Origin of the sequence: Altericroceibacterium xinjiangense, assembly GCF_003958635.1 — a bacterium.
Classification (GTDB): Bacteria; Pseudomonadota; Alphaproteobacteria; order Sphingomonadales; family Sphingomonadaceae; genus Altericroceibacterium_A; species Altericroceibacterium_A xinjiangense.
The window spans coordinates 1-46,410 of sequence record NZ_RSEK01000013.1 but is presented as its reverse complement, the minus strand read 5'-3'; the positions used below and the strand labels follow the sequence as shown (position 1 = coordinate 46,410).

Sequence of the window (46,410 nt, the reverse complement as noted above, 5' to 3'; positions counted from 1 at the left end):
TATTGGCGTGATCGAAAGGATTTCGTCATCCAGCACACTGAGCCCCGCATCCAGCGTCAACCCGCCATAGGGGCGATAGCTTGCTTCGGCTTCAAAGCCGCGGATGCGCGCCTCGCCTGCATTGAACAGAAGCGGCACCGGCCCTTGCCGGAAGATGAGCTGGATGTTCTGGTAATCCGCCTGGAACGCCGCCAGCGCGACGCGCAAATCGCCGATGTCCGCCTTGGCGCCGATTTCATAGCTGTCGACTGTCTCCTCATCGAAGGGGACGGGGACGAAGCCGGCGGGCGGCGCGTTGTACCGCGTGTTGAAGCCGCCCGACTTGAAGCTGCGCGAATAGGAAATGTAGGTGTTGAGCCAGTAGGCGACTTCATAGGAGGCGTTCGCCGAGCCGGTAATGGCGGAGAACGTCTCGCGGTACAGCCGATCATAGAGATAGAGCGGCCCACCTTCCGGGATCGCCTGCGTCGGCAGGGGATCGGGATCGGGCTGGGTTCCGGGGAAAAGGCTGAATACCGTGCCCTGATAGGACTTGCGATCTTCGGTGTAGCGCAAGCCCCCCGACACCTCGAGCCTGTCCGTGACTTCCAGCGAAAGTTCGCCGAAAGCCGCAAGCGATCGGGTTTCCAGATCCGATACCTGAAGATCGCGTGACCCCGGTCCGCCGGCCAGGAGCGAGGCAATCACCGGGGGCGTCGGCGGGAAAGAAATCGGGACGGAGGCCCGCTCCCACGAATCCTCGTCGAAATAGTACGCGCCGAGGATGCCGTTCACGATCCCGGAATCGTATTGAAGCTGCAGTTCCTGGCTGAATTGTTCGGACGTGCCGCCGACATCGGTCGTGAGGATGAGGAACGGCGTGTTATCGGCGTCGCGAATGCCCCGCGATTCCGTGGTCCGATGGGCGGTGATGCTCTTGAGCGAAACCGCGTCCGACACTTCGTAGCGCATCGTGCCCGAAACGCCCCACACTTCGGACGTGCTCAGCACCGGCGCGGTGCCGCCGTTCACGAACTTTCCGCGATCCTGGAAATCATTGGCGCAGCGCGCATCGTCGATATTCGGAACGAAAGGAGCGCCAAAGCGCGGATCGCCAGGTGTGATCGGCGCGAAGGGAATCGTCGCACCCGGGCAGCCAGCGGCCACGCTGACGATTGCGGGAACGGGCGCCGTTTCGTTGATGCCCGCAAAGGTGAAGGGCGCCCCGTTTTCATCGCGCTTCGTGTAGTCGGCGCGAAGCGAGACGTCGAACGAGGGGCTGGGCTCCCACAGGAACGAGGCGTTGACGGTGCGGCTGCTGTCATTGCCGAGGTCAAGCCCGTCGAAGGCGCGAATTACATACCCGTCGCGTTCGCGGAAGCCTCCCGAAATCCGGGCGGCGGCTTCGTCCCACAGCGGCACGTTCAACGCCACGAACCCTTCGTAAAGATCATCCGCACCGGTGCGGAAACGGGCGCGGCCGGAGAACTCGCCTATTTCGGGTTCGCGCGTGCGGACCAGAATGGCACCGCCGATCGTGTTGCGGCCGAAAAGCGTGCCTTGGGGGCCGCGCAGCACTTCCACGCTGGCAATGTCGCCGAATTCTATGGTTCCGCCCACCGAACGGCCGACATAGACTTCATCCACATAGATGCCGACGCCGGGATCGACGGCCGCGCCCGGATCGATCTGCCCCACCCCGCGGATGAACACGACCGAGGCCGCGCTGTTGCCCGAAAGCTGCCCGGCTGGCTTGAACTGGAGGCTGGGCGTTATCCGTTCCAGATCCTGCGTCTGCTGTATCTGCCGTTCCTGCAGCGTCTCGGCACTGAAGGCGGAAATGGCGATCGGGGTATCCTGCAGCGTTTCCTCGCGCCGGCGAGCGCTGACCACGATCGTGTTGCCGGGGACCGCATCCGGCGTATCGACCTCTTCCGCCCGGGTGTCGTCGTCAAGAACGGCCTGTGCGGCAGCGGGAGCAGCGCCGGCCAAAGCGGCAGCAATCCCAGCTGCGGCTGACATGCAAAGCAGCGAGACACGTGTCCTGGTACGTTGGAGCCCCACTATCTTTCTCCCCTTATACCGAGTTCGCAGCGAACTCGTGTTCTTTCGAACACTGGTTATCGGCGGCGTTTGGAGCGGACAAGCTGGAAACATCAGCACGCCGCAAAGTTCGGCTGCAAGCTGTCCTTCCGCTCCGAACGCCCACTGCAAGCCGGCCATCTTTGCAGCGTGGCCCTGCGCATCGGGCGAGGAATGGAACTACCGGAACCCATCGACCCGCGAAGGGCAAGGCATCCGCCTGCCCTGCCCCGTTCCGCACCCGGGCGTCATCTGGTGCAGTCGGTTCGACAGTGCTCTCCCAGCTGCTGTTATGCCAGACGCAGGCCGACCCGAAACCGCATGCATGCGGCTGAGGCGCTGTTAGGGGCGATCGTTCTTGCGAGTTGCGCGAGCATGGCGATCCGCTAACTGATGTCTGAAGACGTGCCTGACCAAACCGGTACTGCCCCAAATCCGAGAGATATTCTGATGGCGCTTGTGAAGAAGTCGACGCTTGGGTCTCGCGCCAACACCAAGGAAGTACCCGCTGTCGAGCACACCGAACCCGCGCAGTCCGTCAGGGCCAAGCGGTCCCCAGTTCGCAAGTCGACCGGTCGACGGGCAACCACTGCGGTGGAGCGCATCGACCAGGCGACGCAGGAGCTCGCCAGCGGAATTGGTCAGGCTTCGGCGGCGGCGGCCGAGCTACAGCGATCGGTGGAACAGATTTCCAGCAGTGCCGAAGAAGCTGCAGGCGCCTCTCAGGAATCGCTGGGGCTGATCGCTGCTCTCAACGGTCGCTTTCGTGAGGCGCGCGAACTCGCCGAAGCGGCGCGGCGCCAAGGTGAGATGACGCAGGGCGCGTTCGCTGACATCAGCGCCCAGCTCGATGCCTCCGTGGCGGCGATCGAATTCAATGCCGGTCGCCAGCTGGCGGCGGCGGAGATCGTCACCTCGCTCGAGTCAGTGGCCGAGGAGATTGCCCGGATCGGCATCAGCGTGGCCGAGGTTTCCGATCAGACCAGCTTGTTGGCTCTCAATGCGACGATCGAGGCCGCACGTGCCGGCGATGTCGGCGCTGGCTTCGCTGTGGTCGCTGACGAGGTTCGCCTGCTCGCGGAGAATTCCGAAGCCGCCGCGGGCGAAATCCAGTCGCTCGCGGCGGCGGTTACGGGCGACGTGAAGACGATTGCCGATCGCGTGCGCGCCGCCGCCGAAACGGCCACAAGCGATGCCGACCTCGCCCGCAACGTCACCGCGAGGCTCAGGTCTTCGCGCAGTGAGCTGGCGGCGCTCGGAGAGGGGGCCGACGAGATCGTCGCGCTCTCGGTGGAAGCCGAAGTTGCTGCCCGCGAAGCGGAACGCGGCGCCGAGCAAGTCGCCAGCGCCGCGGAAGAGCAATCCGCTGCGGCGGCTGAGGCGCAGCAGGCGATCGAGCAGCAGAGCGCGTCGCTCGAGCAGAGCCAGCAGACAGCAGAGGCATTGGGCGGTCTGACCCAGAATCTGTCAGAGAATGAGAAGGATTCCGCAGCCGTGGAGCAGATGGCGGCTGCAGCCGAGGAACTGTCTGCGACGGTGCAGGAGCTGTCCGGGGCTTCGGGACAGATTCTCGTCGCGCTCGAGCAGATCGGCCGCGGCGCGCAGCTCCAGGCCGCTGCTACGCTGCAAGCCAGTGCGGCGATGGGCCAGATCGAAAAATCGGCCGAGCTGTCGCAGTCGCGTGCCAACGCCGCCGCGGATCTGGTCGCCCGGATCGTCGCCGCCGTCGAGCAGAGCGGCGCGACGATCGACCGGCTGACCGGCAGCGTGGAAGCCGCGCCGGGTGAAACGCGCGCCGTGAACCAGCTGCTGGTTGCATTGGGCGACATCGGTCGGCGGATCGAGAAGATTACCGACGGGCTGAAGTTGATTTCGGTGCAAACCAGCATGCTGGCGGTCAGCGGATCGGTGGAGGCGACACGCGCCGGCGAGGCCGGACGCGGGTTCGCAACCGTATCGGGAGACATTCGCAAACTGTCACGCGAAGCGGCGGCCAGTGCGGAGCGGGCGAACGACGTCATCCGCTCGATGCAGGACACGGTCACCGCGATCCGCGGCAATCTCGATCAGGCAGTAGGCGCGGCGGAGGCCGAGATTGGCCGGAATCGCGCGGCGGTGGAGCGGTTCGCGGCAGTCACCGCCGAGCTTCAGGCCATGCAGCGCGGCAATGCAGACATCCTGTCGGGCGCTGAGGATGTCTTGCGCTCAGTGCGTGAGGTCCGCAGCGGCACCAGCCAGATCGCCGACGCCGCTGATCTGGCGTCTTCCGCCGCTGACGAGGCAAGCGCCGCAGCGCGCCAGCAGGCCCAAGCCGCAGAGGCTCTGGCCGCGGCGATCGAGGAGATCGCGTCGATTGCGACGGCGCTAGCGGCGCAGGCCGGCTGAGTTGATGGCAACGGCTGACCAGCTCCTCAGGCTCAGTGTCCAAGGCGAGTCGTTCGGTATCAAGGCGAATCTGGTCCGTGAGGTGATGCGGATGCCGCGCCTCGCGCGCGTGCCGCACGCACCGCCCGCGCTGCTCGGTCTTGCCAATGTCCGCGGCAGCGTGGTGCCGGTCGTCTCGCTGGCGCAGCTGGTCGAGCGCACCGCCGGCGGCGAACGGCGGATCGTCGTAATCGACGTGGGAGAGCCGGTCGGCCTCGCGGTCGACGGGGTGGCGCGGCTGATGCGCGCCGATGATGCGGCCGAGGCGTCGGTGCAGGCGGTCGACGCGGCGGCGCTGATCGCCAAGGCGGTAACGGCAACACCGGCGCGCCCCGCGCTTGCCGCAATCACAGTCGAGACCGACTATACGGAGAGCGCAGACGCGCGCGGCGTCCCCCTCGTAACCTTTGCCGTCAGCGGGCAGGAATTCGCGCTTCCACTCGGCGCCGTCGAGGAGGTCCTGCGCCTTCCGGCAGAGATCGCCATCCTGCCTCATTCAGGCGATGCCATCGTCGGCAGCGCGGCCGTGCGCGGTGCCTTGCTTCCGCTTCTCTCCCTGAGAGCCCTGCTCGCGCTTCCGGATGGCGGCGGCGGATCGGCAGCCCAGGTGTTGGTGGCGCGCATCGGCAGCCATCGGGTGGGGCTGGTCGTCGACACGGTGCGATCGGTGCTGCGCGTGCCCGAAGAGGACGTGGATCCCATCCCGCAAGTGCTGACACGCGGTGGTGCCGAGACACGGATCCAGGCGATCTGTCGCATCGATGGCGGCAAAAGCCTGGTGTCGATACTCTCCGCCGAGCATCTGCTGCGCGAGGACATCACCGCCCGTCTGCTTCAGGATACGTCAGGAGACGATCAGATCATGGCCGAGAGCGCCGCAACGGCATCCGAGCAGTTCCTTTTGTTCCGGATCGGCGACGACGAATTCGGGCTGCCGATCGCGGCCGTTGAGGAAGTGGCGCCGCTACTATCCAAGCTCGCGCGCCTGCCCAATGCGCCCGCGTTCGTCCGCGGCGTGATGAACGTGCGCGGTGCAGTGGTGCCGGTAATCGATCAAGCGGAGCGGTTTGGCGGCGTTCCTTCGCAAGGACGGAAGCGCCGCGTCGTGATCGTTCGCCTTGGCGCACTCCAGGCGGGGTTCGTCGTCGACGCGGTGTCGGAAGTGCTGCGGATCGATGAGGATGCGTTGCGGCCCTTGCCCGATCTCGGCAGGAACGGTGCGCGCGTGTTTGAGCGCGTTGCCAATCTGCCCGACCAGCAACGCCTCGTGCTGATCGTCAGCCCGCGCGAATTGCTGGACCGCGCCGAACAGGATCTGCTCCACGGCGTTCTCGACAAGGGTTCGGCGGCACCTTCGTGATCAAGCTGCTGATCGTCGACGATTCGCCGTTGATGCGGCGGCTGCTGTCGGAAATCTTCACCGCCGCCGGCGAATTCGAGGTCGAAGTCGCGCGCAACGGAGCCGAGGCGATCGAGCGGCTGCAGGCGGTTGCCCCCGACGTCGTGACGCTCGACATTCACATGCCGGGCATGGACGGGCTCGCTTGCCTCGACGAGATCATGCTGCGCCGGCCCTGCCCAGTGGTGATGGTCTCGTCATTGACCGCGGAGGGCGCCGACGAGACGCTGGAGGCAATGGCACTCGGCGCGGTCGATTTCATCGCCAAGCCGCGCGGCGCGGTGTCGCTCGAAATCGACGCGATTGCGCCGGCTTTGGTCGAGAAGGTGCGAGCGGCGGCGAGCGCGCGTGTATCGCCGACGCTGCGCCTTCGCGATCGCGTGCGAGCGCGGGCCACCGCGGCAGTGCGGCGTCCGACCCACTCGCCACCTGGTAAATCCCACACCGTCCTCTCACGACCGACAGCGCCAATGTTGCCGGCTGACGGGCTCGTGCTGGTCGGCACCTCCACCGGCGGGCCGCCTGCGCTCGATGCGTTGCTCAGCCAGCTTCCAGCCGATTTCCCCTGGCCGATCCTGATCGCCCAGCACATGCCGGCGAGCTTCACGGGGCCGCTCGCGCGGCGGCTCGATCGGCTTTGTGCGCTCCACGTCAGCGAGGTCGTGAAGGCGACTCCTCTTCAACCTGGAAACGCCTATGTCGGCCGCGGCGACGCCGACCTGATCGTGTCACGCCGCGCCGGGACGCTGACCGCGCTGGCGGCGCCGAGCAGCCCCGGCTACTTCTGGCATCCCAGCGTCAACCGCCTCGTTGACAGCGCGATGACTTGCCTCGCACCCGAAAGCCTCATCGGCGTGTTGATGACCGGCATGGGCGACGATGGAGCGAAGGCTATGACCGAATTGAACGCACGCGGCGGCCATACGATGGCCGAAGCGGCCGCGACCGCCGTGGTATGGGGCATGCCGGGGGCACTCGTTGCCGCCGGCGGCGCTTCAATCGTTGCGCCGCTCGAGCGGATCGCGGCAGAGCTGACCGCAATGTTCCCGCGGTGAGCGCGGCAACCGACGGTGTGCCGAAGCCTGCAACTCTTGACGATGACGACGTCGCGCGCGTCGGCCGCCTTCTCTACCGCTGGACCGGCATGATCTTCGGCCCGAACAAGCGCTATTTCATTGAGCGCCGGATCGGTCAACGCATGGCACATAGCGGTATTGGCGATGCCCGATCCTATCTGGCCTTCGCAGCGGCCCAAACCACCGAGCGTGAGGCGCTGATCAACGCCTTCACGATCAATGAAACCTACTTCTATCGCGAGGACCATCAGCTTACTGCGCTGAGCCGCGATATCCTGCCAGAAATCGTCCGCGCCAAGCGTCCGGGCGAGCTGGTGCGGATCTGGTCAATGCCTTGCTCGACTGGCGAGGAGGCGTATTCGATCGCGATCTGGCTGCTCGAGAACTGGCATCTCGTCGATGCCTATAACATCGAGATCGTTGGCTCCGACATCGACACCAACGCACTCGATCAGGCGCGGGCTGGCCGCTTTGGCCCGCGTGCGCTCGCGCGGCTGCCGGCGCCGGTCGTCGAAAGCTATTTCGAAGGCGAGCGCCATCATCGCCGGCGGATTATCGACGATCTTCGTGAATCCGTCCGCTTCGTACCTGCGAACATCGTCGATCGCGCAACGCTCGCCGGGCTCGGGCGGTTCGACGTGATCCTTTGCCGTAACTTGCTGATCTATTTCGACGACGAGTCCCGGCGGGCAGCCGCCGATAACCTGTTCGAGAGCCTCAATCCCGGCGGTTTCCTGTGCCTTGGGCACAGCGAATCCATGTCCCGCATCAGCGACCGTTTCGTCATGGCTCGTCTTGCCGATGCAATCGTCTATCGTAGACCGTAATGGACGAAATGCTCGATCAATTCCTGATTGAAGGCCGTGAACTCGTCGCGCAGGCGTCCGACGATTTCGCACGGCTGCTGCGCTACCCGCAGGACGCCGCCGCGATAGATAGCGCGTTCCGCGCCATCCACACGCTGAAAGGATCGGTCGCCATTTTCGCTCTGGCACCGGCGGAACGGGTACTGCATGCGGCCGAAGACGTGCTCGAACGGGCGCGCAAGGGCAGCACCAGGCTCGATCGTGAGACGGTGACAGCGCTCGTCGCCTGCCTCGATGCGGTAGATCGGTGGATCGACCGCATCGAGGCAGGTGGCAAGCTGGGGGGCGATGCGGATCGAAGTGCGGCGGAGCTCGTCCGACTTCTGCCGGGCAACGATGCGGACGCCCCATCGGAAGCCGAGCAGCCCCCCGAGTGGCTGACTAGTCTCATGACACGCGAGGCGGCGACCCTGAGCGGGGCAAGCGAGACTCTGGTCGCGTTCCGATATGTGCCCGACGCGGACTGCTTCTTCAGGGGCGACGATCCGTTCGCCATCGTCGCCGGGATTCCCGACCTGATCACGCTGGCGATCCTGCCCGGCGGTGGTGGCTGGCCGGAGCTTCAGGCAATCGAGCCATTCACATGCTTTTCGGTCCTCGAAGGCGTCAGTGCGGCGGCGCTGGACCAGGTGAAGGCAGCATTCCGGCTGGTGCCGGATCAGGTCATGCTGCACCCGCTGGCCGCGCCAGCAGAGCAGGACCCGGACAATGGCAGGGAAAAAGCGGCCGCGACGCTCAGGGTCGCTGCCGCTCGCGTGGACGCATTGGGCGAGCGGCTGAGCGAACTGATCGTTGCCGTGAATGCCTTCGCGCCACTTGCCGCGCAGGCGGACCGTGTCGATGCCGCGCTTGCCGCCAGCATCCGCGCTGCGCAAGTCGATCTGGAGCAGGCGACCAGCGATCTGCACCGCGGCGTTGCATCCGTGCGCCTCGTGCCGCTCGCACCCACGCTTCGGCGTCTGCCGCGGCTGGTCCGGGAAATCGCCGCCAGTCTGCAGAAGCAGGTCGAATTTTCGATGGCGGGCGAGGGTTTGGAGGTCGACAAGGAGATCGCCGATGGCTTGTTCGAGCCGCTGCTCCACCTCGTTCGCAACGCGCTCGACCACGGAATAGAGGCCGCCGAGCGTCGACAGGAGCTTGGCAAGCCCGCCGTGGGCCGGTTGGCCCTGAGTGCTGGCCGCGAAGGCGACGCCGTAATCGTTACGCTGTCGGACGACGGCAGCGGCATCGATCCGGCGCGGATATGCGAGGTGGCGGTTGCCCGCGGGCTGCTTTCCGCCGAGGATGCCGAGGCTCTGTCGGAGAGTGCCGCCCTGCGCCTGATCTTTGCGCCAGGCTTCTCTACTGCGGGCGCGGTAACGGATGTTTCGGGACGCGGCGTCGGGATGGATGCCGTCCTCTCGGCGGTAGAGCGAATGCGCGGACATATCGATATCGACAGCCGATTGGGCAGCGGAACGCGATTTCGGATGCGCCTTCCGGTCAATGCCCTCACCACTCGTCTGCTGGTCGTGGCGGTTGGTACGGATCGTTACGGCGTCGCCCTTGACCAGGTGGTCGAGACCGTCCGGATCGACAGCCGGTCGCTGATGCCGGTCGGTGAGGGCCTTGCCTGCGTCCTGCGTGGGCGGACGGTGCCCGTATTGAGCCTCGCAGCGCTTCTCGGCCTGGCCGATGTGCCGGCGCCCGCTACCAGGCTACTCGTGACCCGATCGGGTGGCGAGCGCGTTGCGCTCAAGGTCGACGGTTTCGCAGAGCGGATCGATGCCCTCGTGCGCCCGCCGGACGGTATGCTTGCGGCGGTGCGCGGCGTGTCCGGATCCACCGTGACATCCGACGGCGGCGTGCTGCTGGTGCTCAATCTGCCGGAACTCGCGGCATGAGCGTGACGGTTGAGGGAGAGGTAATTCGCCTGAGCGGGCGATGCGGCGCCGAGGATGCCGAAGCCTTGCTCGCCGCGCTCCATGACGGGCGCAACCGTGCCGTCGATCTGTCCGGTTTGCAGAGGCTGCACCTGGCAGTGCTCCAGATCCTGCTGGCGGCGCGGCCGTCCATCCGCGGCACGCCGGACAGCACCTTTCTGGCGGCACACTTGAACCGCCTGTTGTCAGAGAAATCCGATACCTAGACGTCACGTTCGCACTGCAGAGAAATTCCTGTAGAGGGTGATCACCACGCCCATTGGGAGTCACGAATGCCCGTTACCGTCCTGATCGTCGACGACAGCAAGCTGGCGCGCATCGTCGCCGGCAAGGCCTTGGCTGCGCTGAAGCCGGAATGGCACAAGCTGGAGGCGGGAAGCGCCGCCGAAGCATAGGATATCGTCGCGGCGCAGAATGTCGATGTCGCCCTGATAGACTTCAACATGACCGAGAAGGACGGGCTGGAGCTGGCGAGCGAACTGCGCGCGCTCCGCCCCGAGATGCCGCTCGCGATCATTACCGCGAACATTCAGGACGAGATCGTCGCGCGCGCACGCGCGATCGGTGCCGGCTTCGTCGCCAAGCCCCTGACACCCGACGGCCTCGAGCCATTCCTTTCCGGCGCGGCACTGCGACTAAGGTCCTCCAAGGCATGATCCCGGCGACCGTGACGCTCGGCGACCTAGAACGCGATGCGCTGACCGAGATTCTCAATATCGGCGTCAGCCGCGCGGCAGCGAACCTGCGCAAGATGATCGACGAGCAGGTGACGCTGTCGGTTCCGTCCATCGAGGTTCTCAGTCGGCGCCGTGCGGCACGAATGATAAGCGAGCGGGAGATCGCCGACCTGATTGCGGTCCGGCAAGATTTCGACGGGCCTTTTTCGGGCCGCGCATTGCTCATCTTTCCTGAGACCAACAGCCTCGACCTCGTGCGCGCGGTCACCGGCGGCGAGCTAAGCAACGACCAGGTTGTCGAGATCGAGCGCGAAGCGCTCGGCGAGACGGGTAACGTCATCCTCAATTCGTGCCTCGCGACGATGGCAAACATGCTCAAGCGGTCGCTGACCATGACCATTCCCGAAGTGTTGCGGGGAAACGGCGACATGCTGTTCGAGGTTGGTGAGGAAGGTGCCGCCGAGGGTCTGGTGCTGTTCCTCTATATCGACTTCGCCGTACGCAAGCGCGATATCCGGGGATATATCGCAATGATCATGGGTATCCCATCGCTCGAAGTGCTGAAGGAATTGCTCGACGAGTTTATCGAGCGCGTCGTGGGGCAAGATGCCTGAAATCGATGACAATGCCGAAGCTGAGCGGACGCGCTCAGCGCTTGGCGCGGCGGGCGCCAGCGGCACCTGGGATTGGCACATCGACAGCGGTATACTCCACGCTGACGCTCAGTTCGCTGAACTCTACGATCTCGACCCTCAGCAGGCGCAGGCGGGTGTTCCTGCGGAAACGTTCTTCAGTGCGATCCACCCCGACGACAGGGCACGGATGCGGATCGCGGTGGCCGGCATTCTTGGTGGCGCCGAGCTTTTCTCGAAGGAATTCCGCATCGTCACGCCGGACGGGGCGACCTTGTGGGTGCATGGCCGCGGGCGCAGCTTTCTTGACGCAAACGACGAGCCGATCCGCTTTACCGGGCTGCTGGTTGACGTCACCGAGCGCAAACGCACTGAGGAAAGGCTGCGGATCGCGCAGTCGGCTGGCGGAGTTGGCACCTTCGAGTACACCGACGGGTTTGCGACAGTGGCGGTTTCGGACGAATTCTGCCGTCTGTTGGGGCTCCACCCGGCGACGTCGCTTCCCGTCCGCACGATCAACAACGTCGTGCAGCCCGGCGACGCGCCGCTGATCCCGCAGCCGCGCAGCGGCATCATCCCAGACACGCTCGATGGCGTATTCCGCGTCTCGCGGAGCAACGACGGCGCCGAGCGCTGGATCGCGCGCCGTGGTGAGATCATCCGCGAAAGATCGGGATACCGGCTGATCGGCGTGATCTACGATGTCACCCAGACCAAGGAGCAGGAGGCCAGGCTCCTCGAACTGAATGAAACGCTCGAGATGCGGGTCGAGCAGGAATTGACCGAACGGCGACGCACCGAGGAAGCACTCCGCCAGGCACAAAAGATGGAGGCGGTTGGCCAACTCACCGGCGGCATCGCGCACGATTTCAACAATCTGCTGACGATTATCATCGGCAATGTCGATGCTGTGCTCCGCCGCTTCGACGTCAGCAGCGATCCCCGTGCGCGGCGCTCGCTCGAAAACGCGCTGCAGGGCGCTAACCGGGCAGCATCGCTGACGCAGCGCCTGCTCGCTTTCTCGCGCCGGCAGCCGCTCGATCCCAGACCGACCGACGTTGCCAGGCTGCTCGCCGGCATGTCCGACTTGCTGACGCGTTCGATCGGCGGGGCAATCGCGGTGCAGATCGATGCGGAAGCACCCGGCCTGTGGCGAGTCGAGGCGGATCCGCACCAGTTGGAAAACGTGATCCTCAACCTTGCGGTAAACGGCCGCGATGCCATGCCCGACGGCGGCACTTTGACGATCGCGGCACATAATCACGTGGTGAGGGATGAGGACGCCCCGGCGAGCGTTCCCGCCGGGTACTATGTCTGCATCTCGGTCACCGATGCCGGCGTCGGCATGTCGGCAGAAACCCTCGCCAGGGTATTCGATCCCTTCTTCACCACCAAGGAGGTCGGAAAGGGAACCGGGCTGGGGCTTTCGATGGTGTACGGCTTCGTCAAACAGTCCGGCGGCCACATCACGATCGAATCGGCGGAAGGAAGCGGCACTGTCGTGCGACTGTTTCTGCCGCGTAACCTCGACAACGAACACGCTCCCGCAGCGCCGATGGTGGTGGCCGCGCAGGGAAGCCCATCCGAAACCATTCTGGTCGTCGAGGACGACGACGATGTGCGTGCGTACACAGTGGGCATCCTAAGGGAGCTCGGCTACCGCGTGGCTGAGGCCCATGATGGCGCGACGGCCGTTCGCTTATTCGATCGTGACGAGTTTTCCGTCGATCTGCTGCTCACCGATGTGGTGATGCCGGCGATGTCCGGCCGCGAACTCGCCGATATTCTCTGGGATAGGCAACCGGAGTTGAGCGTCCTTTTCGTCTCCGGCTACCCGCGAGACGCCATCGTAAGCGATGGCCGGCTCGATCCCGCTGTCGATCTCATCCCCAAGCCGTTCACCTATCTTGGGCTGGCAGGCAAGGTTCGGGAATTGCTCGATCGACGTCCCAGTCGCACCTGACAGGCGGCAGCCTGTTACGCTGTCGGCGAGGCGCCGTTTCAAATGGAAACAGTTGTGAAAGGCTGCATGGACGGAGGCAAATATCTGGAACGACTTCATTCGCGGGCCCTTCAGCATTGCCGCTCTCGTCGTCGGAACCGCAGGTGTGAGCTCGCGGCCCGATTGTCGGCCCAGCGGCCGACCTCCTCCTTCGTCCCGCACCCGAGTTCGGTCAGGCCGGCCTTGTACGAGCGCAGCCCGCCGGCAGCGGCCCAAACTCGCGCCGCCAGCGTCGCACCATTTGGTGGCAGACCGCGATCCCACGCTCGAGCGTGAGGCCCTCCACACCTCCGAAAGCTGTGCGAGAAGCCCATGTCCGTCATCACCACGAGGCGGATGACCTCCGGAGGGGAGCGAAAGTACCGGAAGGGACTGGCCGGTTTGCAACGGCGAGGCATCGCCCTGCCCTAACCTGCGCGTGCCTGATCGCCATCTGGTCTTGTTGCTCCGGCAGTGGCTAGTGGAGACTGGCCGGAACGGCGGCCCCATGTCCGAGCGACCCGCTTGTGAGCTACACTTCAGCCTGGAACAGCGCCATGTGCCGGAGCACCCGGCGGCGCTGCAGTCCTCCCGCAAGGGCACCGGTCGTAACTCCCACCGTGCTGATGAACACGGAAATCCGCAAGAGGTCCAGGAACCCGACCTGCTGCTCACCCAAGGTGGGCCAGGTGGAGATGAGGTCTGACGGAAAGACCCAAAGCTCAATCGCAAGCGAGAGCAGCGCAACCATCACGAACAGACCCAGGATCGCGAGCAGCATACTGAAGAAGATAACTACATTGGCGACCGCAAGGTGCTCCGGAATAAGCCGGCTTTCCTTGCGGGGAAGAAACAGCTTTTGCGCAAAGCAGAGGTAGCATGCGGCCACCAGAATGCTGATGGCCGCGTACGCCCATGCGGTTGCGTCTGTCATACCGAGCCCTGCGTCCCAGAACTCGGCACTGAAGACCAGAACGAAGACGGGCGCCACGGCCGCAGTAGCAAGGCCCGGCATTCTCAGCGGCAGGAGCGGTGCACGGTTGCGGCGCAAGGCGTTGCCGATCAGGCGGGTGTGGCGCAGGGCGGCGCCCGCATGTATCCATAGGTCGTGAAGCGGGCCCGACGCTTTATGTTCGTGCTCAAGAAAGCGTGCCGTGAGCCGCTGCAGCCTAGCCGGGTCCTGAAATGCCGGCGCCGAACTGCGGTCCGGATCGTACCTGAATGGCGCCATCGCTCCGGAAGATTCAAGATCAGGATCAGCGCCCAACCCCTGCCCGATGAGGTGGAGGAGCAGCGCGGCAGTGTTCCAGCGGACCGGGGGCGAGTTCAGCGGCATACGCCCTGCGCCCTTCCGATCGCGCAACCTGTGGGTCGAAAGAACCACCGTTCTCGCCAGCGGTGAGACAAGTCCGAACACGATCCGTTCGCGGCGAGAAATGAGCGCCACGTCGGTCAATATGATGACCAGGTCGAACGATCCCTCGACCACCCGCAGACTTGCTTCTCCGACGAAATCGCCCGAATGGCGCCGCTCATCGGAGCTCAGCTGGATGGGTTCGCCGAACTCGAAGCGCCATGGCCGCCGGGTCGTCTCCTCCAGCGTTGGCTGGACGTCCTGAACAAGCTGCCGGGCCAGCTCCACGAGCGCCTCGTCGGATGAGCTTCGCGAGTGCGAAACCAGGACACCTACACGGAGCGGTGCGCCGCTCATTATCTCGCCTCCCACTCCTGATACATGATCCATAGACGATTTCGACCCAATGCCCACCTTGGCCGCAATGGGCGACCGCTTTCAGGCGGCACCGATCCGGCTTCAAGGTTCGAGATGAAGGCCTGTCGCTGCCGGCGCACCATAGCTTAGCGGATCGGCGGCTCGCGACCAGTTCAAGCCATTCCGCGAGTCGGGGGTCGGCGATTGCGATTCCGACCGAGGCGCGCCTGCGATCCGTTGACGGAAGCACGCCCGATCCCCATATTGTTTCCGCGGCCCGGGCCCCTCTGGCGAGCTAATGCTCGCGATGTCGGACCGCATCGGATGATCCGATGCTTTGGAGGCCCGGCGCCAGTGCTCCCCCGATGAAGCGCGGATCCTGCCGATGAAATGTCATCGAAGAGGAGACGTAAATTGCATCCCCGTTTGTATCGCCTGACCGAAGGGCTCCATCGGATCGACCGGTCGCTGCGCCTGGCGCAGCTCCGCAGCCCGATGAACCGCTCCGAGATTGCACGCCTGCAGGATGCGAAGCGCAGGGCCAAGCATTTGATCAACCGCTTCCTGCTGAGGGTAGCCTGCGGCTGATCGGAGCATACCGAATTCACGCGTTCTTGAGGACAAGGTACATGATGAAGAAGATCGTGCTGGTCAGCGCCGCGGCGCTGGTCCTTGCCGCTTGCGGCAATGCCGATGAGAGCAGTGCCGACTTGCCGGGCAAGGCGGGCACAGCCATTGACGAACAGGCGCTTGCGGAAGCAGTCGGCTCTGCGATTGACCAGGAGGCGGTTGCGGCCATAGTCCGCGGCGCGGCCAACGATGCGGTGAGACAGGCGGTGCGCGAGGCGCTGCCGGCCGAGGAGATAGCCCTCGTCGGTGCTGTCGTGGACGAGGAAGCGCTCGCCGCTGGCATAGACCGGGCGGTGGACGGCGAGGCGCTGGCCGGCGTGCTGAAGGGCGCGATCCGAGGGGCAGCCGAGGAGCCCCGCCCGGCGCAATAGCTCTGCTTGAGCGGACGCGTTGCGGCGCGCCCGCTCCTTTTTCCGCCCGCGCGGGTCGCCGCTGTGGACCCTTGCGCCGTCCGCCGCTAGGCTGCCCGTCCCGGAGCGGGGAACCGGGTCAACCGGCCCGGAGACGAGTGGAGCCTGGACCGAGCCGATGATGAACGATCTGCTGTTCCTGTTACTCGGTCTCGTGCTGCTGATCGCCGGGGGCGAACTGCTGGTGCGCGGTGCAGTCCGCATCGCTGAGCGCCTGGGCCTGTCCCCGATGCTGATCGGGTTGACTGTAGTGGGCATGGGCACCTCGATGCCGGAACTTGCCGCCAGCGTTCAGGCGAGCCTCGCCGGTTCGCCGGGAATCGCCGTGGGCAATATCGTCGGCTCCAATCTCGCCAACCTTCTGCTGATCCTGGGCGCGGCCGCGCTGATCAGCCCCATCGCTGTCGCCCGCGGCCCCTTGTGGCGCGATGGCGGCGTGGGCATTGCGGCTGTGCTGGCGCTGATTGCAGCGGGGTGGAGCGTCGGGCTGGGCCGGCTGGCCGGGGCGCTCTTCCTCGTCGCGATGGCGGGGTACATCTTCTACGCCTATCGCCAGGAACGGCTCGCAGGGCCACACGGCGCAGCGCATGATCGGGCCATGGCGGTGGAGTCCGTCGATTCGGCGCTGGTGCCGCACTCGCCGCCGAGCGGGCAGCTGCTGACGGCGATCCTGCTGTTCCTTGCGGGGTTGGCGTTGGTGGTAGGCGGCGGGATGCTGTTGGTGAACGCAGCCATTGCCATTGCGGGATCGCTCGGCGTGTCGGACGAGGTGATCGGACTGACGGTGGTGGCGGTTGGAACCTCCTTTCCCGAACTCGTGACCTCGGCCGTGGCCGCCTTCCGCCGGCAGGGGGACATTGCGCTGGGCAACGTCCTCGGCTCCAGCATCTACAACGTGCTGTTTATCGGCGGAGTCACCGGTCTGGTCGCACCTGGGGAAGTGCCGGCATCGATCCTCGGGTTCGACCTGTGGCTGCTGCTGACCGTGTCAACCCTGGCGATGCTCCTGGCATGGACAGGTGGACGGCTTTCTCGCCGCGAGGGCGCTGTCCTCGTCCTTGGATATTGTCTCTATGCAGTAACCACTGCCGGTCTCCTCTAGAGGCAACCGCTTTCGGCAATCGCCACACGCCCCACGGCACCTCCAGCCAGCCCGCTCCAGGAAATCCCGCTCCGCCCGCCTCGAACTGCCCTGGCAGCCGGGGCCGACAGCGCCTTCGCCCACACCTGGCCCCCGTGAACTCATCCGGCTTCAAGCCACTCAACCGGATCGACGTCAGGCTCGACCGTGTGATCGTAGCGCGGGGCCCGTCCAGCGCATCAGGTGCACGCTTTTATGACGGTGAAGAACACTTCCGGGTCGCCGCAATACTTCACCTCCGGCTTCCTGAAGGCGGTGCTGGCGGATGGCGATGGCATGTGTCGGGAACGCACCCAGCCCTATCGCGCCAGCGGCGAGCCGGCAGAGCTGTTTGCCTCAACGCCGGTGGTGCAGGCGGACGGCGAGTTGAAGGTGCGCTCCGTCTTCCTGTCCGAGAAGGACGCGCAGCTCACCTCGCTAACCCGGAGCGAAGGCGGCAGGTACGCCAGTTTTCCCGTCGGCGGCCCCTAGCCGGGAACTTCGTGGAGCACCCGCATCGAAGCGCTGCCCTGCACGGTGCGCGCCTTCAAGCTCCGCCTCCGGCCGCACAACAAAATGCCGGCGAGGCAGGCGGCGCAGGCGGCCCCTTCGAAACGCAGATCCATACAAACGACAGCTTGCGCGACTTCTCGGACGCGCCGATCGCGGCCTTTCACAGCCCAGTTGATCATACCGTTGGACGCTTTTCGTGCGTGCCGCAGGTGCCCCCTCCCCCGGCACCGATCTGTCGCGGGGGTGGCGCCCGAAAGCAGGCCCTCGCCATTTTGCTGACCCCAAGCGAGGAGTGGAAACACCGAAAAGGATCAGCCGGTTTGCGAGGGGCAGCATGCGCCTGTTCTACACCGTCCAACGGCAGGCCGCTGTCCGGCGCATTCGATCTGGCATGCCCGCGATGACCGCTCCTGAAGCTCGCGGTCGTCACAATTGCTACAAAATTCCGCTCGCCCTGGCGGACATGTCGCGGCCGGTCGGCATAGGACCTGTCCATCGTCTTCGCCTTAACGGATCTGGGTCCTTGGTTCTGACTAGCAAAATGCCCCTTGTTCGCTCCGCGGTTCTCGCCTCCCTCACTTGCTTCCTGACGCCGGTCGGGCTGACTGCGCCCGCCCGCGCGCAGGACTTATCCTGTGCGGAACGCGTGGGGATTCCGCAGGAAAAGCGGGAGAAGAAGCGCGGGCTTGGCGGACTGCTCGCCGCCGCGCGCAAATCGGGCCTTGGAGGTTCTATTGCCGGAGCGCTCCGCGGCGACGGCAATCTCGCTTCCCGCCTTGAGGGGACGGCGCAGCGCGCGCGATCTCCGCCGCGGAAGAGGCCGCCAGTGCGACGAACTGCGATGATCCGGAAAGCAAGCCCCAGCGACGTACAGCCTGCGTCAACCGACAGAGCCGCGCCAGAAACGGCCCCCGAAGGTGCCAGTCGCAAATGGGCGGCCGCAGAGACCAAGTATCCCCGCGGCGCAATGATTCCGGCCGAAAGCAGGCCGAGTTCGCCGCCTATGCCGAGTTGGGTGAGGTCCGCTGCACCGGCTGCGAGGGCGGACAAACGAATGAGAGCTGGTTCAAGCTGATGCTGATGGACGAGATGCGCGCAGCCGGCGCCAACCTTCACGACATGATGGTCGGCTGGGCTCCCGGCGAGGGCGCGACCTGGCAAGGCACCGACGTGAAGGGCTCAATTACCGCGCAAGGCGAGATCATGATGGGGGCTTCCGTTGCAAATCGTTCCGCCTGCGGATCGAGCGCGGCACCCAGTCCGCAGAACGCGACACCTATCTTTGCTGGGGCAGGAAGAACCAGTATTCCGGAAGCGAGAGTTGGGTCGAGGTCCACTGACCGGCCACGTCGCCGCCCCGCAACCCCCATGTGCGATCAATCACCACCAGGCGGATGACCTCCGGTGAAAAGTTGAAGCACCGGAAGGGACTGGCTGCCTTGCGCGGACGAGACATGCCGCCGCCCCACCCCGCCCTGAGGCCAATAGCCATCAGGTGCGTCTGGCCTGACGGCGCCATCATCTGCCGTTCGGCTCGCCCTCCGCACGCCAAGCCGACAACACGAGGACCAGTAGAGCTACCACATTTGCACTAGCCAGCCACCAGATCGGCCCGAACTGCATACCTTCGGCTTGCAGACCTGTCCCGACCGAAACGGCAAGCGCGGCGAACCCGGCGAACCGAAACGCCGTCTGCCCGGAGGACTGCGGAGCGCGGTGCATGAGGTTCCGGTAGTGATATTTTTGCGAAAGTGCGAGCAGCAGGAAGCCCGCTGCCTGAACAAAAATCATGGTGATGAGCAACTTGCTTACTCCGCCGGCACAAGGGAGCGATCGACGATCGGGAAGTCCTGAGCGACGTTGTCGCGCTCTGAGCCCCGGGTGATGAAGCGCGCAGCGCAGAACATGACGGTTGCGGTGAGAAGACACACAGCATCAAATCCCGCCACAATCCAGTTCCCGGACGCAACGGCACTGGGCAGCCACAGGCTTCCGGTGGCGAAACTCAGGATCGGCAGCAAGGCAAACAATCCTCCGCCGACCATCAGTTGTTCGACCCACGCGACTTGCGGTTTCCGCGCAGCCGCGTGAAGATACGTCACGGTCCACGCGATAAAGAAGAGCCGGATCTCCAGCTCGGCTCTGTTCGGTGTGCCAGCTGGAACTAGCCGGTTCGCCCAGAAGTAGGTCGCGATGGCGAGGTTTAGCCCGGCAACCGCTCCGATGTTGAGTATTTCCGCAAGGCGCTGCCCGATTGGAATGAGGGCATCGCGGCGCTTAGCGGCTCGCTTGACCGACCACAGGACGAGTCCGGTAGCGACCATAACAGTACCCCCGATTCCGGCGACGAAGTAGAGCCATCGCAGCTGCCAGTCGGCGAAACGCCCGAGATGAAGCGCACGAATGGCCCGATTGGTCCTGTCGATACCGTCGCTGGCGAGATTATCTTCCCGCTCGAGCAGCGTTCCGTCGGTCCCGTCGAACGTCAGGTTGCGACCTGGCCCTCCACCCGGCCGCAGGAAAAGACTGTCGTTACGCTGGCTAGACAGTTCGACAGTATTCGCCCTGCGGTCGAATGACAGGCGACCGACCGGAACCGACCATTCGCGCTGCGCCGTGTGCAGGATCTTGCTGAGGGGCAAGGAAGAGCCCGCTGCAAGATCAGTCGGAGCTTGTTGTTCCATTTCACCCTGACGTTCGCGATTCCGCTCTTGGCCCGAGAACGGCAGCAATGTGCCGCCGATGAGCAGAAGGCCAGAGAAGGTGATCATCAAATGAAATGGCAGCGCGAATACGGCCGCCGCGTTGTGCGCGTCCAGCCAGCTTCTTTGCCCCTTCCGCCGCCGGAAGGTGAAGAAGTCCTTGAATATCTTCTTGTGTGTAACAATGCCGCTCAGAATAGCGATGAACATTGCCAGTGTGACCAGTCCAACCAGTAGCATCCCCGAACCGCGTGACATGAAATGCAGCTGGTAGTGAAAGTGGTAGAGGAAGTCGCCGCCAGCGGTCTCCCGCGGATGGATGATCGCGCCGGTTGCGGGATCGACTGCCACGCCAGGGTCGCGCGGGCGACCGCCGCGCGCATTAGCCTGGGCGGCCGCTTCTTCCGCACGCGCGCGGTCCGCCGCAAAAGCGGAACTGGCGCTGTCCGCTTCGGCACCGTCAGCCTCCCAGGATACGGAAAGCTGGGGCTCACGCTCGCTCGGCAGCTCAATCTGCCATTCCCGAGCATCCGGCGCGATATGCTCCAGCCGGTCTATCGCCATGCGTGCCATTTCCAGCGGTTCGCCAGGATCGCTGTCATGTAGTTCCGGCTGCATCCAGTAGGTGACTTCCTGCCGGAAAAAAGCGATTGTCCCGGTCACAAAGATGGCGAACATCAGCCACCCCAGCAGCAGCCCCGCCCAACCGTGTAGCCAGGCGTTCTTTTGTCTGACTCCCGCGCTCATGCTCCGCCTCCCGACAACAGGGTATAACAGGCTCCCAGAAGCGCGAGCGGCAGGCCCACCACCATCCATGCCTTCTTGGCGGAGCGCACGGAAAAGGCGAGGATCACCGACAGTCCGAAGAACGAGAAACCAATCATCTGGCCCAGTCCTTCAGCCGATCGGCCGCCCGCGGGCAGAAGCAGTATTGTGAGCAGGACAGCCAGAGCCGCCAGTGCATAGCCGCCAAGTACGCCTATGACGGAGCGCAAGAGCACCTCACGACGATTTGCATAAACCGATTTTGCCATGTCCCGATCTCCGAGTGGACAGTGCCGGAAAAGTGGTTGCTGGAATCAGAAGCTCGCCGTCACACCCATCCAGAGACGGCGGGGATCGATCAGATAGGCGTAGTCTTCGTAGTCGAGCTGCTTGTTGAAGACGTTCTGGATACCGCCGCGCAGGGTGACTGTTCGGTCAAGTTCATAGGATGCACCCACATCGACATAAGCGTAGCTCGCTGCGGTTACGTCCTCTCCGCTGATTTGCGCTTCGGTGATGGCTTCCTCGCCGCGGTAGATCGCGCGGGCGAAAGTGCTGAAGCGACGAGACGGACGCCACTTCAGCGAAAGACTGGCCGCGCTCTTCGGCGTGTCGTTGAGCGCAGCGCCTGCATTTGCCCCAGTCAGCTGTTCTGAATCCGTCAGCGTTCCAGTGGCAGCGACGCTGAATGCGCGCGTCAACCGCAGGTCGAAGCTCGCTTCGACCCCTCGAATGGTTGCCCGGTCGACGTTGACGTACGTGGTGGGCAGGCGCCCGATGCTGCTCAGCGGCTCATCGATACACCACGCACCTGCGGCCTCGCATGTCACCCGGGTGATCTTGTCGTTGAAGTCTGTCGTGTAAGCCGTGAGGCTGGCGTAGACCCCGCCCCTGTCGAAGAGCAGTCCCGCCTCGAACGTTTCCGAAGTTTCCGCTTCAAGATCAGGGTTGCCGTAGATCGTTCCCCCGCGACTAACCTGGCCCCAGTCTCCCAGCGTCTGACGCAGATTAGGGGCACGGAAACCTTCGGAATAGCCGCCCTTGACCGTGACGGCGGGGGTGAGTTTCCACACTGCGTAGAGCCGGGGTGTGAGGTGGGTCCCGTACTGTTCGTCCTCATCGAGGCGAAGCCCGCCCGTGACAGCGAGGCTGGGGACGATGCGAAGCTCCCCTTCGCCGAACACCGCCCAATTGGTGCGATCGGCGCCGGTGCGTGTGCTGCCCGGCAGGAGATTGCCCGTCAGATCGGTAAGATCCTCGTTGCGATAGAATGCGCCAATGCTGACGTAGCTCGTGGCGACCGGGATGCTCCAGATGGACTGCCCAACCGTATTGATGATCCGGCGATCGCGGATGAGCTCACGCGCATCCTCGCGTTGCAGGTAGCTTTCGGATCTGGCGAGGCCCCAGTCACCCGAGTGGTTTATCGAGTAGACATAGCGGCGCTGCGTCTGGAACGACTGGAAGCCTTCGGGCTCATCCTCGCTCGGCTCCACAGTCTTCCCGGCGGTTTGGATCGCCTGCTGGCTGAAGTAGGCGGCGTCGAGAAGAAAAGAGTGATCGGCTCCCAGGCCGAAACCGAGCTTGCCCTCAATCGATTCATCTCGCCGTTCCGGCGTTCCGCCAATGATGTTGTCTTCCTCGCGGCGACTAATGCCGCCCAGCAACTGCAGTCCAACGTCGCGCGTCACCGGACCGGACAAATAGAAGCTGCCATTGCCGATGTTCCCGAAACTGTCATCGGTCTGCAGAGTGCCGTCCAGCCGCACGCTGCCGCCCCAATCGCCCGTGACGCGGCGCGTAATGACATTGATGACGCCCCCGATGGCGTCCGAGCCGTACAGCGAGGACATGGGGCCGCGGACGATCTCGATCCGTTCGATCGCTTCCGCCGGCGGCAGCAGTCCGCCTTCGCTGATATTGCCCCCATTAGTGCGCGATTCCCGCGAGCTCAGGCGGCGGCCGTCAACCAGGATGAGGGTGTACTGCGGATCGATGCCCCGGATGGAAATGTCGCGGCTGTTACCCTCGCCGGTCGTTACCGTGACACCCGGTACCTCCAGAAGGGCATCGGTCACTTCGCGGTAGGGCAGGCGTTCCAGATCCTCGCGCGTGACGACGCTGATCGATGCCGGCGCATCCTTGATCTGTTGTTCGCGCGTAGTCGCCGTAACGACAATCTCGTTTCCATTGATCCCGGAACCGGTTTCTGCCCGTATCTGTACCGAAGCAATGCCAGCGGCAATTGCCGTCAAGGCAGCACCGCGTCTCCACCATGTACTCTTCTTCACAATTCCCCCAGCCTGCTATTGCGACTTGATTGCAATAAGCAGCTGGAAGGGTGTCGTGGCAAGCCGTCCATCCCGTATAGCGGCTATTCTTCTGGCGTATGACCGCGCATCACACTGAGCATCTCGGAGCGCAACCATGTCACGGCCGGATCGCGGTGGCTCCGCTCGTGCCAAAGCAGATAATAATCCATCTGCCCTAGTTGAGCAGGTGCCGGAATTGCGGTGAGACCATACTGAACCGCGTAATGCCGCGCCGCCCGCGTCGGGATCGTCATCAGCATATCCGTGCCTGCGAGAATTTCCGGCGCAACGGAGAAATAGGGCAGATTTATCGCCACGCGCCTGGACGCGGCCCGTTCCTGAAGAGTGAGGGAAACCCGATCGAGTTCGGCGTCGCTTACAGTGAGGCCGATATGATCGAAGGAGAGAAAGGCGTCGAGGCTAACGGGCCCACTCGCTCCATCTACCAAGGGATGCGCACTCCGCACCAGGCAGCTGAACGTGTCGGTAAACAGGAGCTGTGAGTGCAATCGCGCAGGATCATGTTCCAGTCCGGAGACAGCAAGATCACTCTCGCCGATAGCCAGAGCCGCAGACAAATCCTTGCGGAGTGGTGTGACGTCCAAAGCGAGCCCGGGTGCCCTGAACCGAAGGGCCCGCATGGTTGGGCCGATAACACTCAGCACTCCGAAATCCGTCGACCCGATCCTGACGCGCCGCTGCAACTGAGCCGGATTGAACTCGCCTTGCTGCATCATGGCTTCGGTCAACATCATCCATTCGGACAAGCGGCCCGCCAGTTCGTCTCCCCGACTCGTCCTGACCATGGTGTTACCGCGCCGCACCAAAAGCGGGTCACCGACCTGCAACCGCAATTGGCCCAAGATCCTGCTGACGGTCGGCTGGGTCACGCCGAGCTTGCTGGCCGCCGCGCTTACGCTCCGCGTGTGCAGCAAGTGGAACAATGCCACCAGTTGATTGGGCTCGACGTCGCAGACCATTCCCGGCCATTAACGGTATTGCGAATCATTACCAATAGACTTTCTGGCTGGACTCGTCTTTGGCGATCCCCCTTCCGAGCAGGCGGCCTCAGCTTGTTTCAGGCGCAAACTAACCGAGCCTAGCCTTCTCTCCAGTCCGGTCGTTGTGAGAAAGACCGGCTCTGGCACACCCTGCCCCCGCCGACCCACTTGTGGTCGCCACGCGGTGCAGTTGCTCTGCCAGAGCCCGCGAGAGCCATCACGCTCACATTGTTTTCGCTGCGCGGAGGCTTCCTTCGCTAGCTGCCCGCCCCGAAATGGTCAGCAAGATTCGCACCGGAGAAACCGGAGGAGTTTGTCTCTTCCGGATGGACGAGCATCCCGGCGTTCCAGCGCTCCCAGGCTCCGACCATCTCCGCATAAACCTCGGGCTCTCGTTGTTTCAAATTGCCTCGTTCAAGCGGGTCGGCGACCACGTCGAACAGGAAGGTATTGCCGGCAATCTTAAGGTACTTCCACTTACCGAGCCGCGCGGCTTGTTGCCCGTGGTTCTTGTACTTCCAGAAGAGCGGGCGATCGGCCATCTGGCGGCCGGAAATTGCCGCTCGCACGTCGACGCCGTCACTGGGGAACTGCGGATGAGGCGCCCCACCTGCGGCCGCAAGGAACGTCGGCAGCCAGTCCATCGACATGATCGGCGTATCGCTTACCGTTCCGGGCGTTGCCAGACCGGGCCAGCGGACAATAGCGGGGATCCGTATCCCTCCCTCAAGCAATTCTGTCTTTTTCCCGGTGAACGGCCAAGTGTCGGAAAACCGCTCGCCGCCATTGTCACTGGTGAAGACGACAACCGTGTCGTCAGCCATCCCGAGTTCTTCAAGCTTCTCAAGAACGCGGCCGATCTGGGCGTCCATGTAGGTGACCATTTCAGCGTACGTTTCGAGATTGCCGCCATCGTAATGGAGGATCGCCATGCCCGCCGGATCAACCTTCTCGTCGAGCCGCTCCGCTATGTCGCCGTCATTCGGTCCTTCCCAGGGCCAGTGCGGTGCGGTCAGGTGCAGACTGATGAGCCACGGCTCGTCCTGGCGGCTTCTTTCCTCAAGCGTCTCGACAGTCTTGTCGAAAAGGAGTTCGGTTAAGTAACCGCTTTCCTCGATCAGCGTTTCGCCGTCCCAGAGATCCTCTTCGCCGTAGATCTTGTGGGTAAAGTAATCGACGCCGCCCTGCCGAATGCCCCAGAATTCATCATAGCCGCTCTTGAGAGGGCCATAAGTAGGCAGTTCCCCAAGATGCCACTTGCCGATCAGCGCGGTGTAGTAGCCGACATCCTGCAGGAGCGAAGGCAATGTCGGGTGGCTCGGCGGCAGTCCGACCCCTGCGTTTTTCGAGAGCGGCTCCACCAGGCCTACGGGCAAGCGATACTGATAGCGTCCGGTGATCAGTCCCACCCGCGTCGCGCTGCAGACCGCACTGTTTGCGTAGGCATGAGTAAACCGGGTGCCCTGCGCCGCCAGCCGGTCCAGCACCGGCGTTTCGTAATCCCGGCGCCCATAGACGGACAGATCGGCGTATCCGAGATCGTCGGCCATGATGAACAGAAAGTTCGGCTTCCTTCCCGGGGTCTGGGCGAAAGCCGGCAGGGCCGCAGCAAGCGCACCTGTTGCCAGCGCAGTTTTCAGTAGACCTCGGCGCGAAAAGGACGAGGCAGTTTTTGTTTTGTCAGTCATAAACACCTACAGATCGCCAATTGCTGAAGCAATATGGGCTATTCTCAACGCGGCGTTCAATCGCGCTCGCCGACGCTGCTGGACGCGAGCCATCACTGCTCATGAGTTTACTGCTCGCGCCCTAAAGCTATAGAGTTCAGTTCCTGAACGATACTTGAAAGGCGACTGAAAACGGCCGGTCGGATAGGGCGTAAATCGTGCCGGGGCTGGTCGGAACGTTGTTGCGGAAGCTGCCCGTCGACACATCGGTGAGGTTCTTCCCGATCACCGCCACTTCCCACTTCTGGTCTTCGGGGCCGAAGCCTACCCGCAAGTCGACCTTGGTGTAGCTGGGCTGCACGGTTAGCGGATCGGCCGATGCTTGCTGGAAGTAGCTGCTGGAGAAGTAGACGTTGGGGTCGAACCGCAGCTGATAGTCGCCGACAGGCACTTCGACGTTGGCCGCGACAAACCCGCTCCACTCTGGCGCATACGCCCGGCGGGCGCCCGACAAATCCTGACTGCACGGCGTGCTGGCGAGCGTCTGGAGGATGGTGCAGGGAGCACCGGGATAGTCGACGTAACGAGCGTCGAGGTAAGCCAGCTCGGAAGACAGTGTAAGGAAGTCCGTCAGCCGCGCCGAAAGACCCAGTTCGATGCCCTTTGCCCGCGCCTGCGCAACGTTGCCGACGACGGCCTGGGTCGCGCCTGTAGGAAGAACGACGTTGGTCGATTCCTGCAGGTCGTCATAGTTGCTCAAAAAACCGGCCAGGCTGTAGTTCAGCACGCCAGCGAAGAGCTGGCCCTTCAATCCCAGTTCGTAGGCATCAACTGTCTCGGGCCCAAAGATGTCGCCGTTCGTGGAGACGGCGAAACCCCCGGCCTTGAAGCCCTTCGTATAGGACGCATAGGCCATCGTGTCGTCAGTCAGGTCGTACTGGACGCTGACTGACGGCATGAGCTGACGGTCAGTTCGGGTCGGATCGGCAAAGTTGCCCGGCCGCACACCGAGTACGGGGCGAAGAATCGCCTGCGCTTCTTCGGGAAGCGAGGTGAACCCGACGCCGGGTACAATTCCGCCGATGCCGGTTTCGCCGACACGAGCGGCCTCCTTGTGCACGATCGAGTAGCGCAGGCCGGCGTTGATGCGGAAGCTGTCCGTGAGGTTGGCCGTCGCCGCGGCGAAGACGGAGTACGTCGTATCCTCCTGATCGTGAAGGACGCGGTTCGCGATCGGCGTGGTGGCCGTAGTATAACCGGGTGCCCGGGCACCGAAGGGGGCGAAATAGAACCCGGTCGTCTGTTCGCTCTGCAATTCGGCTTGTGCGTAGTAGGCACCCACAAGGTATTCGAAAGTTTGCCCGGTGGGCGACGCCAGCCGGATCTCCTGGCTGAAAGAGTTGTACTGTTCCGGGCTGTAGTTCGGGAACAACGGGGACACGCCGTCCACTCCGCGTAACGGGAGCGGCGCCAGCTGCACGAGGCTATAGACATCGTGGTCGAAGTAGCTGGTAATAGCGGAGAGGATATGTTCTCCGATGTACATTTCGTTCAGCAAGGCGACTTCGACGTAGTCCAGTTCAAAGCGGCTCGGGTCGCTGGCAGTGCGCTGGTTCAACTCATCATCCGCATCCGCGCCATAGGCGTTGAGATAGCGGAGGCACAGGCCGCGAGCGTCCGGGTACGGCGGTTCCGGCGGGCAGTTCAGAATTTCGTTAGGGAAGGAATTGCTGTCGCGGAACCGGCCATAATCGACCCGCAAGTCAGTCTGGATAGTATCAGTCGGCGCCCAGGCCAAGGACACGCGGCCCACGAAGTCCCTCTGGCGAGGGCCGTCTTCATCGAGGAACGAGTTGTAAACATAACCGTCCATGCCGAAGTATTTGGCCGCAACGCGTACGCCAAGGTTCTCGGCGAGCGGCACGCTTGCAGCAGCTTCCACCGCAAACTCGCCGTCAGTCGGAGCATACAGCGCGCTGGCATTGTATTCGAACGAGCCGCCCGGCCGCGCCTTGCGGGTGGTGATGTTGAGAGCACCGGCGATGGCGTTGTTACCAAAGAAGGTCGTCTGCGGCCCCTTGAGTACCTCAACCCGCTCGATGTCGAACAACGCGGCACGGCTGGATCGCGAACGACCGCGGAAAACGCCATCCACGAACGTCGCGACAGATTGTTCGAACCCAGCGTTAAGCCCGGAACCGACGCCGCGGATGTTGAGCAGGTCCGACGCGGGGCCTGGCGTAAGCTTCACGGCCGGCAAACGCGTCGTCAGTTCTTCCAGATTGCGCAGGTTGGCGTCGTCGAGCGCTTCGCCGCCGAGCACGGTGGCGGAAATCGGCACGTCGTTCAGCCGCTGTACGCGACCTTGCGCTGTCACAACGATTTCCCCGGTGGGAACCGGCACTTCTTCCAGCATCTCGCTGTCCGGCAGGTTCGGCCCTTCTTCCGACTGGATTTCCTGCGCTATGACCGCTTGCGCCGCGGCTGTCTGCGGCACGGTGAAGGATGCGAATGCGACGCACAGCGCCATGCGGGAAACGCCGCTTCCGAAAAAGCGTAAATCTCGTTCAACTGCCACCGGATATCTCTCCCTCTGTTTTGATTTTCTGACGGTACGGCGAACACCGCCTGTGTGGGTTTTTACCCTTTGAACCGTGAACATCGGAGGCGGTGGATCGCACGCTGCGCGATCTGTTCGTCCCGAAAGGTCGAGGCACATTACGCAGTGCCGGCTTTCGGGCGCAACACACCGCAAAGTGATGACACTGCATAACTTGTAAGTTATAGACCGGGTGTGCCAAACCTGCCTTTCACCCTGCGACAGCTTGAGGTTTTTACTCGGCTCAGTGAACTGCGCAGCTTTGGCGAAACCGCGGAAAAGCTCGGTATTTCCCAAGCTTCGGTGAGCAACCAGATCAAGGAGCTGGAACGGCAGTTGGGGGTCCAGCTCATCGAGAGGTCACCCGGGAGGCAACCGGCGCTTACGCGCGAAGGTCAGGCATTCACGACAGACCTGCAGGACTTTTGGACAGTCGTGGGGAAACTCGCCTCGCATCGTGAAAGCACACCCGTCTCGCGCCAAGTCACGCGTTTTCGTGTTCTGATCGGTCAGGGATTGATGGACCGGTACATCCGGCCGAAGCTGGACGACTTCCTCTATAATAATCCCGACATCGAGTGCGACTTTGTCCCCCGACTGCCGCATGGCCCGGGAGCCCTCAAGAAGCTGGACGAGGGCCATTTCGACTGCGCTCTGCTTCACGTCGTCGAAGGCACTGCGCTCGACGAACGTTTTCTGCACCTCGCTCGTGTGGAGGGCGGGGTTTATGGTCGCAAAAAGTTTATCAGCGGACAGGCCGAACCCTTGTCTCCAGAAGCGATAGGGAATCTGCCTTTCATTCTTCCGCCAGTCGGAAGTCAGCAGGAGCGCCTGACTCTCGCGGCCTTCTCCGAGGCGGGTATTCAGCCGACGCAGGTCGTGGGCCGGACGAAGTACTACGACGTCATTGCCTCAATGGTCGAACGCGGGCTGGGTGTGGCTTCCCTCAGCAACGTGATGATAAGAGCAGAAGCACGGCATGACATCGTGATGCTATACCCATTGAGAGGCTGGCTTCTCGTCTGGTTTGAGAAGCCCAGCGCGAGCAGCCCCGCATTGCACGCGCTAAAGGAGTTCGCGACTTCTGCGGTGCTGGGAGACGCGACGTATCCGGCGTTGCGACCCTGAAGCTGGTTCGGGAGCCGTCCGCCTGAACGCATCGTCCGGTCATAGAGGGCCCTGAGGCTGCTCTCCGCCGTCATGCGCCACAAGCACTCAAGACCGATACCGGCTATTTGCGCACCGCCGGCTATGAGATGCCGATCCCGCGTTCGAAGAGTCCTCCACATTCCTCAGTGAAAGCGGGAAGCGAATAGGCATCATGCCGAGGAGGCGGATCACCTTGGGAGAGAGTTAGGATGCCGGGGCGGAATGGCTGGCTTACGCGGGAGGGCTATGCCCCTCGCCTACCGGGAGGTGCATTACGTCCGGCAGTGCCATCGGACTTTTTGCGCGTCGTCCGCGCACAGGTTCACTAACCGAGATGCTACAAGTCCATAGTCAGAAACAGGGTGAACGAGCGAGGTGCGGTCACGGCGTAGCTGCCGCTGCTGACCACCTGCCATTCATAGGCATTGGTGAGATTGGTGACGCGGAAGCGTAGCAGCGATGGCACCTCACCAAGGTGAAAACGATAGCGGAGGCCTGCCTCGAGCGTGGTGACCGGCGGCAGCATCACCCGGTTCAGGCGATCTCCGAGCCGGTTGCCGCGATGGTTAGCCGCGAATGTGAGCGCCAGCCCCTCGACTGCGATAACGTCGTAATTGCCTGAAAGCGTGAGGATCGTGCCGGTCTGCCCTACCGGTCGCCGGCCAATGCGGCCCTGCTCCACAGGCAGGCCCGTGACGTCGGGCTGCATAAACACCGCACCCGCCAGCAGGGACAGGCGTTTCGCCGGGGAACCGGACAGGCTGAACTCCAGACCCCGGTGGCGAACCGTACCGAGTTCGACGAACCGGTTTTCCTCGTTGGCTGCGAAGTATGGTTTTTCGATCTCGAACGCTCCCGCGACAAGCCGCATGGAGTTCGGCAGCACCCAGCGCAGCCCGGCATCGACCTGGCGCGTGAAGATCGCGGGCAGCGCTTCCCCCCGGTTGATCACCGTGTCGGGTGCAATCCCGCTTTCCTCAAGACCGCGCGCATAGCTGCCGTAAAGCGCAAGGTCGGACGCAAGCTGGATCGAGGCGGCGGCGTTGAACAACCATGCCTGCTCGTGCGCTTCGGCCGTGTTGCCGCCGGGCAGGAAGATGCGCTTCCTGTAGTCAGTCCACTGCGCGCCGAGCTGGAGCGAGCCGACGCCACGCCACTGCAGGCCATAGCCGAGGCCAGGGGTCCACTGTGTAACGCTCTCGTTCGTTTGCCGCCCGAAGCTGAAATCCGGCTTCGGGTCGTTCAGAGGTGCATCGAAAGGTTGTGGGCCGAAATCGATCGTACGGCCGCCGCCATACTCGTTGTGGCGGTCGCGGCCGCGCAACGCCAGCGTGATCCGGTGCAGACGATTTCCCTCGATCAAGCGACGACCGACCCGCGCTTCTCCGCTGGTCGAACTCTGCTGGCGGGACGGCTGCGAGGTGACTAGCCGGTTCGCCTGCCCACTCGGATCAATCCCGGCAACCAGATCTACAAAGCCGGTGCGGTCCTCCTGAACCGAGCGGAACACGCCCAGCGCCGTTTCCCAGTTCCCGGTTCCGCCGCGCGTGACGATGCCCATGTTCGTGCTGACGGTGCGCGCATCGGTCCATGCGGGGCCAATGAAGCGGCGCCGCTCGACCCGCGGCGGCAATCGATCCGATCCAGGGACGAAGACGGGCATGGCTTCCCGGTCAATCCCGTCTATCCGGCTCCAGAACGGGATCACCTCTACATCACCTCCGGGCCGCCAGTGCATCGCGGAGGCCAGCGACACGAAATAGCCACCGTTTCCAGCCGGCAGCTCATCGGCGTAGAAGCCGATGCCCGCCGTCAACCCCAGGCGATCCGGATCGAGAGGCAACTCTGCGTCCACTTCGATGCGCCCGCCGCCCAGCGTGCCGTATCCCAGCAGCACCGAGACGAGAGGCTTCTTTCCCGCACGCCGGACGCGGTATTCGGCAATGCCCGTCGGGGCGGGGAACAGGTAGTCCTGACTCGTGAGCCCGACCCGGATTGTCGTTCCGGTATGCAGCCGGTCGGTAAACGACCCTGCCCTATCGTAATACAGATCCTCCAGCCGGATATTGCCCGCTGTCGCGGGCGAAAAGCCGCGTACGTCGGAAGCGCTGTAAAGCCCTACCCGTTCGTTGCCGATGCTGACGCCGAACGCGTCGTCCGCCTGCGCCACGACATCCTCATTCGTGCGTTGCGCCTGAGCGGGGGACGAGCCGATGGCGGCGAGCAACACACCGCCTAGGAGCCGGTACAGCATTGGTGTCCGGTCAGGTGAAGGCAGGTTTGGAAAGGAAGCCACGCCCGGGGCGGCTCGTGGCTGTAGGCTGCACCATTTCCACCCGATGCGCCCGCCGAAGACTCAGCGCCAGCAACGCAAGTGCGGCAAGCCCCAGCGCGATGAGCGAGCCCCAGGCTAGCGATCCGCCGGATGGCCGCGGCTGATAGTCGGGCAAACGCTCGAAGTCCGCAGCGGTAAACGGGCGTTCCTCGAAGACATAGGGATAGTAGAAGTAGCGGATCCGCCGGTGGAGCGCGGCTATGCTGTCCTGGTAGGCGAGATGCGCCTGCAGATCGGTGTCGGCAAGGCGGTGCAGCAGCACTTGTGTGGAGACGGTCGGCAGCAGCCAGCCGACCCGCTCCGTCCACCGCTCCCTGGCGGCAAGGCTGGCGCGGTATTCCGCCACCTGCGGCGCGACTGCCTCGTCGCCGACCTGATGGAAGGCATAGTACCACTTCCAGTGGAAGCGGCCCGTTACCGGGGGTGTGTCCCGCCATTCGGGATGATTGACGAAGAACGCATCGAACGTTTCTTCCTTCGGCTTGTCCCAGGCTGCGTGGACGATTTCCCGCTGCGCAAGGCTCAGGTCAGTACCCCGAGCTGCGGGGATCGCAGAGTTGATCGCGCTCGTGGCGAGCGTGGGAGCGACCAGCGTCAGAACGATCCAGCAACCGAGCAGCGTGGCCGCTCCTCCGCCTGAACTGCGCACCAGCGCAGCGACCAGCAGGCCCAGGCCGGACCAGAAAGCCAGGTAAAGAGCTGCCACCAGCAGGCTCCCCGCGCCCAGCGTCAGCGGAGCTTGCGTGAGCATGAGCCCGAGGACCAGCGGAAGCGCGAGCGCTGCAAGAACCAGAAGATAGCGTGCGCCGAGCCGCCGCGCCCACAGGCCCCGCGCGCCCGGAAGCGACAGCAGCAGGCGCAGCCGCCCTGCCTCGCGCTCTCCGGCAACGAGATCGTGCAGCAACACGAGAACGGCGAGCGGTGCGAGGTAAATGAGGACGAACGCCCAGTCGAACGGTCCCGGCAAAGCGAGTTCGGCATTGATGTTCTCGGATTCGTAGAGCTGCGAATGCAATCCGAGCGTGCGCACGCGCAGGGTAAAGGGCTGGATGTCGCGCTGCCCGATTGCCGCAAAGGCGAGCGGCGAAGGGCGATCCCAGGTCAGGTAGAAAGTGTAGTAGGCACCGTAGCCGGCATCTCCATCCGGTTGGCCGTACACCCTGGCCACGGCGGCGAGATCCTGTGCGTGGGCCGCCTGTACCCGCTCGATCGCGGCGTTCTGCCGGTCAGATAGAGAGATGCCGGACCAGACCGCTAAAGCAGCGAGAAGGAACAGGAGAAAGAGCGCCGCCGCCGCGATGCGGGAACGCAACGTCAGCTTCAACTCGGCAAGAAAAAGGCTCATCGGGCGATCCTTTCGAGCCGGCGGGCAGCAAGGATCAGCAGACATGCAAGACCGGCCAGCCATGCGGCGAGAATGCCGAAGCTTTGCGCGATGCGCCCACCGGCATAAGCAAGCGGATTGGGTGCGACGTAGGCGAAGCCCGGCACCTCCAGCCAGTTGGAGGCATCGATCCGGGGATCCTCACCCGGGTTGACGGCCGGAATCTGCTCTGCCTGCATCCGATTGAGATGCTGGACGAAGCTGTAGCGGTAACTCTCAACCTGACTCAGAAAATCCTGGTGGTTGTCGAGATCGGTCCCGGCCAGCGTCATCGACAGCTGACGAACGGCAATCAGCGGGCTGGCCAAACCGAAGGTCCGCACAAGCGCGTTCTGCCGGTCCTCCCGCGCATTGGCGTCGGCAGCATAGCGGTTGAACAAGTCGGAGGTCAGCCGCTCGCCTTCCATTGCTACCAGTCCGGCATACTGAACCGGCAGGTCCTGCACGTCCGAGACGCCGTACCGCGCGAGCACTTCCATCTTGAAGTCGTTGAAATAGGGATCGTCGGGATCGTGGCTGTCGCCGATGGCCTTGAGATCGCGGCCGATGGCGACCTCCGTCTCTATCCGGGTGGGCAACGTCTGGCTCGCGGCCACCAGTTCAGGCAACCCGCGCGGCAGCAGCACGACTGTCACCATCCACAGCGCAACCAGCGCCAACAACGCATCACGCGCGCGGGGAACGAGAGCCGAAAGTACCAGCGCCATCAGCGTCCAGACAATCAGGTAAGCACAATAGCCCAGTATGATCAGCAGGGCCTGCGCGCTTGCCCCTGAACTCGCGGACATGATCGTCAGCGCCAGCAAGGCAGGCAACACGATTGCGCCGGCCACGGCTGCGTGCGCGATCAGCTTTCCGGAAACGATTTGTCGCGCGGAGATACCCTGCGCCAGCATCAGGCGCAGCGTTCCGCGCTCGCGCTCTCCCGCCAGCGCACGGAAGGCGAGGAAGATGATGAGCAGGGGGGCGAGTGTCTGCAGCACGAAAGCGGGCGTCAACTGACCGAAGCGCAGCATCAGCGACGACTGGCGCGCCTCCGCGAAGTTGGCGCTGTTCTGGCGGTGCCCCTCGAGGAACACCATGTTGCCCGTGTAAGCGTCCACTCCCGTGTCGAAGAAGGCAAGCGGAGCCAGCGGACGGAAGACATACTGACCGTAATGCACCATGCGGTGTGGGTGCCGGTCGGGCTGGTTATAGAACTGCTCGATCTGCTCCGACTGGTAGCGGGCTCGCGCTTCGTCGATAGCTTCATGCTTTTGCACGCTGGTAAACGTCGCCGTGATGATCAGCAGCAAAAGCAGAACACCAGCCACCAGGGCAACGCGGCTCCGGGCGAGCCAACGCCATTCCTCACGCGCAATCCTGACCGTCGCCCCGCTCATGCCGTCCGGCTTTCGCGCCGTTCGGAATAGCGCCGGAACAGGGCGTCTACGTCGAAGCGCGCGCCCCCGTTCGCCGCCACCTCTTCGTCCAGATGCCCTTCCCGCAGGAACCCGATCCGGTCGGCAACGGCGGCCGCGCTCAGCAGATCGTGGGTCGCCATCAGCGTAGCGATTCCCCGCTTGCGCGCGGCTTCCAGCAGGTCGTTGAACTCGGCCGTGGCGCGGGGATCGAGACCTGAGGTCGGCTCGTCCAGCAGCAGGACGGGCACGTTGCGGGCCAACGCGAGGGCAATCGCCACCTTCTGCCGCATTCCTTTCGAGAAACCGCCGACCCGCTGGCCGCGCGCGCTCGCCACAAGCCCGACATCATCCAGTGCCGGATCGATAACGCTTGTCCGGTGGCGGTTCGCGCCGGCAAGGTGCAGGAAATAGTCGATGTTCTCGTACGCAGAGAGGTGGTCGTACAACGCGACGCTTTCCGGAACGTAGGCGAGCGCCGCGCGCGCCTCGTCAGGCGCGGTCGATGGATCGATCCCGCACACCGAAGCGCTGCCCGATCCGGGGCGGACAAACCCCAGGAAGATGTTGAGAGTCGTCGACTTGCCCGCACCATTTCCGCCGAGCAGCGCGTAGATTTCCCCGGCGCCGACCCGAAGACTTAGATCATCAAGAACCCGGCGCGCGCCATAGCTGTGACGCAGGTGCCGGGCTTCAAGCACTGCATCTGCCGTTTCGGATTTCACCGATTCTTTCCCCAGATCGTCCAAACCAGGTGGCGGGATATGTTATGTGATATTATCACGCAAGAGCCCTCCAATTGAGAGGTGATATATCATAGCATTGACGAATGCCCGCTTTGGGCCAAGGGGACACGCCGCCACATGATATGGTATATCATGCGCGTATGGAGGGAGGGTTCGATGTTTCTTCGCCGACTGCTGCTCGCGGCAACAATGCTGTCTTTTGCTCCGCCCGCCCTGGCGCAGGAAGCTGCGGAAGACGCCGATCGTGCGGGTGATCAGGAGATCGTCGTTGCCGGCATTCGCCAGGCCTACCGGGGCGACTTCGGGATCCGGGAAATCCCGCAAGCCATCGGCATCATCGGCAGTGAACAGCTCGAAGACAACAACATCACCGATCTCACCGCCGCACTGGACCTCAATGCCTCAGTTGCCAGGCAGAACAATTTCGGCGGTCTATGGGACTCCTATGCGGTCCGCGGGTTTACCGGGGACACAAACCAGCCCTCCGGCTACTTGGTGAACGGTTTCAATGCCGGTCGCGGCTTCGGCGGTCCGCGCGACATAGCGGGCGTTGAACGGATCGAGATCCTCAAAGGGCCCAACGCCGCCTTGTTCGGGCGCGGCGAGCCAGGAGGAACGGTCAACATCGTGACGAAACGCGCCTTGTTCGGCAGCAACCGAGGGGAGGTTTCGGCAAGTTACGGCAGCTTCGACAGCGTTCGCGCCGATGCCGATGTCAATCTCGCGCTTGGCGAGACCGCCGCAGTCCGGCTGATCGGCTTTTTTGAGAACGCCGACAGTTTCCGGGACACCGTAAAGAGCGAGAGCTTTGGTTTTCTACCCTCCGTTGGCATTCGACTGGGCCCGGATACGGTCCTCAGCTACGATCTTGAACTGACCAGAAAGGAAGTGCCGTTCGATCGCGGCGTGGTCGCGATCGATGGCGAGCTTGGGCTCATCCCCAACTCGCGCTTCCTGGGTGAACCTGGAGACGGCCCGATGAAGGCCAACGCCACGGGTCACCAACTTCAGCTGCAACACGAGTTCAACGCTGACTGGACCTTCCTGGGCGGCGGAAGCTATCGCCAAACCAGCTTGGAAGGCTTTTCCTCCGACCCGGAGCTTGCCGCTTCGCGGCAGCCGCTCTTTCGCGATGGCCGATCGCTTGCACGGCAGCGTCGGTACCGCGATTACGATGCGCAACATGCGGTCCTTCGCGCAGAAGTTGCGGGCGATTTCAGCCTTGGTGGGTTACGCAACCGGCTGCTGATCGGTGCCGATTACGACCGGTTCGAGTATGACCAGTCCCTCCTGCGTTACCGCCCGCCGCCGCTAAGCAGCAACCCTACCGAGCAAGCATCCAACATCATCGATATTTTCCTGCCTGTTTACGGTCGTTTCCCGCTTCCGCAACTCGGCCCACAGACCGACCGTACCGACAGGCAGACGGCTTACGGCATCTATCTTCAGGATCAGATCAGCCTCACGGACAGTCTTCAGATCCGCATAGGTGGCCGGTTTGACGAGTTCTCGCTGCTGTCGCGCAACAATGCTTCGGGTGCCGCACAATCTCGTTCGTTCGATCGCTTCAGCCCGCAATTCGGCATCGTCTGGGAAGCCAGCCGGGCGCTGTCGGTCTATGCCGCCTACGGTGAAGGGTTCCGCTCAAACATTGGCGCCGACGCAGCGGGCCGCGTGTTTGACCCCGAGACGAGCAAATCCTTCGAAGTCGGCACCAAGTTCGCGCTGTTGAAAGGCGCACTTACCGGCACATTCGCCGCGTTCGAACTGCGCAAGGGAAATGTGCTTGCCGCCGATCCTGGAAATCCGGGTTTCTCGCTTCCGATCGGCGAAGCCGGAAGCCGCGGTGTGGAGCTCGACGTGCAAGGCCGGCTACCGCGTGGTTTTGAGCTTCTGCTGTCCTATGCCTTCATCGATGCGGAAGTGCGCGAGGATGTGATTGACTCCGACCTCGGGTTTGCAATCCTGGCCGGTGATCCGCTGCTCAATATCCCGCGGCATAATCTGAACGTGCAGCTCGCGAACGAGGTCAATGTGGCCGGTCGGCCGCTCCGCGTTGGCGCGGGCGTGCACCACGTTGGCGAAAGGCTGGGCGAGACCGGCGCGGATTTCCACCTGCCCGCCTACACTCTGGTACGCGCTTTCGCGAACTGGCGTCCCCATGAGCGGCTCGAGTTGTTCGCGGAAGCCAACAATCTCCTTGATGAGGTGTACTACCCGAGCAGCTACTCAGCTCTTTGGATCCAGCCTGGCGCACCGCGCACGGCCTCGGCCGGGGTGAGATTGCAGTTCTAGCGAAGGCGCCTGGCCATCTGTCTCCCTTGAGGGTTATCGTTTCTGCGCCCATATACCGGCAGATGGCCGCTTCTTCTCACACTCACCTGGCGCTGGACGACGCCGCGCTCATCACGGCCGCTCGCGATGCGATGGTTCTGGACGGCGAACAGTGGACCGCAATGCGGGAGAAGGTCTTCAAAGCGCTTGCCGCCGCTGCGCAGCCGGTCAGCGCCTATGACGTCGCCGAACGGCTGAGCGCGAGCGAGGGCCGCCGCGTGGCGCCGAACAGCGTATACAGGATCCTCGACTTGTTTGTGGCGCACAACCTTGCCCTCAGGGTCGAGAGCCGGAATGCTTACCTCGCCAACGTGCATCCCGGTTGCGTTCACGACTGCATCTTCCTGATCTGCGAGCAGTGCGGCGACACCGCGCATCTGGACGACGATGAAACCGCACGCATGGTTCGGCGCTCCGCCACGACGGATGGCTTTGCCGTGACGCGTCCGATCATGGAAATCGTCGGCCGATGCAGGAACTGCGCCACCTGAACGGGCGAAATCGTGGGAAGCGCGGTATAGAACGCGCTTTATCTCTCCCGAAACGAGATGCGGTATCATCTGAACTCTGGATGGGGTTACACGCATGAACCCGGGCAGTTCGCCGCCACGACTGCTTCATCCCCTTGGTAACAGCGCGCCAGCAAAAACCAGAATCCCCGCAGGAGCGAAGGCTCTTGCGAGGGTTTTTACGTGAGCTGTCTTGGCAAGAGAGAACGGAACACCGGGAGGACGATCGCTTTGTTCCGGGTGCCGCAAAGCGTGGCTGCAATGAACGGGATCAAACTGTTCCTGAATCTACTGCCCCTGCCCAACCCCCTCGTGCACCCGATATCTATCCGGTGCAGTTCTTCTGACGGTGCCCTTCCCTGCCGCGTCCTTGACGTCCCGATCAATCCCGATCAAGATCGACAGCCATCTGCGTCGGAGAAACAGGTAACACCTCGGGATCGCAGCGGCTTGGGTTTGCCTGGACGCAAGGTTGATCAAACCAGTTGCAGGGAGGCTGAATGGGCGCAGACAAAGAGCGGGAGCTGGATGGCAAAGTTGCGCTTATAACCGGTGCCGGAGGATGCATCGGGCGAAGCACTGCAGCGGTGCTGGCGCGTCGCGGTGCCCGGATTGTCGCGGTCGATCACCCGGCGGCCGATTTGTCGGCCCTCTCCGCCGCCCTACCGTCCGGCGTCAAGCCTATCCTGATCGAAGCGGACGTTACCGCCGAGGAGGACGTGCGCCGCTATGTTGCCAGCGCGCTCGCCGAAGCCGGTCGCATCGATATCTTCTTCAACAACGCGGGGATCGAAGGACCCCAGGCTGCGATCGCCGACTATCCGGTTCGCGACTTTCGCAGGGTCCTGGACGTGAACGTGGTCGGCGTGTTCATGGGGCTGCAGGCGGTGCTGCCGGAGATGGTGCGCCAGGGGTCTGGATCGATCATCAACGCATCTTCGATTGCAGGCATGATCGGGGCGACCAACATGGCTGGCTACATCGCGTCGAAACATGCGGTGCTCGGCCTTACCCGTGTGGCGGCACTGGAAGGCGCGGCGGCGGGCGTGCGCGTCAATTCCGTGCATCCGGGCTTTATCGAAAGTAGGATGTTGAGCGACATCGCGGTCCGGCTCGGCAGCGAAGCATCAGCGCTTGCGGAAACGGTTCCAGCACGCCGGCTGGGCACGCCGGAGGAGGTCGCCAACGCCGTGGCCTTTCTGGCATCCGACGACAGCAGCTACATGAACGGAGCCTCACTGGTTCTCGACGGGGGTGTTACCGTAGGCTGACAATGGCGCCGCTGAGGACCACTGTCAGAGCAGCCGCACCTCGCGACCGGAGAACGTCAGGTTCCTTCTCCCAGGCGGTGCCCCAGCGCACCGATCCTCGATTTCCGCCAGAAACGGAAGCGAGCTTGAAAGCGGACCGATGCGTCCCTCAGCTGCGTTCTGCGGTTTTCATGGAACCAGTCCGTGACTGTCCTATCGCTCGCGTGCGCACTGCTTTCCGTTCGAAAGAATACTCCTGAAGCTCGTTCACGGACGCATCCTCTCACAGGTACTCTGCGACACCAGCTTCGGCACACAGATGCCGTCCGGGGGGGCGTCCATCCCATAAGAAAATGCCGCCGCCGGCAAAAACAAAGATTGCTGATAGACACTCTGACAACGTTGTCTTACGCTGCTGGAATCAGCCCTTCGAAGAAGAGGGAGAGTCACGGGGGATTTTGTGCCTGCTGTCGTGAAGTACTCTTCACGACCTACCAAGACGCGCCCTCCGTTGAGTAAGAATAGACCCGCCGCAGGACGGACGGGCTGCAGGAGGAATGAAGATGAGGGTGTCACCGAATTCTGTTCGATGCGGTAGCAGCATTATGGTTCTGACGCTGGCGCTCTGCGCACCAGTTACTGTGCACGCGCAGGCTACTCTTCCCGAAAAGGCGGGAACCAGTCCGGAATCCCTACCTGAGGATGAGCCGAGCGTCGCCGAGGACGTGTCCGAAAGTCAGCTGCAGGATCTTCCCCCGAACGACCTCGACGATGACACCGCTGGCGGCGAAGCAGCCAACGAGATTGTCGTCACCGGCACCAACATTTCCGGCGTGGAGAACGTCGGCAGTGAAACCTTGCGCCTCACCCGCGAAGACGTGCTCGCCACCGGCAAGTCGACCGTGGCCGAAGTGCTTCGCACTCTGCCGCAGGTGCAGACTGTGTCCGGCGGCTTCGGGCAGGGCACGCCGAACGGCGGCGGCGCCACGCGCGGGAACGCGATCAACCTGCGCGGCCTCGGGCAAGGCGCGACCCTGACGTTGGTGGACGGGCACCGGGTAACGCCGTCAGGTACAGCGTCGGCCTTTACGGAGGCTAACCAGGTTCCGCTGGCGGCGGTGGAGCGGATCGACGTGATCGTCGACGGCGCATCCGCGATCTACGGATCGGATGCTATCGCGGGCGTGGTCAATTACGTGCTGCGCAAGGACTTCGAAGGGCTGGAACTGGGCGGCCGCTACACCTTCGGTGATTTCGACAACGACGAATGGGCGCTTTCAGCCACTGCGGGCACGTTCTGGGATGTCGGCGGCAACAGCGGTAACATCCTGCTTTCCTACGAACATAGCGATCGCAGCACTTACCTGCGCGGGTTGAACCCCCGCCTGCGAGAGGACCAGCGCCCCTATGGCGGGATCGACAACCGCATCACCTTCGCGTCGGGCCCATTCGCCGCGTTTCCCGCGGGAAGCCCGGGGCTGAACGGAAACGTGCTCGTTCGCTACCCCGGCGGGGCTGTAAACCCCGGATTTCCCCAAGGTGGCAGCTTCGTCTACTACACCCTGCCGGAAAACCCGACGGGCGCGCCCCTTACTGCCGCCGACCTGCGGCGGGTGGACGTGAACTGCGCCGCACCCGCGGCCTGCACCGATTACCCGAACGTGACGGATGCCTCATATGCGACCGACTACATCGGTGCCCAGACCCGCGACCAATTGGCCGTCTTCCTGAACCAGGACCTGGGCGGGATCTCCTTCTACGATGAGTTCTTCTACACCCGATCCAAGCAGAAGACCCGGCCCGGTCTGTTCGGCGGCGGCGCAACCAACGGCACCCCCGTGGTCCGCGTGGCGCCGGACAACCCGAACTACATTCCAGGGATCGCCGACGGCACGCTGGTGGTCCAGATGAACCTTGCGGCTCGCGGGCTGGAATTCGTCAATGACAACCCCGAGGAATCCTTCAACAACACCTTCGGCGCGCGCGCCCGGTTGTTCAGCGACTGGTCTGGCGAGGCTTACTATACCTATGGCCAGAACGAGGCCTGCGGTATCTGCTACCTCGGGAATTACATCTCATTTGAAACCAACGCCGCCGCGTCCATCTTCGGCGAGCCGATCCTGGGCCTGGGACTGCAGAGCGCGATCCAGAACGCCGTCGATTCCGGCTTGATCAACCCGTTCAGCACCGCGCCGATCAGTCAGGAGGCCAAGGACTACATCCTTGGCACCAATTCCCAGTATTCGCAGAACTACAGCCACGACGTGGTGGTGAAGTTCGATGGATCGCTGCTGGAAATTCCTGGCGGCACGATAAAGGCGGCGATCGGGGGCGAATACTATTACGGCATCCAGAAGCTGCAGAACGGCGCCAACCGCCCGCCGGATGCAGGCCCGGTGTTCACGCCCGATGCCAACGCCCGCACCACGCGGGAACAGTACGCGGCATTCGGAGAATTGTACCTGCCGCTGATCGGATACGACATGGACGTCCCGCTGGTGCAGGAATTCATCGTCAGTGCCGCGATCCGGTACGACCAATATTCCGATTTCGGATCGACCACCAACCCGAAGGTCAGCGCTACCTGGGAGGTGTCGGACGATCTTTCGTTCCGGGGGTCCTACGGCACATCCTTCCGCGCGCCCGGCCTGCCCGAGCTGAACGCGGGCGTGTTTTCCGTGGGCCTCGGCTTTGCCAATGCGGTCGCCCCCGGCATCACCGGGGTGCCGCAGACGTGCGACAACGGCAATTGCACGGTCAACACGCTCTACATCATCGGCAACAACCCCAACCTTCAGGCGGAAAAGGGTACCAACTGGCAGCTGGGCGTGGACCTTACCCCCCGGGCGATCCCGGGCCTGCGCGCATCGGCGACCTATTACAACATCACGTATGAGAACAAGCTGGGCGCCACCGGCGTCCCGGCAAATCCGTTCACCTCTGCGGAAACGTACAACCAGTTCCAGGGACTGGTTATCCCGCTGGACCCCCCCGCCGGCTGCGTGAACAGCGATCCATCGACATACGACCCCGCGCTGCTGGAGTACCACGATTTCCTCTACGCGGCGGCGATCACCTACCAGCCGCGCAACTACTGCGGCCTGCAGGCGGTCGTGGACGGGCGCACGGTCAGCGCGGCCGAAGCCTTCCAGGACGGGATGGACTTCAACCTTCAGTACACAACCAGCACCGGACCGGGCACGTTCGACCTTGGGGCAAACGTCAACCTGATCCTGAACAGCACGCAAGTGACCACACTAGGCGGGCCGGAAGTCGATATCCTCGACACGTTGGGCAACCCGATCAGCGTGCGCGGTCGAGGCAACATCGGCTACCGGCAGGGCATCGTCTTCGCCACGTTGTTTGCGAACTACACCGGCGGATACAGCAACAACCAGCCGCTCTCCGTCCTCGGAGTGATCCAGCCGGAAACGGAGATCGGGTCCTGGACCACTTTCGATCTGTCGGTCGGGGTAAACCTGCCCGAGGACAGCTGGAGGGCACTTGGGGGGACGCGGGTTTCCCTGAACGTGACCAACTTGTTCGACAACGATCCGCCCGTGGTGCTGACGAGCGGGATCGAGGATTCCTCGATCGATCTTTATGCACACAATGCGCTTGGCCGTTTCGTGCAGCTTCAGGTTACAAAGGCCTTCTGATCATGCTGCCGCCGGCGACTGCGCCGGCGGCACGTTCCGCCGCCCGAAAGGGTGGCCTCTTACAGGAGAACGCCCGTGTCTCGCTTTTCCCTTCGTCGCGCAGCCGGACTGCCCTCGTCACTGCTGGCCGGTTTGTGTGCTGCAGCTCTCGCCCCGGCCCCCGCTTCCGCACAGCAGGTCAGTACGCAGCAAAGCTGCCGTCCACAGGGCATGTTCGCCACTTACGATTTCACCTCGGTCGAAGTGCTGCCGGATCAGCGCGTGACCTTCCGCCTTTGCGCGCCTGAGGCGAACGATGTGCGCGTGGTCAGCACCGACATTGCCGACGTGATCCCGATGGGGTTTCCCCCCGGCACGCCGGTAGGCCTGCCGATGACCAAGAACAGCGCCGGCTTGTGGAGCGTCACCACCGCAAAGCCGGTGCCGGCCGATACGTACCGCTTCAATTTCCAGGTCGATGGAGCGCGGGTGCCCGACCCGCTGGCAACCGAATTTTCCGCCGAGCGCACCGGCATCAATTCGCTGTTCGAGGTCAAGGGACCGGAAGGCGCGTTCCAGACCTTCCAGAAGGACGTGCCCCACGGCGCGATCAGTGAGGTTGAATACTGGTCCGACAGCATCGGGGCGAAGCGCCGCGCCCATGTCTACACGCCGCCCGGCTACATGAAGGGCGATGGCTCGTACCCGGTGCTCTACCTCGTCCACGGGGCGGGAGACAGCGACGATAGCTGGAGCACGGTGGGCCGCGCGAACTACATCCTCGATAACCTTATCGCCGCTGGTCAGGCGAAGCCGATGATCGTGATCATGCCCTTCGGCCACACCCCGCCGCGCGCCGGGCAGGACATGCTGAACAACAACGATTTCGGCAACGACCTGATCAGGGACCTCATGCCCTACGTGGACGCGAACTTCCGCACGCTCACCCAGCCGGAGAATCGGGCGATGGCGGGTCTCTCCATGGGCGGAGCGCACACTATCCGTAACGGCCTCACTCACCCCGAATTGTTCGACCACATCGGTATCTTCTCAATGGGCCTAGGCGTCGGCGGCAACGGCGACCAGGTGGCGCAGTACACGGCGGAGAACGACGTTGCGTTGCGGCGGGCGGCGCAGGATCTCGACCTCGTCTACTACGCGATGGGCAAGGACGATTTCCTCTACGGAACCGTTGCGCCGACTCGCGCAATGCTGAACCGCTACGGCATCAAGCACGTCTACAATGAAAGCTCCGGCGGCCACACCTGGATCAACTGGCGGCGCTACCTCGCCGACTTCGCCCCGCGCCTGTTCCACTGACCCAAGACGGGAGAGATGGCATGCCTCGCTGGACCACGCGATCCGCATCGCGCGTGGAGCCGGTCTAGCGAGCGCCGCCGGCCCCTCGCCGAGTGACGCTCCGCCGGGTCGTTCCCCAGCCCCTTCCCCGCTTCTCCCGCAGCGAAAGGCGACATGCGCGACATATGCCAGGTACTGGGCCTGCCGCAGGCGGGCCGCGGCTCGGACGGCCCGCGAGGTGCTGTCCGTTCAGTGCGAACCGCTCTCCGTTTGACGCAGTTGACCCTGAGGCAATCCGACCTTCCACCCACGAGAGCTTGTCACTCGGCCAAAGCGGCCGAGGGGCGCTGCTGGTAGGTCTTCCTGTCGACGAGGTGGCGTTCGGAACTGGAGTGGTTGTGGAAGGGAACGTGGAGCGAAGCGAACTTCTGGAGCGCCTTCATTCGCCTGAACCGCAACATCGTTCGCTCTCGCCTTCGGAACGGCAGGTGCGAGTTCTCGCCCCGGTTGTTCGCCCAGCGGCCGGCTCCCTGTTTCTGCTCGCATCCGAGCCCGGTCAGGGCTGCTTTGTTGGAGCGCAGCCCGTCCGTGGTGATCGCCTCCACTTTGCCGTGCCCGCTCCATCGCCTTGCCAATGAACCGCAGGGCAGCGGCTTTGTCCCTGACTTCGTGACGTCGCTTTCCAGGACTTCACCTCCGGATCAACAGCGGACCAGAGGGTAGACCATCTCGCCGTTCAAGCGGACGTACATTTCATCAAGGTGCAGACGCCTGTGTCCGAAGTCGCGCATCCGGTTGATCCGCTGGCGTCGGATGTCGCCTGCAAACAGCGGGCCTAACCTGTTCCACCTGAAGCGGACCGTCTCAGGTGAGATGGCGATGCCCGTCCGAACAGGAGGTCCTCCACGTTCCTGAGGCTCAGCGGAAACCGTACATACAGCATCACTACGAGGCGGATCACCTCGGGCGAAGAGTTGAGATACCGGAAGGGACTGGCTGGCTTACGCGGGCGGGCATGCCCCTCGCCTACCGCACATCCTCAGCAGGTGCATCACGTTCGACAGCACCCTCAAGGTCATCATCGCCGACATCAACGTACCCGGTAGAAGCTAATCTTGATTGAGCTGGGGGAGCCACCTTCTTCTCCACCCGGCCCGGCCTCAAGCACGCCCACAAACGGCGATCGGCCGAGCCATTCGTACTTTCCCAAAGGCGGCTCGAACGTGGCTTGCGTTCGCACCACCGCGGGCTCGCCTCCCTCAGTCGGACAGAGAACGGCTTCGTTAACAACGTTGATGATTGCCTCGTCGTCGGTTTTGATGAAGTAATCAGCGACGAGTTCCTTGCAGCCGTCCGGCCGTACGAGCTGCCAATCCCATCCGCCGGGGAGAACCGTGCCCCTGATCCCCGGACCCTCAACTGTCCCCCCTGTGATCGGGATGATGAAGCGCTCTCCGCGAGTAGTATTTCCAACAGAGATCGCGTCGGCGAGGGTGACTGTTTCGGTGAAGGCGAAGTCGAGGGAGGGAGGCTGCTGCGCCGCCGCTGGCGCCGCCACAAGACAGGCCCCGCCCGCCACTATTGAAGCGAACCGCTGCAGAACCTTGTCTCCCTTGATCATCGCTGTCTCCCTTCGTTTCTGTGACTGGCTTATTTCATTTGTTGAGCAGGCTAACGCGTTGCGTTCCGATGCAACGTCGCTTTCAAGGAGCCCAAGCTGACACGGCAGCCAGGTAGGCCGCAGTTTCGTCGGACGCGGCCTGATTGCCGGGCGGAAAGTGACTCAACTTGACGACCACTGTGCGTGTTTTCGGATCCACGTAGATGTACTGGCCCTGCAGGCCGACAGCGGAATAGGCGGTGTCGCCAAAGGTCCACCACTGCATGCCATAGCCGTC

Annotated in this window: 35 protein-coding genes and 2 pseudogenes; 21 read left to right on the top strand and 16 right to left on the bottom strand. The window is 63.4% G+C overall.

The genetic code is table 11. From position 1 onward, the window contains the following. The coding region (locus ELY13_RS12745) for a TonB-dependent receptor (protein WP_164549805.1) at positions 1 to 2,001 on the bottom strand (2,001 nt) is incomplete at its 3' end. A gap of 510 nt (positions 2,002 to 2,511) precedes the next feature. Here ELY13_RS12745 and ELY13_RS12740 point away from each other — a divergent pair. The 10 genes from ELY13_RS12740 (at position 2,512) to ELY13_RS12700 (ending at position 13,020) form a co-directional block, all read left to right on the top strand. Next, positions 2,512 to 4,446 (top strand): methyl-accepting chemotaxis protein, encoded by a 1,935-nt coding sequence (locus tag ELY13_RS12740; RefSeq protein WP_126174304.1) that lies wholly within the window; start codon positions 2,512 to 2,514, stop codon positions 4,444 to 4,446. Positions 4,447 to 4,450: 4 nt separating this feature from the next. Continuing rightward, on the top strand, positions 4,451 to 5,845 hold the full coding sequence (locus ELY13_RS12735) for a chemotaxis protein CheW (RefSeq protein ID WP_126174303.1): 1,395 nt from the start codon (positions 4,451 to 4,453) through the stop codon (positions 5,843 to 5,845). Next, complete coding sequence (cheB, locus tag ELY13_RS12730; RefSeq protein ID WP_126174302.1) at positions 5,842 to 6,939, top strand: chemotaxis-specific protein-glutamate methyltransferase CheB; 1,098 nt, start codon at positions 5,842 to 5,844, stop codon at positions 6,937 to 6,939. The genes ELY13_RS12735 and cheB overlap by 4 nt, the downstream gene beginning before the upstream one ends. Further along, complete coding sequence (locus ELY13_RS12725) at positions 6,936 to 7,787, top strand: CheR family methyltransferase (protein WP_241233701.1); 852 nt, start codon at positions 6,936 to 6,938, stop codon at positions 7,785 to 7,787. Before cheB ends, ELY13_RS12725 begins: the two co-directional genes overlap by 4 nt. Continuing rightward, positions 7,787 to 9,709 carry a chemotaxis protein CheA gene (locus tag ELY13_RS12720; RefSeq protein WP_126174300.1) on the top strand — a complete coding sequence of 641 codons (1,923 nt, stop codon included), beginning with the start codon at positions 7,787 to 7,789 and terminating at the stop codon, positions 9,707 to 9,709. The genes ELY13_RS12725 and ELY13_RS12720 overlap by 1 nt, the downstream gene beginning before the upstream one ends. Next, positions 9,706 to 9,954 (top strand): STAS domain-containing protein, encoded by a 249-nt coding sequence (locus ELY13_RS12715; RefSeq protein ID WP_126174299.1) that lies wholly within the window; start codon positions 9,706 to 9,708, stop codon positions 9,952 to 9,954. Before ELY13_RS12720 ends, ELY13_RS12715 begins: the two co-directional genes overlap by 4 nt. Positions 9,955 to 10,020: 66 nt before the next feature. After that, complete coding sequence (locus ELY13_RS15565; RefSeq protein WP_277600659.1) at positions 10,021 to 10,143, top strand: hypothetical protein; 123 nt, start codon at positions 10,021 to 10,023, stop codon at positions 10,141 to 10,143. Positions 10,144 to 10,146: 3 nt separating this feature from the next. Then, entirely contained in the window at positions 10,147 to 10,404 is a 258-nt protein-coding gene (locus ELY13_RS15395; protein WP_277600660.1) for a response regulator, read from the top strand. Further along, positions 10,401 to 11,039 carry a chemotaxis protein CheX gene (locus tag ELY13_RS12705; protein ID WP_126174298.1) on the top strand — a complete coding sequence of 213 codons (639 nt, stop codon included), beginning with the start codon at positions 10,401 to 10,403 and terminating at the stop codon, positions 11,037 to 11,039. The genes ELY13_RS15395 and ELY13_RS12705 overlap by 4 nt, the downstream gene beginning before the upstream one ends. Further along, the gene (locus ELY13_RS12700; protein WP_126174297.1) at positions 11,032 to 13,020 is read left to right on the top strand and encodes a hybrid sensor histidine kinase/response regulator; all 1,989 of its coding nucleotides are present in this window, start codon (positions 11,032 to 11,034) and stop codon (positions 13,018 to 13,020) included. Before ELY13_RS12705 ends, ELY13_RS12700 begins: the two co-directional genes overlap by 8 nt. 550 nt (positions 13,021 to 13,570) lie before the next feature. Here the strand turns inward: ELY13_RS12700 and ELY13_RS12695 are convergent. Next, entirely contained in the window at positions 13,571 to 14,749 is a 1,179-nt protein-coding gene (locus ELY13_RS12695) for a zinc metalloprotease (protein ID WP_126174296.1), read from the bottom strand. Positions 14,750 to 15,163: 414 nt separating this feature from the next. Here ELY13_RS12695 and ELY13_RS15055 point away from each other — a divergent pair, with 414 nt between their 5' ends. The 5 genes from ELY13_RS15055 to ELY13_RS12675 all read left to right on the top strand — a co-directional run bounded on the left by ELY13_RS15055 (position 15,164) and on the right by ELY13_RS12675 (position 18,820). Then, the gene (locus tag ELY13_RS15055) at positions 15,164 to 15,337 is read left to right on the top strand and encodes a hypothetical protein (RefSeq protein ID WP_164549804.1); all 174 of its coding nucleotides are present in this window, start codon (positions 15,164 to 15,166) and stop codon (positions 15,335 to 15,337) included. A 41-nt stretch (positions 15,338 to 15,378) separates the two neighbouring features. Continuing rightward, positions 15,379 to 15,750: a hypothetical protein gene (locus tag ELY13_RS12690; protein WP_126174295.1), complete on the top strand. Its 372-nt coding sequence runs from the start codon at positions 15,379 to 15,381 to the stop codon at positions 15,748 to 15,750. 157 nt (positions 15,751 to 15,907) lie between these two features. Continuing rightward, positions 15,908 to 16,891 (top strand): calcium/sodium antiporter, encoded by a 984-nt coding sequence (locus ELY13_RS12685; RefSeq protein WP_126174294.1) that lies wholly within the window; start codon positions 15,908 to 15,910, stop codon positions 16,889 to 16,891. A gap of 234 nt (positions 16,892 to 17,125) precedes the next feature. Further along, a complete protein-coding gene (locus tag ELY13_RS12680; protein ID WP_126174293.1) occupies positions 17,126 to 17,401 on the top strand; it encodes a hypothetical protein in 276 nt (91 codons plus the stop codon). Positions 17,402 to 18,352: 951 nt separating this feature from the next. Then, positions 18,353 to 18,820, top strand: a complete 468-nt coding sequence (locus ELY13_RS12675; protein WP_126174292.1) for a hypothetical protein — start codon at positions 18,353 to 18,355, stop codon at positions 18,818 to 18,820. 120 nt (positions 18,821 to 18,940) lie between these two features. Here the strand turns inward: ELY13_RS12675 and ELY13_RS12670 are convergent, their stop codons facing one another. The 7 genes from ELY13_RS12670 to ELY13_RS12640 form a co-directional block, all read right to left on the bottom strand. Then, the gene (locus tag ELY13_RS12670; protein WP_126174291.1) at positions 18,941 to 19,225 is read right to left on the bottom strand and encodes a DUF3325 domain-containing protein; all 285 of its coding nucleotides are present in this window, start codon (positions 19,223 to 19,225) and stop codon (positions 18,941 to 18,943) included. 5 nt (positions 19,226 to 19,230) lie between these two features. Next, positions 19,231 to 20,871, bottom strand: coding sequence for a PepSY-associated TM helix domain-containing protein (locus ELY13_RS12665; RefSeq protein WP_164549803.1), 1,641 nt, complete (start codon positions 20,869 to 20,871; stop codon positions 19,231 to 19,233). Next, positions 20,868 to 21,158 carry a DUF3649 domain-containing protein gene (locus ELY13_RS12660; protein ID WP_126174289.1) on the bottom strand — a complete coding sequence of 97 codons (291 nt, stop codon included), beginning with the start codon at positions 21,156 to 21,158 and terminating at the stop codon, positions 20,868 to 20,870. The genes ELY13_RS12665 and ELY13_RS12660 overlap by 4 nt, the downstream gene beginning before the upstream one ends. Before the next feature lie 45 nt (positions 21,159 to 21,203). Then, entirely contained in the window at positions 21,204 to 23,180 is a 1,977-nt protein-coding gene (locus tag ELY13_RS12655) for a TonB-dependent receptor domain-containing protein (protein ID WP_241233699.1), read from the bottom strand. An 83-nt stretch (positions 23,181 to 23,263) separates the two neighbouring features. Then, positions 23,264 to 24,181 (bottom strand): LysR family transcriptional regulator, encoded by a 918-nt coding sequence (locus ELY13_RS12650; protein WP_126174288.1) that lies wholly within the window; start codon positions 24,179 to 24,181, stop codon positions 23,264 to 23,266. Positions 24,182 to 24,459: 278 nt separating this feature from the next. Further along, positions 24,460 to 25,890 (bottom strand): sulfatase family protein, encoded by a 1,431-nt coding sequence (locus ELY13_RS12645; RefSeq protein ID WP_126174287.1) that lies wholly within the window; start codon positions 25,888 to 25,890, stop codon positions 24,460 to 24,462. A gap of 136 nt (positions 25,891 to 26,026) precedes the next feature. Beyond that, the gene (locus ELY13_RS12640) at positions 26,027 to 28,447 is read right to left on the bottom strand and encodes a TonB-dependent receptor (protein ID WP_164549802.1); all 2,421 of its coding nucleotides are present in this window, start codon (positions 28,445 to 28,447) and stop codon (positions 26,027 to 26,029) included. A 216-nt stretch (positions 28,448 to 28,663) separates the two neighbouring features. On the opposite strand from ELY13_RS12640, the gene ELY13_RS12635 reads away from it, so the two are divergent. Further along, complete coding sequence (locus tag ELY13_RS12635; protein ID WP_126174285.1) at positions 28,664 to 29,596, top strand: LysR family transcriptional regulator; 933 nt, start codon at positions 28,664 to 28,666, stop codon at positions 29,594 to 29,596. A gap of 358 nt (positions 29,597 to 29,954) precedes the next feature. On the opposite strand, the gene ELY13_RS12630 is transcribed toward ELY13_RS12635, so the two are convergent. From ELY13_RS12630 to ELY13_RS12615, 4 genes are read right to left on the bottom strand one after another with little or no spacing between them, the layout of a single operon-like run. Then, entirely contained in the window at positions 29,955 to 31,871 is a 1,917-nt protein-coding gene (locus ELY13_RS12630) for a TonB-dependent receptor domain-containing protein (protein ID WP_126174284.1), read from the bottom strand. A gap of 10 nt (positions 31,872 to 31,881) precedes the next feature. Beyond that, on the bottom strand, positions 31,882 to 33,297 hold the full coding sequence (locus tag ELY13_RS12625; RefSeq protein ID WP_126174283.1) for a DUF3526 domain-containing protein: 1,416 nt from the start codon (positions 33,295 to 33,297) through the stop codon (positions 31,882 to 31,884). Then, the gene (locus ELY13_RS12620; RefSeq protein WP_126174282.1) at positions 33,294 to 34,718 is read right to left on the bottom strand and encodes an ABC transporter permease; all 1,425 of its coding nucleotides are present in this window, start codon (positions 34,716 to 34,718) and stop codon (positions 33,294 to 33,296) included. The genes ELY13_RS12625 and ELY13_RS12620 overlap by 4 nt, the downstream gene beginning before the upstream one ends. After that, a complete protein-coding gene (locus ELY13_RS12615; protein WP_126174281.1) occupies positions 34,715 to 35,461 on the bottom strand; it encodes an ABC transporter ATP-binding protein in 747 nt (248 codons plus the stop codon). The genes ELY13_RS12620 and ELY13_RS12615 overlap by 4 nt, the downstream gene beginning before the upstream one ends. Positions 35,462 to 35,695: 234 nt before the next feature. Between ELY13_RS12615 and ELY13_RS12610 the strand changes: the two genes are divergently transcribed. The 5 genes from ELY13_RS12610 (at position 35,696) to ELY13_RS12590 (ending at position 44,533) form a co-directional block, all read left to right on the top strand. Continuing rightward, positions 35,696 to 37,777, top strand: a complete 2,082-nt coding sequence (locus ELY13_RS12610; RefSeq protein WP_478212956.1) for a TonB-dependent siderophore receptor — start codon at positions 35,696 to 35,698, stop codon at positions 37,775 to 37,777. Between the two features lie 62 nt (positions 37,778 to 37,839). Further along, entirely contained in the window at positions 37,840 to 38,307 is a 468-nt protein-coding gene (locus tag ELY13_RS12605) for a Fur family transcriptional regulator (RefSeq protein WP_126174280.1), read from the top strand. A gap of 518 nt (positions 38,308 to 38,825) precedes the next feature. Beyond that, positions 38,826 to 39,596 carry an SDR family NAD(P)-dependent oxidoreductase gene (locus tag ELY13_RS12600; RefSeq protein ID WP_126174279.1) on the top strand — a complete coding sequence of 257 codons (771 nt, stop codon included), beginning with the start codon at positions 38,826 to 38,828 and terminating at the stop codon, positions 39,594 to 39,596. 584 nt (positions 39,597 to 40,180) lie between these two features. After that, positions 40,181 to 43,234 carry a TonB-dependent receptor domain-containing protein gene (locus ELY13_RS12595; RefSeq protein ID WP_164549801.1) on the top strand — a complete coding sequence of 1,018 codons (3,054 nt, stop codon included), beginning with the start codon at positions 40,181 to 40,183 and terminating at the stop codon, positions 43,232 to 43,234. 210 nt (positions 43,235 to 43,444) lie between these two features. Continuing rightward, complete coding sequence (locus tag ELY13_RS12590; protein ID WP_126174277.1) at positions 43,445 to 44,533, top strand: alpha/beta hydrolase-fold protein; 1,089 nt, start codon at positions 43,445 to 43,447, stop codon at positions 44,531 to 44,533. Between the two features lie 299 nt (positions 44,534 to 44,832). Here ELY13_RS12590 and ELY13_RS15695 read toward each other — a convergent pair. The 3 genes and pseudogenes from ELY13_RS15695 to ELY13_RS15200 form a co-directional block, all read right to left on the bottom strand. Then, positions 44,833 to 45,473: pseudogene (locus ELY13_RS15695) on the bottom strand (IS6 family transposase). A gap of 129 nt (positions 45,474 to 45,602) precedes the next feature. Beyond that, positions 45,603 to 46,133, bottom strand: a complete 531-nt coding sequence (locus ELY13_RS12580) for a DUF3237 domain-containing protein (RefSeq protein ID WP_126174276.1) — start codon at positions 46,131 to 46,133, stop codon at positions 45,603 to 45,605. An 82-nt stretch (positions 46,134 to 46,215) separates the two neighbouring features. Then, a pseudogene (locus tag ELY13_RS15200) lies at positions 46,216 to 46,410 on the bottom strand (serine hydrolase); the annotation flags it as partial.

What these genes read in the sequence shown, in the direction of transcription:
- ELY13_RS12675 (WP_126174292.1), top strand. Translation starts at nt 18,353, where the DNA reads ATGGGCGGCCGCAGAGACCAAGTATCCCCGCGGCGCAATGATTCCGGC.
- ELY13_RS15565 (WP_277600659.1), top strand. Translation starts at nt 10,021, where the DNA reads ATGCCCGTTACCGTCCTGATCGTCGACGACAGCAAGCTGGCGCGCATC.
- ELY13_RS12595 (WP_164549801.1), top strand. Translation starts at nt 40,181, where the DNA reads ATGGTTCTGACGCTGGCGCTCTGCGCACCAGTTACTGTGCACGCGCAG.
- ELY13_RS12660 (WP_126174289.1), bottom strand. Translation starts at nt 21,158, where the DNA reads ATGGCAAAATCGGTTTATGCAAATCGTCGTGAGGTGCTCTTGCGCTCC.
- ELY13_RS12590 (WP_126174277.1), top strand. Translation starts at nt 43,445, where the DNA reads ATGTTCGCCACTTACGATTTCACCTCGGTCGAAGTGCTGCCGGATCAG.
- ELY13_RS12665 (WP_164549803.1), bottom strand. Translation starts at nt 20,871, where the DNA reads ATGAGCGCGGGAGTCAGACAAAAGAACGCCTGGCTACACGGTTGGGCG.
- ELY13_RS12740 (WP_126174304.1), top strand. Translation starts at nt 2,512, where the DNA reads ATGGCGCTTGTGAAGAAGTCGACGCTTGGGTCTCGCGCCAACACCAAG.
- ELY13_RS12580 (WP_126174276.1), bottom strand. Translation starts at nt 46,133, where the DNA reads ATGATCAAGGGAGACAAGGTTCTGCAGCGGTTCGCTTCAATAGTGGCG.
- ELY13_RS12720 (WP_126174300.1), top strand. Translation starts at nt 7,787, where the DNA reads ATGGACGAAATGCTCGATCAATTCCTGATTGAAGGCCGTGAACTCGTC.
- ELY13_RS12705 (WP_126174298.1), top strand. Translation starts at nt 10,401, where the DNA reads ATGATCCCGGCGACCGTGACGCTCGGCGACCTAGAACGCGATGCGCTG.
- ELY13_RS12620 (WP_126174282.1), bottom strand. Translation starts at nt 34,718, where the DNA reads ATGAGCGGGGCGACGGTCAGGATTGCGCGTGAGGAATGGCGTTGGCTC.
- ELY13_RS12605 (WP_126174280.1), top strand. Translation starts at nt 37,840, where the DNA reads ATGGCCGCTTCTTCTCACACTCACCTGGCGCTGGACGACGCCGCGCTC.
- ELY13_RS12715 (WP_126174299.1), top strand. Translation starts at nt 9,706, where the DNA reads ATGAGCGTGACGGTTGAGGGAGAGGTAATTCGCCTGAGCGGGCGATGC.
- ELY13_RS12645 (WP_126174287.1), bottom strand. Translation starts at nt 25,890, where the DNA reads ATGACTGACAAAACAAAAACTGCCTCGTCCTTTTCGCGCCGAGGTCTA.
- ELY13_RS12700 (WP_126174297.1), top strand. Translation starts at nt 11,032, where the DNA reads ATGCCTGAAATCGATGACAATGCCGAAGCTGAGCGGACGCGCTCAGCG.
- ELY13_RS12690 (WP_126174295.1), top strand. Translation starts at nt 15,379, where the DNA reads ATGATGAAGAAGATCGTGCTGGTCAGCGCCGCGGCGCTGGTCCTTGCC.
- ELY13_RS12680 (WP_126174293.1), top strand. Translation starts at nt 17,126, where the DNA reads ATGACGGTGAAGAACACTTCCGGGTCGCCGCAATACTTCACCTCCGGC.
- ELY13_RS12600 (WP_126174279.1), top strand. Translation starts at nt 38,826, where the DNA reads ATGGGCGCAGACAAAGAGCGGGAGCTGGATGGCAAAGTTGCGCTTATA.
- ELY13_RS12650 (WP_126174288.1), bottom strand. Translation starts at nt 24,181, where the DNA reads ATGGTCTGCGACGTCGAGCCCAATCAACTGGTGGCATTGTTCCACTTG.
- ELY13_RS12695 (WP_126174296.1), bottom strand. Translation starts at nt 14,749, where the DNA reads ATGAGCGGCGCACCGCTCCGTGTAGGTGTCCTGGTTTCGCACTCGCGA.
- ELY13_RS12625 (WP_126174283.1), bottom strand. Translation starts at nt 33,297, where the DNA reads ATGAGCCTTTTTCTTGCCGAGTTGAAGCTGACGTTGCGTTCCCGCATC.
- ELY13_RS12685 (WP_126174294.1), top strand. Translation starts at nt 15,908, where the DNA reads ATGATGAACGATCTGCTGTTCCTGTTACTCGGTCTCGTGCTGCTGATC.
- ELY13_RS12735 (WP_126174303.1), top strand. Translation starts at nt 4,451, where the DNA reads ATGGCAACGGCTGACCAGCTCCTCAGGCTCAGTGTCCAAGGCGAGTCG.
- ELY13_RS12630 (WP_126174284.1), bottom strand. Translation starts at nt 31,871, where the DNA reads ATGCTGTACCGGCTCCTAGGCGGTGTGTTGCTCGCCGCCATCGGCTCG.